At 66.3% G+C, this 57,026-nt stretch carries 46 protein-coding genes and 1 tRNA gene (1 of these 47 running past the window's edge); 23 read left to right on the top strand and 24 right to left on the bottom strand.

The window, feature by feature from the left end; all coding sequences use genetic code 11:
* Window positions 1-233, top strand: partial view of a WD40 repeat domain-containing protein gene (locus ACQR1E_RS26235; RefSeq protein WP_315716535.1) — the 3' end only. Its footprint begins 787 nt before the window's first position; the window shows 233 of its 1,020 coding nt (coding positions 788-1,020); its start codon lies beyond the left edge, outside the window; it ends in the stop codon at window positions 231-233.
* Window positions 234-316: 83 nt separating this feature from the next.
* Window positions 317-637: a hypothetical protein gene (locus tag ACQR1E_RS26230; RefSeq protein ID WP_315716536.1), complete on the top strand. Its 321-nt coding sequence runs from the start codon at window positions 317-319 to the stop codon at window positions 635-637.
* Window positions 638-795: 158 nt separating this feature from the next.
* Here ACQR1E_RS26230 and ACQR1E_RS26225 read toward each other — a convergent pair whose 3' ends face one another.
* The 6 genes from ACQR1E_RS26225 to ACQR1E_RS26200 all read right to left on the bottom strand — a co-directional run bounded on the left by ACQR1E_RS26225 (window position 796) and on the right by ACQR1E_RS26200 (window position 5,780).
* On the bottom strand, window positions 796-2,220 hold the full coding sequence (locus tag ACQR1E_RS26225) for a homospermidine synthase (RefSeq protein WP_315716537.1): 1,425 nt from the start codon (window positions 2,218-2,220) through the stop codon (window positions 796-798).
* 73 nt (window positions 2,221-2,293) lie between these two features.
* Window positions 2,294-2,683, bottom strand: a complete 390-nt coding sequence (locus ACQR1E_RS26220) for a RidA family protein (RefSeq protein WP_434897754.1) — start codon at window positions 2,681-2,683, stop codon at window positions 2,294-2,296.
* 97 nt (window positions 2,684-2,780) lie between these two features.
* Window positions 2,781-2,933 (bottom strand): hypothetical protein, encoded by a 153-nt coding sequence (locus tag ACQR1E_RS26215; RefSeq protein ID WP_315716718.1) that lies wholly within the window; start codon window positions 2,931-2,933, stop codon window positions 2,781-2,783.
* Entirely contained in the window at window positions 2,930-3,523 is a 594-nt protein-coding gene (locus ACQR1E_RS26210) for a GNAT family N-acetyltransferase (protein ID WP_316202670.1), read from the bottom strand. The genes ACQR1E_RS26215 and ACQR1E_RS26210 overlap by 4 nt, the downstream gene beginning before the upstream one ends.
* Before the next feature lie 179 nt (window positions 3,524-3,702).
* Entirely contained in the window at window positions 3,703-4,845 is a 1,143-nt protein-coding gene (locus tag ACQR1E_RS26205; RefSeq protein WP_315716540.1) for a type III PLP-dependent enzyme, read from the bottom strand.
* 674 nt (window positions 4,846-5,519) lie between these two features.
* A complete protein-coding gene (locus ACQR1E_RS26200; RefSeq protein ID WP_315716541.1) occupies window positions 5,520-5,780 on the bottom strand; it encodes a hypothetical protein in 261 nt (86 codons plus the stop codon).
* A gap of 132 nt (window positions 5,781-5,912) precedes the next feature.
* Here ACQR1E_RS26200 and ACQR1E_RS26195 point away from each other — a divergent pair, with 132 nt between their 5' ends.
* The 3 genes from ACQR1E_RS26195 to ACQR1E_RS26185 are packed head-to-tail and all read left to right on the top strand — an operon-like array spanning window position 5,913 to window position 9,847.
* Complete coding sequence (locus ACQR1E_RS26195) at window positions 5,913-7,994, top strand: M3 family metallopeptidase (RefSeq protein ID WP_316171307.1); 2,082 nt, start codon at window positions 5,913-5,915, stop codon at window positions 7,992-7,994.
* A 21-nt stretch (window positions 7,995-8,015) separates the two neighbouring features.
* Complete coding sequence (locus tag ACQR1E_RS26190; protein ID WP_410051235.1) at window positions 8,016-8,645, top strand: DUF1007 family protein; 630 nt, start codon at window positions 8,016-8,018, stop codon at window positions 8,643-8,645.
* On the top strand, window positions 8,642-9,847 hold the full coding sequence (locus tag ACQR1E_RS26185) for a nickel/cobalt transporter (protein ID WP_434897753.1): 1,206 nt from the start codon (window positions 8,642-8,644) through the stop codon (window positions 9,845-9,847). Before ACQR1E_RS26190 ends, ACQR1E_RS26185 begins: the two co-directional genes overlap by 4 nt.
* 140 nt (window positions 9,848-9,987) lie before the next feature.
* Here ACQR1E_RS26185 and shc read toward each other — a convergent pair whose 3' ends face one another.
* Complete coding sequence (gene shc, locus ACQR1E_RS26180; RefSeq protein ID WP_434897752.1) at window positions 9,988-12,039, bottom strand: squalene--hopene cyclase; 2,052 nt, start codon at window positions 12,037-12,039, stop codon at window positions 9,988-9,990.
* A 214-nt stretch (window positions 12,040-12,253) separates the two neighbouring features.
* Window positions 12,254-12,661, bottom strand: a complete 408-nt coding sequence (locus ACQR1E_RS26175) for an MAPEG family protein (RefSeq protein WP_315716545.1) — start codon at window positions 12,659-12,661, stop codon at window positions 12,254-12,256.
* Between the two features lie 95 nt (window positions 12,662-12,756).
* Here ACQR1E_RS26175 and hemH point away from each other — a divergent pair, with 95 nt between their 5' ends.
* The 3 genes from hemH (at window position 12,757) to ACQR1E_RS26160 (ending at window position 15,481) form a co-directional block, all read left to right on the top strand.
* The gene (gene hemH, locus ACQR1E_RS26170) at window positions 12,757-13,809 is read left to right on the top strand and encodes a ferrochelatase (protein WP_434897751.1); all 1,053 of its coding nucleotides are present in this window, start codon (window positions 12,757-12,759) and stop codon (window positions 13,807-13,809) included.
* A gap of 203 nt (window positions 13,810-14,012) precedes the next feature.
* Complete coding sequence (locus ACQR1E_RS26165) at window positions 14,013-15,017, top strand: SPFH domain-containing protein (protein ID WP_316226921.1); 1,005 nt, start codon at window positions 14,013-14,015, stop codon at window positions 15,015-15,017.
* A 17-nt stretch (window positions 15,018-15,034) separates the two neighbouring features.
* Window positions 15,035-15,481: an NfeD family protein gene (locus ACQR1E_RS26160; protein WP_434897750.1), complete on the top strand. Its 447-nt coding sequence runs from the start codon at window positions 15,035-15,037 to the stop codon at window positions 15,479-15,481.
* 139 nt (window positions 15,482-15,620) lie between these two features.
* Here the strand turns inward: ACQR1E_RS26160 and ACQR1E_RS26155 are convergent, their stop codons facing one another.
* A complete protein-coding gene (locus ACQR1E_RS26155; RefSeq protein ID WP_434897749.1) occupies window positions 15,621-17,339 on the bottom strand; it encodes an outer membrane beta-barrel protein in 1,719 nt (572 codons plus the stop codon).
* Window positions 17,340-17,509: 170 nt separating this feature from the next.
* On the opposite strand from ACQR1E_RS26155, the gene ACQR1E_RS26150 reads away from it, so the two are divergent.
* Window positions 17,510-18,511, top strand: a complete 1,002-nt coding sequence (locus tag ACQR1E_RS26150) for a KpsF/GutQ family sugar-phosphate isomerase (RefSeq protein ID WP_316174985.1) — start codon at window positions 17,510-17,512, stop codon at window positions 18,509-18,511.
* 51 nt (window positions 18,512-18,562) lie between these two features.
* Here the strand turns inward: ACQR1E_RS26150 and ACQR1E_RS26145 are convergent, their stop codons facing one another.
* Window positions 18,563-19,105 (bottom strand): carboxymuconolactone decarboxylase family protein, encoded by a 543-nt coding sequence (locus ACQR1E_RS26145; RefSeq protein ID WP_316186088.1) that lies wholly within the window; start codon window positions 19,103-19,105, stop codon window positions 18,563-18,565.
* A gap of 142 nt (window positions 19,106-19,247) precedes the next feature.
* Here ACQR1E_RS26145 and ACQR1E_RS26140 point away from each other — a divergent pair, with 142 nt between their 5' ends.
* The 3 genes from ACQR1E_RS26140 to ACQR1E_RS26130 all read left to right on the top strand — a co-directional run bounded on the left by ACQR1E_RS26140 (window position 19,248) and on the right by ACQR1E_RS26130 (window position 21,251).
* Complete coding sequence (locus ACQR1E_RS26140) at window positions 19,248-19,517, top strand: winged helix-turn-helix transcriptional regulator (RefSeq protein ID WP_315716709.1); 270 nt, start codon at window positions 19,248-19,250, stop codon at window positions 19,515-19,517.
* A gap of 87 nt (window positions 19,518-19,604) precedes the next feature.
* The gene (locus ACQR1E_RS26135; protein ID WP_434897748.1) at window positions 19,605-20,420 is read left to right on the top strand and encodes an arylamine N-acetyltransferase family protein; all 816 of its coding nucleotides are present in this window, start codon (window positions 19,605-19,607) and stop codon (window positions 20,418-20,420) included.
* 15 nt (window positions 20,421-20,435) lie between these two features.
* Entirely contained in the window at window positions 20,436-21,251 is an 816-nt protein-coding gene (locus ACQR1E_RS26130) for an arylamine N-acetyltransferase family protein (protein ID WP_434897747.1), read from the top strand.
* 557 nt (window positions 21,252-21,808) lie between these two features.
* On the opposite strand, the gene ACQR1E_RS26125 is transcribed toward ACQR1E_RS26130, so the two are convergent.
* A complete protein-coding gene (locus tag ACQR1E_RS26125) occupies window positions 21,809-23,257 on the bottom strand; it encodes a glutamate synthase subunit beta (protein ID WP_434897746.1) in 1,449 nt (482 codons plus the stop codon).
* A 275-nt stretch (window positions 23,258-23,532) separates the two neighbouring features.
* Window positions 23,533-28,269 carry a glutamate synthase large subunit gene (gltB, locus tag ACQR1E_RS26120; RefSeq protein ID WP_315716555.1) on the bottom strand — a complete coding sequence of 1,579 codons (4,737 nt, stop codon included), beginning with the start codon at window positions 28,267-28,269 and terminating at the stop codon, window positions 23,533-23,535.
* A 549-nt stretch (window positions 28,270-28,818) separates the two neighbouring features.
* On the opposite strand from gltB, the gene ACQR1E_RS26115 reads away from it, so the two are divergent.
* The gene (locus ACQR1E_RS26115; RefSeq protein ID WP_434897745.1) at window positions 28,819-29,787 is read left to right on the top strand and encodes a hypothetical protein; all 969 of its coding nucleotides are present in this window, start codon (window positions 28,819-28,821) and stop codon (window positions 29,785-29,787) included.
* 186 nt (window positions 29,788-29,973) lie between these two features.
* On the opposite strand, the gene ACQR1E_RS26110 is transcribed toward ACQR1E_RS26115, so the two are convergent.
* Complete coding sequence (locus ACQR1E_RS26110; RefSeq protein WP_434863426.1) at window positions 29,974-30,738, bottom strand: alpha/beta fold hydrolase; 765 nt, start codon at window positions 30,736-30,738, stop codon at window positions 29,974-29,976.
* A gap of 161 nt (window positions 30,739-30,899) precedes the next feature.
* A complete protein-coding gene (locus tag ACQR1E_RS26105) occupies window positions 30,900-31,379 on the bottom strand; it encodes an Hsp20 family protein (protein ID WP_434863427.1) in 480 nt (159 codons plus the stop codon).
* A 193-nt stretch (window positions 31,380-31,572) separates the two neighbouring features.
* On the opposite strand from ACQR1E_RS26105, the gene ACQR1E_RS26100 reads away from it, so the two are divergent.
* Window positions 31,573-32,520: an alpha/beta hydrolase gene (locus tag ACQR1E_RS26100; RefSeq protein WP_315769296.1), complete on the top strand. Its 948-nt coding sequence runs from the start codon at window positions 31,573-31,575 to the stop codon at window positions 32,518-32,520.
* 78 nt (window positions 32,521-32,598) lie between these two features.
* Window positions 32,599-33,447, top strand: a complete 849-nt coding sequence (locus ACQR1E_RS26095; protein WP_434863428.1) for a tetratricopeptide repeat protein — start codon at window positions 32,599-32,601, stop codon at window positions 33,445-33,447.
* Here the strand turns inward: ACQR1E_RS26095 and ACQR1E_RS26090 are convergent.
* From ACQR1E_RS26090 to ACQR1E_RS26080, 3 genes are all read right to left on the bottom strand, one after another.
* Window positions 33,437-34,147 (bottom strand): hypothetical protein, encoded by a 711-nt coding sequence (locus tag ACQR1E_RS26090; protein WP_434863429.1) that lies wholly within the window; start codon window positions 34,145-34,147, stop codon window positions 33,437-33,439. The two genes, ACQR1E_RS26095 and ACQR1E_RS26090, sit on opposite strands and share 11 nt — an antisense overlap.
* A gap of 88 nt (window positions 34,148-34,235) precedes the next feature.
* Window positions 34,236-35,798 (bottom strand): TadE/TadG family type IV pilus assembly protein, encoded by a 1,563-nt coding sequence (locus tag ACQR1E_RS26085; RefSeq protein WP_316174975.1) that lies wholly within the window; start codon window positions 35,796-35,798, stop codon window positions 34,236-34,238.
* A gap of 367 nt (window positions 35,799-36,165) precedes the next feature.
* Window positions 36,166-37,368: an ABC transporter substrate-binding protein gene (locus ACQR1E_RS26080; protein ID WP_434897744.1), complete on the bottom strand. Its 1,203-nt coding sequence runs from the start codon at window positions 37,366-37,368 to the stop codon at window positions 36,166-36,168.
* 150 nt (window positions 37,369-37,518) lie between these two features.
* On the opposite strand from ACQR1E_RS26080, the gene ACQR1E_RS26075 reads away from it, so the two are divergent.
* Both ACQR1E_RS26075 and ACQR1E_RS26070 read left to right on the top strand, forming a co-directional pair.
* Window positions 37,519-38,193 (top strand): GntR family transcriptional regulator, encoded by a 675-nt coding sequence (locus tag ACQR1E_RS26075; protein WP_315769302.1) that lies wholly within the window; start codon window positions 37,519-37,521, stop codon window positions 38,191-38,193.
* 471 nt (window positions 38,194-38,664) lie between these two features.
* Complete coding sequence (locus ACQR1E_RS26070; RefSeq protein WP_315716719.1) at window positions 38,665-38,811, top strand: hypothetical protein; 147 nt, start codon at window positions 38,665-38,667, stop codon at window positions 38,809-38,811.
* A 129-nt stretch (window positions 38,812-38,940) separates the two neighbouring features.
* Here the strand turns inward: ACQR1E_RS26070 and ACQR1E_RS26065 are convergent, their stop codons facing one another.
* A complete protein-coding gene (locus ACQR1E_RS26065) occupies window positions 38,941-39,840 on the bottom strand; it encodes a LysR family transcriptional regulator (protein WP_316167855.1) in 900 nt (299 codons plus the stop codon).
* A 116-nt stretch (window positions 39,841-39,956) separates the two neighbouring features.
* Here ACQR1E_RS26065 and ACQR1E_RS26060 point away from each other — a divergent pair, with 116 nt between their 5' ends.
* Together ACQR1E_RS26060 and ACQR1E_RS26055 are read left to right on the top strand one after the other, a co-directional pair.
* A complete protein-coding gene (locus ACQR1E_RS26060) occupies window positions 39,957-41,546 on the top strand; it encodes an NADH-quinone oxidoreductase subunit L (RefSeq protein ID WP_315825437.1) in 1,590 nt (529 codons plus the stop codon).
* 13 nt (window positions 41,547-41,559) lie between these two features.
* Window positions 41,560-44,085, top strand: a complete 2,526-nt coding sequence (locus tag ACQR1E_RS26055; RefSeq protein WP_434863431.1) for a YbcC family protein — start codon at window positions 41,560-41,562, stop codon at window positions 44,083-44,085.
* Window positions 44,086-44,132: 47 nt separating this feature from the next.
* Here ACQR1E_RS26055 and ACQR1E_RS26050 read toward each other — a convergent pair whose 3' ends face one another.
* From ACQR1E_RS26050 to ACQR1E_RS26040, 3 genes are all read right to left on the bottom strand, one after another.
* Window positions 44,133-46,937 (bottom strand): di-heme-cytochrome C peroxidase, encoded by a 2,805-nt coding sequence (locus tag ACQR1E_RS26050; protein WP_434897743.1) that lies wholly within the window; start codon window positions 46,935-46,937, stop codon window positions 44,133-44,135.
* A gap of 174 nt (window positions 46,938-47,111) precedes the next feature.
* A complete protein-coding gene (locus ACQR1E_RS26045; protein ID WP_434897742.1) occupies window positions 47,112-48,905 on the bottom strand; it encodes an adenylate/guanylate cyclase domain-containing protein in 1,794 nt (597 codons plus the stop codon).
* A 114-nt stretch (window positions 48,906-49,019) separates the two neighbouring features.
* A complete protein-coding gene (locus ACQR1E_RS26040; RefSeq protein WP_315716570.1) occupies window positions 49,020-50,765 on the bottom strand; it encodes an adenylate/guanylate cyclase domain-containing protein in 1,746 nt (581 codons plus the stop codon).
* Window positions 50,766-50,936: 171 nt separating this feature from the next.
* Here ACQR1E_RS26040 and ACQR1E_RS26035 point away from each other — a divergent pair, with 171 nt between their 5' ends.
* Entirely contained in the window at window positions 50,937-51,578 is a 642-nt protein-coding gene (locus ACQR1E_RS26035) for a LysE family translocator (protein ID WP_316167848.1), read from the top strand.
* 1 nt (window position 51,579) lies between these two features.
* Here the strand turns inward: ACQR1E_RS26035 and ACQR1E_RS26030 are convergent, their stop codons facing one another.
* Window positions 51,580-52,332 carry a sulfite exporter TauE/SafE family protein gene (locus tag ACQR1E_RS26030; protein ID WP_315825434.1) on the bottom strand — a complete coding sequence of 251 codons (753 nt, stop codon included), beginning with the start codon at window positions 52,330-52,332 and terminating at the stop codon, window positions 51,580-51,582.
* Window positions 52,333-52,417: 85 nt separating this feature from the next.
* Between ACQR1E_RS26030 and ACQR1E_RS26025 the strand changes: the two genes are divergently transcribed.
* Window positions 52,418-53,308 carry a LysR substrate-binding domain-containing protein gene (locus ACQR1E_RS26025; RefSeq protein WP_315825477.1) on the top strand — a complete coding sequence of 297 codons (891 nt, stop codon included), beginning with the start codon at window positions 52,418-52,420 and terminating at the stop codon, window positions 53,306-53,308.
* Window positions 53,309-53,378: 70 nt separating this feature from the next.
* Here the strand turns inward: ACQR1E_RS26025 and hisN are convergent, their stop codons facing one another.
* Window positions 53,379-54,164, bottom strand: a complete 786-nt coding sequence (gene hisN, locus ACQR1E_RS26020; RefSeq protein WP_315716573.1) for a histidinol-phosphatase — start codon at window positions 54,162-54,164, stop codon at window positions 53,379-53,381.
* A gap of 482 nt (window positions 54,165-54,646) precedes the next feature.
* Window positions 54,647-55,531 (bottom strand): N-formylglutamate amidohydrolase, encoded by an 885-nt coding sequence (locus ACQR1E_RS26015; protein WP_315716574.1) that lies wholly within the window; start codon window positions 55,529-55,531, stop codon window positions 54,647-54,649.
* A gap of 344 nt (window positions 55,532-55,875) precedes the next feature.
* Here ACQR1E_RS26015 and cpdR point away from each other — a divergent pair, with 344 nt between their 5' ends.
* The gene (cpdR, locus tag ACQR1E_RS26010) at window positions 55,876-56,235 is read left to right on the top strand and encodes a cell cycle two-component system response regulator CpdR (RefSeq protein ID WP_006610087.1); all 360 of its coding nucleotides are present in this window, start codon (window positions 55,876-55,878) and stop codon (window positions 56,233-56,235) included.
* 117 nt (window positions 56,236-56,352) lie between these two features.
* Window positions 56,353-56,427: transfer RNA gene (locus ACQR1E_RS26005), tRNA-Val, on the top strand.
* The last annotated feature ends 599 nt before the right edge of the window (window positions 56,428-57,026 follow it).

Below are 57,026 nucleotides of genomic sequence, written 5' to 3'. Positions count from 1 at the left end.
TGCTGGCGCCGATGAAGGCCAAGGTCACCGCGGTCGCCTGCCATCCCAAGCAGGACATCCTGGCCTGCGGCTACGAGGACGGCACCGTGCTGATGGTGCGGATGCAGGACGGCGCCGAGATCCTGGTGCGGCGGAACGAGACGCCGCCGATCGTGGCGCTGGGCTGGAATGCCGCGGGAACGTGGCTCGCTTTCTCCGATGAAAGCGGCGAGGCCGGGCTGCTGCGGCTCTGATGAGGCACTGGGGCGCAGACCCCGATGGAACCTCGCAGGCGCGTGACCGTTGTTCCGCACACATAGGATGCGGATGATAAGCCATGGCCTCGATCAACAGCAAACAGACGTTGCGCCGGGACATGCTGCTGGCGGCGGGCCTGTTCGTCCTTGGCGTGCTCGTGGCCGTGGTCTCGCTGACCGAGATCAAGGCCAATCACCTCGACCAGGTTGCGCAGGCGACGCCCTCGGCCTCGCCTGAACCGTCAGCGACCCCGGCCGAGTCCAAGCCCGGCGGCACGCGCCCGACGACGCCGGCGCCAGAGCCCGCGCGCCCTGACGTGGAAGCTCAAAAGGAAGGCGCCAAGCCGGCGCTGCCGCCGGCCCCGGCCGAGAAGATCGCGCCGACGATGGAGCGGAAGTAGCTCGCTGTAGCAACGGCAGAGCGCGAGAGAGTTCGCGTGCTGCTTCCACGTCGTCATGCCCGGGCTTGTCCCGGGCATCCACGTCGTTCAACTGCGCGGCTTCGTGGATGGCCGGGTCAAGCCCGGCCATGACTGAGGAGCGAGTGCGGCCCAGCCAGTCATCGCACCAGGATGTTGCGGAACTGCCACGGATCGGACGTGTCGATATCCTCCGGGAAAAGCCCCGGGCGGTCGTTCAGCGGGGTCCAATCCGTGTAATAGCCCTTCACCGGGCCGAGATAGGGCGACTGGATCTCGAGGCAGCGGCGGAAGTCCATCTCGTCGGCCTCGACGATGCCGGCGGTCGGGTTTTCCAGCGCCCACACCATGCCGGCGAGCACGGCGGATGACACCTGCATGCCGGTCGCGTTCTGGTACGGCGCGATGCGGCGGGTCTCCTCGATCGAGAGCTGCGAGCCGTACCAATAGGCGTTCTTGCCGTGGCCGTAGAGCAGCACGCCGAGTTCGTCGATGCCGTCGACGATCTCGTTCTCGTCGAGGATGTGCCACTTCCCCTGCATCTTGCCGGTGGCGCCGAAGATCTCGTGCAGCGACAGCACCGCGTCATTGGCCGGGTGATAGGCGTAGTGGCAGGTCGGGCGGTACACCACCTTGTCGCCGTCGCGCACGGTGTAGTAGTCGGCGATCGAGATCGACTCGTTGTGGGTCACCAGGAAGCCGTATTGCGCGCCCGGCGTCGGACACCACGAGCGCACGCGGGTGTTGGCGCCCGGCTGCAGCAGATAGATCGCGGCGCCGCAGCCCTCGCTGTGGCGGCGGCCGTTCTCCGGCATCCATGTCTCGTGCGTGCCCCAGCCGAGCTCGGCCGGCTGCATGCCCTCCGAGACGAAGCCCTCGACCGACCAGGTGTTGACGAACACGTCCATCGGCTTCGGATTCCTGGAGCGCTGCGTGTCACGCTCCGCGATGTGGACGCCCTTGACGCCGAGTTTCTGCATCAGCTGCGCCCAGCCCTCGCGGCTCTTCGGCTCGACGATCTCGGTCTTGGTGTCCTTGGCGATGTCGAGCAGCGCCTGCTTGACGAACCAGGACACCATGCCGGGATTGGCGCCGCAGGTCGAAACGGCGGTGGTGCCGCCCGGGCTCTTGCGGCGGGCGGCGAGCAGCGTCTCGCGCAGCGCGTAGTTCGAGCGCTGCTCGACGCCCATCTGCTTGTCGAAATAGAAGCCGGCCCACGGCTCGACGACGGTGTCGATGTAGAGCGCGCCGATCTCGCGGCACATGGTCATGAGGTCGACCGAGGAGGTGTCGACCGACAGGTTCACGCAGAAGCCCTGGCCGCCGCCTGCGGTGAGCAGCGGCACCAGCAGCTCGCGGTAATTGTCGCGGGTCACGCCCTGCTGGATGAAGCGGACGCCATGCTTCTTCGCCAGCGCGCCGTCGTCATGCGGATCGATGATGACGAAGCGGCTCTTGTCGTAGTCGAAATGACGTTCGATCAGGGGCAGGGTGCCCTTGCCGATCGAGCCGAAGCCGATCATCACGATGGGGCCGGTGATCTTCGCGTGGATCTGCGAGCTCATGAATGGTTCTCCGCGAAAGGTGCGTGGGATGGATGGATTCAGGCGGCGCGCCGCCCTCGGATGCCGCGCCGCGTTAGCGGCTGCGGCGCTTGGCGGTGACTTCGATTTCCACCTTCATCTCCGGCTTGAGCAGCGCCGCGACGACCAGCAGCGTTGCGGCGGGGCGGATGTCGCCGAGGACTTCGCCGCAGACCGCAAAATGGGCATCGGCGTCGTTGACGTCGGTGAGGTAGTAGGTCGCGCGGACGATATCGGCCATCTCGAAGCCGCCCTCCTGCAGGGCAGCGGCGATGGTCTTGAAGCAGTTGCGTGACTGGCTCGTGACATCGGCCGGCATCGTCATGGTGGTGTAGTCATAGCCGGTGGTGCCGGCGACGAAGGCGAAGTCGCCATCGATGACGGCGCGGCTGTAGCCGGCGGTCTTCTCGAACGGTGATCCGGTAGAGATCTGGCGGCGGGACATGGCGGACCTCGTGGGGGGATTTTTCGGGGGTTAAAGAGCTTTTGCTGCACCTGCGCAACCCCTGGCGGGGCGGGCAGGACGCGGCCTGCCGGCATGCCTAACGCGGGCGGGTGACGTCAGGTCCGGCGGGCGGCGTGCTGGACCAGCGCCTGACCACGATGTCGCGGACGATCATGATCCCGAGCAGGATCAGCACGAGCGTCGGCAGCAGTGTCCGCCGCTGCGGCGCTGTCGCCGCCCTGGTCTTCACGCTGCGCATCGCAGCGGCCGCTCGCGACGCGAGCGGCGGGCCTTGCGTTCGGCAGCGCCGGTCGCGACGATCATGCCCGACGCGCCGTCCAGCGCGCCTTCGACCAGCTCGAGCCCGAGCAGGCGCTCGCGCGCGAACGCGCCGGGCAGCTCCAGCGCGGCGGTCTGCGCGACCGAGAAGCCGAAGCGGGCGTAATAGGGCGCATCGCCGAGCAGGATCACGGCGCCATGGCCGCGCGACGCCGCGATCATCAGCGCGGCATTCATCAGCGCAGCGCCAACGCCGAGGCTGCGCGCCTCGGCCGCGACCGCCAGCGGCCCCAGCATCAGCGCGTCGCGTCCGCCGGCGCTGACGTGCCACAACCGCAGCGTTCCCACCAGCGCGCCGCCGCGCACCGCCGACAAAGCGAGGCCCGCGGCGGGCGCGCGTCCGTCGCGCAGGCGCTGGCAGGTGCGCTCATGGCGATTCTCGCCAAAGCACAGGTCGAGCAGCGTCTCGCGCGCTGCGACGTCGGAGGCCCGTTCGCTGCGGATCACGAACGGAGCGGCAGTCCGAGAGGGCGCAGTTGAAGGGATGCGAAAAGCGGTCATGGCACGTCAGTCCCCGGCCTGCGCGGCAAGCCTTCGCCCGCGCGCAAACACGTGATGTCAGGTTGAAGGTGACGGTCTATCGCTCCCTCCCCCGCTTGCGGGGGAGGGTTGGGGTGGGGAAAGCCCCACCCGAGGCTCTTGCCCGTCTCACCCGCGCTCGGGTGGCGAGGGCAGCCAGGTCAGATGTGATAGGTCTTCAGCGGGGGGATGCCGTTGAAGGCCACCGACGCATAGGTCGACGTATAGGCCCCGGTCCCCTCGATCAGCACCTTGTCGCCGATCGAGAGCGTCACCGGCAGCGGATACGGCAGCTTCTCGTACATCACGTCGGCCGAATCGCAGGTCGGGCCGGCGAGCACGCACGGGGTCATCTCCGCGCCCTCATGCGGGGTGCGGATCGCGTAGCGGATCGACTCGTCCATCGTCTCGGCGAGGCCGCCGAACTTGCCGATGTCGAGATAGACCCAGCGCAGCTCGTCCTCGTCGCTCTTCTTCGAGATCAGCACCACTTCCGACTCTATGATCCCCGCGTTGCCAACCATGCCACGGCCCGGCTCGATGATCGTCTCCGGGATCTGGTTGCCGAAATGCTTGCGCAGCGCGCGGAAGATCGAGCGGCCGTACTGCACGACCGGCGGCACGTCCTTCAGGTACTTGGTCGGGAAGCCCCCGCCCATGTTGACCATGGTCAGGTTGATGCCGCGCTCGGCGCAGTCGCGGAACACCGTCGAGGCCATCGCCAGCGCGCGGTCCCACGCCTTCACCTTGCGCTGCTGCGAGCCGACATGGAACGAGATGCCGCACGGCTCCAGGCCCAGCCGCTTGGCCAGGTCCAGCACCTCGACCGCCATCTCCGGATCGCAGCCGAACTTGCGCGACAGCGGCCATTCGGCGCCGGCGCAATCGTACAGGATGCGGCAGAACACCTTGGCGCCGGGCGCTGCGCGCGCGATCTTCTCGACCTCGGCGGCGCAGTCGACCGCGAACAGGCGGATGCCGAGCGCATAGGCGCGCGCGATGTCCCGCTCCTTCTTGATGGTGTTGCCATAGGAGATGCGGTCCGGCGTCGCGCCGGCGGCCAGCGCCATCTCGATCTCGGCGACCGTCGCCGTGTCGAAGGACGAGCCGAGCGAGGCGAGCAGCGACAGCACTTCCGGCGCCGGGTTGGCCTTGACCGCGTAGAACACGCGGCTGTCCGGCAGCGCGCGAGCGAAGCTCATGTAGTTGTCGCGCACGATCTCGAGGTCGACGACGAGACAGGGCTCGTGGTCCAGACCTTCCTCGCGTCGGTTGCGCAGGAATTCCCGGATACGTTCGGTCATAGCACCCTCCAAACGGCCCCAGCGACGGAGACCCGTTCAAAATGATCCCGACACGGGTGCCTTGGCGTTGCCGCCCGATGGAAAGGCGACAAAACCTCGAACCCGTAGCCGAATTGTGCTGCCGTGGATTGGTTGGGAATTTCCCGCCCGCACACCTGGCAATGAAGGACAAGCCTTTTCAGTAGCCCGCGCCGGCTTTGGACTGCCGGTAGAGACCAAAAAAGCCCGATCCGTCGTTGCTTTAAGTCGCGTCCCCCGTTGAGAGCGGGGTGCGCCGGTTCGCCTCCGGCTGCCAGTCACGGTTGCAAAAGATGGGGTGACCTTCAGCGGCATCTCTTGAGAGAGATGCTGGGCTCTGGAGCATGACGATCTCGATCATGGTGATCTTGATCGCAACGATCCGAGGGCCCCTCGGTTCCTCATCCCTTGGCGGCTGTCCGGCCTCTTGTCCGGATACCTACCGACTGACACACGACCACAGGCACGTGCGAAATTGGGCAGAAGCGGAAATAAGCGTTTTGAATTTCGTTCGCAAGGAATTTTTGGGCGCCGGGAAAGATTTCCCTAATCTGTGCTTACGCGACACACATGCCGCGCTGATGTCTGAACGAACGTTAAGCGAGCTTAAACTTTCGTAACGCGCTCACGCTTGCAGGACAGTGTTTTTACGCTGTTCACGCGCGCCTGGTGAACGGCTCGATGCGCTGCGCGCCGCGGATGAAGCCGATCATCACGAACACGCCGATCGCGAACAGCACGGCCTGAACGATGTGCGCGCCGCCATCGCCGAGCCCGAACAGAATCGCGAGCGCCCAGCCGCCGGCGAAGGCCGCACCGAACACTTCGGCACCGATCAGGATCGCCGCCGAGATGACGGTGATCACGGTCGGCCAGGCGATCTGGCGGCCGGCTTTGGAGGTGGTCTCTGCGTTCATGGTCCAGGGTCCTGTTGCGGGCCGCAATCTCTCCGAAAAGGCCCGGCCCTTCAAGGGGAAATGACCCAAAAAGAGCCAGCTCCATGATATGAGGGGCGCATCGAACTTCCGGGAGAGGACGGACCCCAGCCGATGTCAGACACCACCGCTGTGATCGACGCCCAGACCAATCCGCTGCTCGTGGCCTGGGAGACCCCGCACCAGACACCGCCCTTCGACGCGATCAAACCCGAGCACTTCCTGCCGGCCTTCGAGCGCGCCTTCGCCGACCACGCCGCCGAAATCACCGCGATTACCCATGATCCGGCCGAGCCGGACTTTGCCAACACCATCACGGCGCTGGAGCGCTCGGGCAAGCTGCTGTCGAAGGTCGCGGCTGTCTTCTACGATCTGGTGTCGGCGCATTCCAACCCGGCGATTCTGGAGATCGACAAGGACGTGTCGCTGCGGATGGCGCGGCACTGGAACCCGATCATGATGAATGCCGTGCTGTTTGGCCGCATCGCGCTGCTCTACGACAATCGCAAGGATCTCAAGCTCACCGGTGAGGAGCAGCGGCTGCTGGAGCGCACCTACACCCGCTTCCGCCGTGCCGGCGCCGGCCTCTCGGACGACGACAAGGTGCGGATGGCCGAGATCAACGAGAAGCTCGCCCAGCTCGGCACCACCTTCAGCCACCACGTGCTCGGCGACGAGCAGGACTGGTACCTCGAGCTCGGCGAGGACGACCGCGCCGGACTGTCCGAGAGCTTCGTGGCTGCCGCCAAGGCTGCGGCGGATGAGCGCGGCATGCCCGGCAAGGCGATCGTGACCCTGTCGCGCTCGTCGGTCGAGCCGTTCCTGCAGAGCTCAGGCAGGCGCGACCTGCGCGAGAAGGTGTTCAAGGCCTTCACCGCGCGGGGCGACAATGGCAATTCCAACGACAACAACGCCGTCATCGGCGAGATCCTGTCCCTGCGCGAGCAGGCCGCCAGGATCATGGGCTTTCCCAACTTCGCCGCCTATCGCCTCGAGGATTCCATGGCGAAGACGCCGGAGGCCGTGCGCGGGCTGCTGGAGCGCGTCTGGAAGCCGGCGCGCGCCAAGGCGCTGGCCGACCGCGATCAACTGCAGGAGATGATCACGGCGGAGGGCGGCAACTTCAAGCTCGAGGCCTGGGACTGGCGCTATTACGCCGAGAAGCTGCGCCAGGCGAAGGCCAACTTCGACGACGCCGCGATCAAGCCGTATCTCTCGCTCGACAACATGATCGCGGCCGCCTTCGATTGCGCCACCCGGCTGTTCGGCATCACCTTCGCCGAGCGCAAGGACATCCCGGTCTGGCATCCGGACGTCCGGGTCTGGGAGATCAAGGACGCGGGAGGCCGCCACAAGGCGCTGTTCTATGGCGACTACTTTGCCCGCTCGTCGAAGCGCTCCGGCGCCTGGATGACCTCGCTGCGCGACCAGCAGAAGCTCGACGGCGACACCGCGCCCTTGATCATCAACGTCTGCAACTTCGCCAAGGGGGCCGACGGACAGCCGTCGCTGCTGTCGCCGGACGATGCCCGCACGCTGTTCCACGAGTTCGGCCACGGCCTGCACGGCATCCTGTCCAACGTGACCTATCCGTCGCTGTCGGGCACTGCGGTGTTCACCGACTTCGTCGAGCTGCCGTCGCAGCTCTACGAGCACTGGCAGGAGCGTCCCGAGGTGCTGCAAACCTTCGCGCGCCACTACCAGACGGGCGAGCCGCTGCCGCAGGACCTGCTCGACCGCTTCCTGGCCGCGCGCCGCTTCAACCAGGGCTTTGCCACCGTCGAGTTCGTCTCCTCGGCGCTGATCGACCTCGAGTTCCACACCCAGCCGGCGGCGGCCTCCAAGGATGTCCGCGCTTTCGAAAAGGCCGAGATGGAGAAGATCGGCATGCCCCCGGAGATCGCGCTGCGCCACCGGCCGACCCAATTCGGCCACATCTTCTCGGGAGACCATTATGCGGCGGGCTATTACAGCTACATGTGGTCGGAGGTGATGGATGCGGATGCCTTCGGTGCCTTCGAGGAAGCCGGCAACATCTTCGATCCGGCGGTCGCCAAGCGGCTCCACGACAATGTCTACGCCTCCGGCGGCTCGCTCGATCCGGAAGCGGCCTACATCGCCTTCCGCGGCCGCGAGCCCGAGCCCGACGCGCTGCTGCGCCGGCGCGGCCTGCTCGACGTTGCCAAGGCGGCTTGAGACGGGCCTGAGGTGATGACGATGCTGCGCACTCTTTTCGCCGCGCTGGCGCTCGTGCTTGGCGCGAGCGCGGCCCACGCCCATCCGCATGTCTGGGTCACCGCGACCAGCCAGCTGCTCTATGCGGCCGATGGCTCGGTGACCGGCGTGCGGCACGCCTGGACCTTCGACGACATGTTCGCGACCTATGCGCTGCAGGGCCTCGAGACCAAGCAGAAGGGCGTCTACACCCGCGAGGAGCTGGCGCCGTTGGCGCAGACCAACGCCGAGTCGCTGAAGGAATATGCCTACTTCACCTTCCTCAAGGCCGACGGGCGCAAGCAGAAGCTCGAGGACCCGGTCGACTATTACCTCGAATACAAGGACACCAAGCTGACCCTGCACTTCACCCTGCCGCTGAAGGCGCCGGTGAAGACGAAGCAGCTCCAAGTCGAGGTCTACGATCCCAGCTATTTCATCGATTTCCAGATGGCGGAGAAGGATCCCGTCACGCTGGTCAGCGCTCCCTCGGGCTGCAAGTTCGGCCTGGTGAGACCGAGCGACGGCGGCTCCGTCGCGCAGACCATGAACGAACAGACATTCCTGAGCGGCGGGGCGAACGCCAATTTCGGAATGAATTTCGCCAACAAGATCTCAGTGGAATGTCCATGACGCCTCGCCCCAGCTCTGCCCGACCGCTCCTTACCTGCGCCGCGATCGTCGCCGCGCTCGTTTCCGCGCTCTTGGCCGCCGACGTCGCCTCGCATGTGCTGCTCGCCAAATCGCCGTTCGGCGCGCCGGCCGAGCCGCAGGTCGGCGGCATCGTCGGCTGGCTGCTCGCCAAGCAGTCGGAGTTCTACCGGCAGATGTCGGGGGCGATCCGCTCGGCCAAGCAAGATGGCTCGGCGGTGTGGTGGCTGCTGGCGATCTCGTTCGCCTACGGCATCTTTCATGCTGCGGGCCCCGGCCACGGCAAGGCGGTGATCGCGTCCTATCTCGTCGCCAACCAGGAGACGGCGAAGCGCGGCATCGTGCTGTCGTTCGCCTCGGGCCTGATGCAGGCGCTGGTCGCGGTCGTCATCGTCGGCATCGGCGCCGTGGTGCTCAATGCCACCGCGGCCACGATGTGCAGCGCCGAGAAGGTGGTGGAGATCGCGAGCTACGGGCTGATCGCGCTGCTCGGCGCGCGCCTGGTCTGGGTCAAGGGCGCGGCGTTCCTGCGCACCTGGCAGCCGGCGGCGCCGGCATTGGCGCTGGCCGGTGCGCCCGCGGCCGCGGTGGCGCCGTCGACCCATGATCATAGCCATGCGCATGATCACCAGCATCGCGTGCCTCATCATGATCATCACGGTCATGACCATCATGGTCACGACCACCACGGCCACGATCATCATCACCACGATCATGCGCACGCCCATGCTGCGGCGGCGCATGGTTCCGCCGCTCACGATCACGTCCACCACGATCACGTTCACGGCGATGACTGCGGTTGCGGCCATTCCCACGGGCCCGCGCCGAGCGAGCTCGCCGGTCCCGGCGGCTGGCAGCGCGGCTTTCAGGCGATCTTCGCCGCCGGCATCCGCCCGTGCTCGGGCGCAATCCTCGTGCTGGTGTTCGCCTTGGCCCAGGGCATGTTCTGGGCCGGCGTCGCCGCGACCTTCGTGATGGGCATGGGCACGGCGGTGACCGTCGCGACCATCGCGGTGCTCGCCGTCGCCGCCAAGGACGTCGCCCGCCGGCTCAGCGCCGGCCGCGAGGGCGGCGGTGCCCTGATCATGCGCGGCCTCGAATTCGGCGCCGCCGGTCTGGTGCTGCTGTTCGGCGCGGGCTTGTTGCTGGGCTACATCGCGGCGGAACGCACGACCTGCTTCTGAGCGGGCGCGGCTGAGCTGTTCGCTTCCGTCCCCTGTGTTTACCCTATGCCGCGGCCAGTCCCTGCAGCGCGCTGTCCTACATGCCCTCTCCCACAAGGGGGGAGGGCGCATTCACGGGCACGCGCGGAGGCGATGAGTTGTTAGTGCCCCTGCGGCCGCAGCGCGCGGCCCAAGGCCATCAGCGGGAAGTAGTGGCGGTACATGCCGTAGCGGAGCATGAAGGCGCGGGACAGCTCCGGGCCCTGCATCAGCCGCTCCTGCAAAGAGGGATCGGTCAGCTTGATGGTCTGGCCGACGCCGTAGCCGGGGAAGCCGGTGCCGGTGAATTCCGGCTCGTCCCAGGTGCCGGCCGACTGGCGCTCGACCAGCCACATGCAGCCGCGCTCGATCGCCTCCTTGTCCTGCGGACGGTTGGCGGCGAGCAGGGCCATCAGCGCCCACGCCGTCTGTGACGCCGTGGTGGTGCCGCGGCCGACCGCGCTGACATCCATGTAGGAGGCGCAGCTCTCGCCCCAGCCGCCGTCCGGCTGCTGATGCGCGACGAGCCAGTCGCAGGCGCGGCCGATATAGGGTTGCGTCATGTCCTCGCCGATCGCGGCCAGCGCCGGCAGCACCGCGCCGGTGCCGTAGACGTAGTTGACGCCCCAGCGGCCGAACCACGGGCCGCGCGGCTCCTGCTCCCGTCGGATGTAGTCGAGCGCGCGCACCATGGCGGGATGATTGCGCGAGATGCCGAGCTTGCCGAACGCCTCGACGATGTGGGCGGTGACGTCGACCGACGGCGGATCGAGCGCCTCGCCGTAGTCGCAGAACGGGATCCTGGTCAGGATCTTCTGGTTGTTGTCCTTGTCGAACGCGCCCCAGCCGCCGCCCTCGCTCTGCATGCCGATCAGCCAGTCGACGCCGAGCTGAATCGCCTCGTCGATGCCCTTGGCCTGCCACTTCGGATCACGGCGCAGCGGCGCCAGCGCGATCAGCGCCACGGCGGTGTCGTCCGTGTCGGGATAATAGTTGTTGGCGTATTCGAATGCCCAGCCGCCCGGCTTGACGTGCGGCAGCTTCATCGACCAGTCGCCGGGCACGCGCACCTGGCGGTCGAGCACCCAATTGACCGCCTTGTCGACGGCTTCGGGATAATCGCCGAGCACGCCGGCATCGTCGAAGGCGAGCAGGGTCAGGATCGTGTCCCACACCGGGCTGTTGGTCGCCTGGATGTAGGTGGCATCGCCGACATCGACTCGCCAGCCGGGATCGTTCAGGGCATCGAGGCCCTTGGCGAGAACGGGATGATTGAGCGGATAGCCCTCGGCGTAGAGCGCCATCAGGCCGTAGATCCAGGGCGGCTGGATGCCGCCCCAGGCGCCGTCGAAATCCTGGTGGCGGATCATCCATTCCAGCACGCGGCTGGTCGCCGCCGGGCGGAACAGGCCGAGATTGAGCTTGTTGCCGAGGTTCTGCAGGGCGTGCAGCATCTTGTCGGCGCCGCGGAAGAACTTGTCCCAGCCGCCGGCATTGGCCTTGACCGGCAGCTCGTAGTCGAACGCGTTGCGCCCATGCGGAAACAACGCGTCCAGCCGGTTCTCGAGCGGCAGCGGCCGGCTCGGCCGCCGCGCCGACAGCACCGCGATCGGCATCAGGGTTGCGCGTGCCCATTGCGCGAAATTGTAGATCGAGAACGGAAACCAGAGCGGAAACCAGATCACCTCGGGCGGGATGTTGGGGGTCTTCTCCCACGGCCATTCGCCGATCAGCGCCAGCCAATAGCGCGTGAACACGCGAATGTTGCGCAGGCCCCCCTTGGCTTCGATCCATTCGCGGGCGCGGCGCACCGGCGGCTCGTCGTCGCGGAAGCCGAGCGAGCGCAGCGCGGCATAGGCCTCGACGGTCGCGTTGATGTCGCCATTGGGGGCGCCGAAATAGACCTGCCAGGCGCCGTCCGGGCGCTGGCTGTCGAGCAGCGACTGGCCCAGGCGCTTGCGCAGCGGGTGGTCCTCGAGCCCCATGAACCACAGCGCCAGGCACCATTGCGCCTCCATGCAGGCGTTGGATTCGGCGCGGCCGACCCAATGACCGTCGGGCTTCTGGTTGGCGATCAGCCAGTCCGCGGCCGCCCGCACCGTCGATTGCAGGGCGGTCTGGTAATTTCCCGGGTCGCGCGGCGCGCGCGCGGGGGCCGAGCTGGTCAAAGTCATCACGATCCCTCTGGCGGCCTCACAGCGCCGCTGCGGCAGTCGAATTCACTCCGCCCTATAGGGAATTTCGCCGTCAAATCCAATCAACTGGCCGCAGCAGACCGGATCAAAGGAGAAACAAAAAGCGTACAGACGGACGCCGCATGGCCGTTTTGGTTAGCATCCGGATGGGCATGGAGATGTGACGCTTCTCACGCCCGGAAACTGGGCCCGCTCAAACCGGCAGGTATTGGCGCAGCAGGGGCAGGAAGAAGATCGCGACGGTGATCAGAAACCCGATCGCCCACAGGATCGAGCGCAGCGACGGCCGGTTGCCGACGTAGGTCAGCACATAGGCGGTGCGCACGATCACGAACAGCACCGACAGCTCGTTGATCAGGTTCTGCGGCGCGCCGCGGAACTCGGCCAGCAGCACCGCCGCGGCAAAGAACGGGAACGCCTCGATGCCGTTCTGATGGGCGCCCAGCGCCCGCTCGCGGATGCCGCCGGCGTAGAAGGCGGGATCTCGCGGCCGGGCGTTGTCATAGCGCCCGCCACCGTCGACGCTGATCCATTTCGCCGGCACGATCGTTAAGAGATAGAGCATTACGCTGGCGAAAATGCACAATTCGGCAATCGTCATGGCTCCTCCAGCCCGATGACATCAGTGAAATGGCCCTTATCTTGACAATGTCGAAACAAGCCGCCAAGCCACGCCCTTCAGCAGTCACGGGCATCATGACCGCCGCCATCTCTCTGGACAATGCCAGGCCTGTCGACGTCAGGCCGTTGCCGGCCGCGAGCACGTCCCGCGTCGGCGTGCTGCTGGTCAATCTCGGGACGCCGGATACGGCCGACGCCGCCGGCGTGCGGGTGTATCTGAAGGAGTTCCTGTCCGACCGCCGCGTCATCGAGGACCAGGGCCTGTTGTGGAAGATCATCCTCAACGGCATCATCCTCAATGTCCGGCCGCGCAAGAAGGCGAAAGACTACCAGTCGATCTGGAACACCGAGAGGAACGAATCGCCGCTGAAGACGATCACCCGCGCGCAGAGCGAGAAGCTGGCCGCGAGCCTGGCCGACCGCAGCCACGTCATCGTCGACTGGGCGATGCGCTACGGCAATCCGTCGATCAAGGCTGGCGTCGATGGTCTCATGGCCCAGGGCTGCGACCGCATCCTGGTGGTGCCGCTCTATCCGCAATATTCAGCCGCGACCTCGGCGACCGTGTGCGACGAGGCGTTCCGCGTGCTGACCGAGCTGCGCGCGCAGCCGACGCTGCGGGTGACGCCGCCTTATTACAACGACGACTTCTACATCGAGGCGCTGGCCGTCTCGATCGAGGATCATCTGAAGACGCTGGCGTACAAGCCCGAGCTGATCGTGGCCTCGTTCCACGGCATGCCCAAGGAATATGTCGACAAGGGCGATCCCTATCGCGAGCAGTGCATCGCCACCACCGAGCTGCTGCGCAAGCGGCTCGGCATGGACGACACCAAGCTGCTGCTGACCTTCCAGTCGCGCTTCGGCTTCTCGGAGTGGCTGCAGCCCTATACCGACAAGACCATCGAGAAGCTCGCCAAGGACGGCGTCAAGCGGATCGCCGTGGTGATGCCGGGCTTTGCCGCCGACTGCCTGGAGACGCTGGAGGAGATCTCCGGCGAGAATTGCGAGATCTTCAAGCACAATGGCGGCGAGGAATTCTCCGCCGTGCCGTGCCTGAACGACAGCGCTCCCGGCATGGAGGTGCTGCGGCAGCTCGTGCTGCGCGAGCTGCAGGGCTGGTTGTAAAAGGCTGGCTCTGAGCCGCCGGCGGTATTGCCGGCCCGCTAGGTGAGCCGCCCGCCGGCGCAAGGCGGACGACCGTCCGCCCGTCGAAAATACTTTCCTGAACCGCGCCTAGCGGACCCCCGACCAAATCATGCAGTAATCCCTAGATTGTGATGGCTGCAGAGGCTGGTGAGGGGACGATCGTCTCCTCCCTTGGAGGATCCATGAGCGGTTTCGACATTTTCGCCATAGCGCTGGTGCTGCTGGTCATCTTCACGCTGTATTCCGGCGTGAAGACCGTGCCACAGGGGTTCGACTGGACCGTCGAACGGTTCGGCAAATACACCCGCACCTTGTCGCCGGGCCTCAACATCATCGTGCCCTTCTTCGATCGCATCGGGCGCAAGATCAACATGATGGAGCAGGTGATCGACATCCCCGAGCAGGAGGTCATCACCAAGGACAACGCCACCGTGACGGTCGACGGCGTCGCCTTCTACCAGGTATTCGACGCCGCCAAGGCGAGCTACGAGGTGTCGAACCTCAACCAGGCGATCGTCACGCTGACCATGACCAACATCCGCTCGGTGATGGGCGCGATGGATCTCGACCAGGTGCTGTCGCATCGCGACGAGATCAACGAGCGGCTGCTGCGCGTCGTCGACGCCGCGGTGTCGCCATGGGGCCTCAAGGTCAACCGCATCGAGATCAAGGACATCGTGCCGCCGGCCGATCTGGTCGAGGCGATGGGCCGGCAGATGAAGGCCGAGCGCGTCAAGCGCGCCGACATCCTGCAGGCCGAGGGCCAGCGGCAGTCGGAGATCCTGCGCGCGGAAGGCGCCAAGCAGAGCCAGATCCTGCAGGCCGAGGGCCGCCGCGAATCGGCCTTTCTCGATGCCCAGGCGCGCGAGCGCGCCGCGGAGGCCGAGGCCAAGGCGACGCAGATGGTGTCGGACGCGATCTCCAAGGGCGACGTCGCCGCGCTCAACTACTTCATCGCCGACAAGTACATCAAGGCGTTCGGTCAGCTCGCCGACTCGCCGAACCAGAAGGTGATCATGCTGCCGCTGGAGGCGACGGGCATGCTGGCCTCGCTCGCCGGCATCGGTGAGATCGCCAAGGCGACGTTCGGCGAGAGCGCGGCTTCGGCCGTGGCGGCCGCGCGCCGCGGCGGTTCGGTGCCGTCAGCGGGGACGCCGCCGAAGCCGCCGACGTCGCCGCAGGCTTGACGCAGGGGAGGATACTCATGAGCGACATGTTCGTGACGCTCGGCACCTGGAACTGGCTGATCTTCGGCATCATCCTGATGGCGCTGGAGCTGCTCGCGCCTGGCATCTTCCTGTTCTGGCTCGGCCTCGCGGCGCTGCTGGTCGGGCTGCTGTCGTTTGCGTTTGCGCCGGGATGGCAACTGCAGATCCTGCTGTTCGCGCTGTTCGCGCTCGCCGCCGTGCCGCTGTGGCGGCGCCTCGCGCGGGCGAGCGCGGCGCCGTCGCAGGACAATCCGTTCCTGAACCGCCGCTCGGCGGCCCTGGTCGGTCGCGAGTTCACCCTGGAGAAGCCGATCGTCGGTGGTAACGGCACCGTACGTATCGACGACACGGTGTGGCGCGTGGCGGGCCCGGACGCGCCGGCCGGCAGCCGCGTCCGCATCGTGCAGGCGGACGGCGCGCAGCTCACTGTAGCCGTGGCGTAGTGCTGCGGATGATGCCCTTAGTATGATCCGACGGCCTCACCGCGTCATTGCGAGCGAAGCGAAGCAATCCAGAGTCGCGCGCGGCGCCCTGGATTGCTTCGTCGCTGCGCTGCTCGCAATGACCGGGAAAGAGCGGGACTTAATTCTGCAGTCGCACACCCAGCATCACCACCGTGCCCGATGAGCCGGCGCCGGTGATGTTCGAATCCAGTTTGTCGTAGCGCAGCGTGCCCTTGACCCAGACGTTGCGCGACATCTTGTAGACGAGGTTGCCTTCGGCCGAATAGGTGCGGTCGCTGCGGCCGTAGCCCTGATAGTCGAGCGTGCCGAAGCTGAACTTGCCGATACCGGTCAGCCAGCGGCGGAAATCGTGGTCGACCTGCACCGTGTAGGTGCGCACCAGCACGCCGGAGGCGCCGGCCACCGTCGTTTCTGCGAGCTGCGTGTCGGAGAGAAACCGCGCGGTGGTCAGCGGCGTCGCCGACCACACCAGCGAGGCCGTGGTGAGGAAGCCCTGCAGCCGGTTGAGCCGCGGGTCGACATAGCTGCGCGTGGCATAGCCCATCGAGACCTCGCCGGTCAGGAGCCGGGTGAACTCGAACGAGGTGCCGGCCTTGGCATAGCCGCCCGAGGAGTCGCGCTGATAGCCCGAACGATCGACCCGCTGGTCGTGCACGCGGCTGTCGCCCTGCACCTCCGCGAACGGCTTCAGGCCGGGCATGACCTCGTAGGACACCCGGCCGATGCCGCCGAACTGGTTGTAGTTGCGGTCGTCGTTCGACGTCATCGTGCCGTCGGTCAGCTTGCTCTGCTGATAGCTGGTGCGATCGGCGGTGGCGCCCGCCGAAATCTGCAGCCGGTTGAAGCGCTGGTCGATGCCGACGGTGGTGCCGAGCGTGGTGTAGACCGGATAGCGCGCCAATCCAGCTTGCACGCTGGGACTGCCGGGATTGTCGGTCGCGGCACGCAGCCGGAGCTGGGCGCCGACCGACGTGTCGCGGCTGACGTCGAGGCGGCCGTCGACATGGCCGGTGAAGTCGGGGCGGTCGAGCGTGGTCGGCGCCGAATTGATGCCGCCATCCATGATAGCCGGCAGGGTGCTGCCATAGCCGGTGAAGGAGCCCCGCAGGTCGGCGACGAGGGCGTGACGCTCCCAGTTCGACACCGCCAGGAATTCCGGCGCGATCACCCAGGCCGGCATGCCGCGCGGCTTGGCGAGGCGGGCCGGGTTGCTGTCATAGCCGGCCGAGAGCTCCACCGCGCCCTTGATCAGGAACGGCCCGGCGTAGTCGCCGACCGCGCCGAACGGGTCGTCGTCGATTCTGAGGCGCTTGCGCGGCGGCTGGCCGGGCACGGTGCCGGCCATGGCAGGCGGGAGCGGCTGCCGGTTGGCGGAGGCCGAGGGCGGCAGGGTCGGGCGCAACTGGCCGGTGAGCTCGCCGGACGGCCGCGTGCCGGGACCCGGCGCCGGCTTGGGCCGCGCCTGGGCGGGATAGTATCTCGGCTTCTTGCGGGTGCGATTCAGCGAATCATAGCCGACATCGGATGCGCCGCTGGCCGCGGGTACACCGGGCAGGGGGACCAGATTTCGTCGTGCGGCCGAGCTGGTCGGCGCAGGCGTCGCGGGCAGCCCTGGCGTCGGGACGGCATCGGTCAGGCCGCTGACCACGGTCCGCCGCAACGGGGAGTCCTGCGGAGCCAGGAAGCCGTCGCGCACCGGCCGGAACACGTCGATGGTCTGCGAGTGCGCCGCATCGGGGCCGAGCGCGCCGAGCAGCAGGCATGCGGCGGAGGCGCCGCGCCACACCGCGCGCCTTCGCGCGCGCCTCGCGCGGCCGCTGTCAGGCCTCCACCCCACGATGAAAATACTCCAACAAAATCAATTGCGTCGTCGGGACACCCGCGCCGCCCGGCAAACCGCGTCGTTAAGGGAGTAAAAACAAATATGGTTAATGGGCTGTTGATGGCGCCTTGCTGCCTTACCCATGCTAAAGAGCGGCGCCTGACTGTTCAGCCTTGGAAGTCCGCATGCCGAGATCGAAGCCGTTGCCCGACACCGCTCCCGCCAACGCAGATATCCAGTCGGCACTGCGCACGCTCGATGCCGGCAGCAACGGCATTGCCGCGATCTCCGCGGCGCTGTCGGGACCTCTGGGAGCGGCCTTCGCGGCCGCCGTCGAACTGATCCGCCAGGCGAAGGGCCGGGCGATCCTCACCGGTCTCGGCAAGTCCGGCCACGTCGCCCGCAAGATGGCCGCCACGCTCGCCTCGACCGGCACGCCCGCGTTCTTCGTGCATTCCGCCGAGGCCGGCCATGGCGATCTCGGCATGATCACCTCGGACGACGTCGTCATCGCGCTGTCGTGGTCCGGCGAGCAGCCGGAGATGAAGACGCTGGTCAACTATACCAAGCGCTTCGCCATCCCGCTGATCGCGGTCACCTCCAATGCGCAATCGTCGCTGGGGCAGGCGGCGCGCATCGTGCTGGAGCTGCCGAAGGCGCGCGAGGCCTGCCCGCACAATCTGGCGCCGACCACCTCGACCCTGATGCAGGCCGCGATCGGCGATGCGCTCGCGATCGCGCTGCTCGAAGGCCGCGGCTTCACCGCGCTGGAATTCGCCAATTTCCATCCGGGCGGCAAGCTCGGCGCCATGCTCAAGCACATCTCGGACCTGATGCGCTCGGGCGACGCGGTGCCGCTGAAGCCGCTCGGCACCGGCATGCCGGATGCGCTGGCCGAGATGTCGGCCAAGGGGCTCGGCTGCGTGGTCATCGTCGATGCTCGTGGTCACGTCGCCGGCATCATCACCGACGGCGACCTCCGCCGGAAGATGCGCGCCGATCTGTTGTCCGCATCGGTCGAGGAGATCATGACGGCGAACCCGCGCACCGTGCGCCGCGAGGCGCTGGCCTCCGAGGCGCTGGAGATCCTGAACTCCGCCAAGATCACCACGCTGATCGTCACCGACGGCGCCAGGCCGGTCGGCATCCTGCACATGCACGATCTGTTGCGGGCCGGGGTGGCCTAGCTCGAAGCGTCGTTTGCGGGCGCCCGGCTGCCGCGCGCTTGGGAAGACCGGTCAGCCTGCGTTGAATCGTGCCGCATCGGCCTCCAGCGGCAGCTGCAGTGCGTTCGCGACATACGACACGGTGCGATAGAAGCCGCACAGCAGGATGATTTCCAGCACCTGATCCTCATCATGATGCAGGCGGAGGCGGGCGAATTCGTCGTCGCTCAAGGTCGACCGTTGGTGCAAGGCATCGACCGCAGCGATCAGGGCCCGTTCGGGGGCCGACCAGCACGCCGCGTCGGCCGGTGCATTCACGGTGGCGTCGATCTGCTGCGCCGTCAGGCCGGCGTCTGAGCCGAAGATGCGGACGTGCACGCCCCATTCGTACTCGCACGCATTCAGCGCGCAGGTCCGATCGATGACGATCTCGCGCTGACGCAGGGACAGCGGGCCGCGGTCGAGCAGGCTGCCGCCGCGAAATTTGGTCCAGGCGCGCGCATGGCCGGCCATCACCCGGAACAGCATCAAGGGCGGCGCCCCGCGCATGATCTGGTCGAATTGCGCCTGGATGTCGGCCGGGTAGGGCGGCTGCAGCGGGGCGATCCGGGGCATGGCGGTTCCTCCTGTGCGGTGCTACATTTACTGTAGCAGTATGCTACGCTTTCCGTAGCGCTTGGCAAGCTGTTGGAGAGTTTTCGTGCCGAAAGACGTTCAACCGCGCCGGGTGCGCGGCTCGCGCTCGGGCCGGCCGGTCATGGCGCTGCTCGATCTGTTGGGCCGGCGCTGGTGCCTGCGCATCGTCTGGGAGCTGCGCGACGACGCCCTGACCTCCCGGGCGCTGCGCGCGGCCTGCGACGAGGCCTCGCCGACCGTGTTGCAGGCGCGGCTGGACGAGCTGCGCGAGGCGGGCTTCATCGTGCTGGGCGACAGCGGCTACGAGCTGACGCCATTGGGGCGCGAGCTGTTGGAGACCTTCCTGCCGCTGCATCGCTTTGCCGAGCGCTGGAGCCGGCAGACGGGATGAGCCGAGCTTGGGCACGTGCGCGGTCCCGTTCTGGCCGGGCACGGCGGCGTCGTGCTATGGGCTCGTCCGAGACAGGGAGCAGAGCCGATGCCGGGCGCATTCGATCTGGATAAATATCTTGTGCGCATCGGCTATCGCGGGCCGCTGGCGCCGACGCTCGACACGCTGGCCGGATTGCAGGCCGCCCATGTCGATGCGATCGCCTTCGAAGGCATCGATCCGCTGCTCGGCCGGCCCGTGAACATCGATCTCGCCTCGGTCCAGGCCAAGATCGTCGACGGCCGCCGCGGCGGCTATTGCTTCGAGCAGAATGCGCTGCTGAAAGCGGCGCTGGAGGCGATCGGCTTTGCGGTGACGCCGCTCTCGGCGCGGGTGCGCTGGCGGCTCGATGCCGATGCGCCGCTGACGCCGCGCACGCACATGATGCTGAAGGTGGACCTGCCGGAGGGGCCTCATCTCGCCGATGTCGGTTTCGGCTCCTGCCTGCTCGATACGCCGCTGCAGATGGTTGCCGACATCGAGCAGCCGACCGCGATGGGTACGTTCCGTCTGACGCTGTCTGATGGGCTGTATTGGCTCGCGGCGAAGCAGCCGGCCGGCTGGCGCACGATGTATGTGTTTGATCTGGTGCCGCAGATTCATGCCGACTATGTGCTCGGCAACTGGTTCACCTCGACCAGCCCGTTGACGCCGTTCACCTCGATGCTGATCCTGGAGCGGTTGACGCGTGAGGCGCGCTACAAGCTGGTCAATCGCCGCCTGGTCATCGAAGCGCGCGATGGCGAGGTGAGGAGCGAACAGATCATCGAAACGCCCGAGACGCTGCGCAGCGTCATCGAGGAGGTGTTCGGGCTCACGCTGCCGGTGCCCGTCGCTGTGATCTGGAAGCGCATCGAGAGCTGACGGGAAAGCGTTGCGATGGCCGGTGAGCTTCAGCTGGATTCCTATCTCGCCCGCATCGACTATCGCGGGCCGCTCGCGTCCGACCTGTCGACGCTCGCAGCGCTGCAGGCCGCGCATGTCGACGCGCTGCCGTTCGAGGCGCTCGATCCGCTGATGGGCCGTCCCGTCCATGTCGACCTGCGGTCCGTGCAACAGAAGCTCGTGCTCGGCCGCCGCGGCGGCTACTGCTTCGAGCAGAACGTGCTGTTCCAGGCGGTGCTTGAGGCGATCGGATTCAAGACCACCGGCCTGGCCGGCCGGGTGCGCTGGCGCTCGGCGCCGACCGATCCGCTCGGGCCGCGCCAGCACATGATGCTGCTGGTCGAGGTCGATGGCCGCCCGTATCTCGTCGATGTCGGCTTCGGCATCTGCATGATGGATGCGCCCATTCGTCTCGAGCTCGGACCCGAGCAGCAGACGCCGATGGGAACGTTCCGCGTCGGCACGTGGGACGGGCTCTATACGGTCAGCGCGAAGCAGCCGACGGGCTGGCGCATGATGTATGCGTTCGACCTCGCGCCGCAGATCCATGCCGATTATGTGCTCGGCAGCTGGTACACCTCGACCAGCCCGAACGTGCCGGCCACGCATACGCTGATGATGGAGCGTGTCGAGCCCGGCATACGTCACAAGCTGGTCACCCGCCGCTATCAGCGGCAGGCGCGCGATGGCGAAGTCGTCGAGGAGCGTTTGATCGAGAGCGCTGCCGAACTCGGCCGCGTCATCGACGAGATATTCCGGGTGACGCCGCCGGTGCCGGTCGAAGACATCTGGGCAAGGACCAAGGCCTGATCACTCTCCGATGACGCGAGTCAAAACGCGTATTCGCGTGATCAGCGCGGACATGATCACGCGCGGACTGCATTTGAATGGAATGCCGGCGCGGCCATTGTGCTTATCTTAAGAGTCGCAGCTTTAGGTTGCGGGAACCAAGGGGGCTCGCGGCGTCCTGCCGTCGAACAGTGGGGACCGTCCACATGGCTGACATCGTGATGCTCGCGGTGCGCGCAATCCTCGAAGGCACGCCTGCTGCCGAGCCGGGCCGCTGTCGCTGCACGCGGCCTCATCCCGCCTGACACCGGAGCCGCGCGAGGCGCGGCTCATCCGAGCTGGCCCGATGGCCAGGACGGGTGGGGGCTTCACGGTGACACGTCGACCCTGACGCTTCGACGCTCATCCGATCGATGATGGACCGTCGACCTGACCTGCCACTTCAGGCCGTGCGGAGATTCCTGTCGAGGAAGCCCCCACCCCTTTTTTGTTTCACGTTCTGCTGACTGGACGCGATCTTGACCCAACAGTCGGTGCAAGCCCGTCCAGTTAGCGAAACAGGGTGTTCACGCCACGGCTCAGCGCGGCAGCTCGGTCTTGCCCATCAGGAACTTATCGACGGCCCGAGCGCACAGGCGGCCCTCGCGGATCGCCCAAACCACCAGGGACTGGCCGCGGCGCATGTCGCCGGCGGAGAAGACCTTCGGCAGCGAGGTCTGGTAGTCCGTCAGGTTGGCCTTGACGTTGCCGCGCGGGTCGAGATCGACGCCGAGGCTCTTGAGCAGGCCCTCATGCACCGGATGGACGAAGCCCATCGCCAGCAGCACCAGATCGGCCGCGAGCACGAACTCGGTGCCGGGAATCGGCTTGAACTGCGCGTCGACGCGGACGCAATGCAGCTTCTTGACCGCGCCGTTCTCGCCTTCGAACTTCTGGGTCAGCACCGCGAACTCGCGCGCCGCGCCTTCGGCCTGGCTCGACGACGTCCGCATCTTCAGCGGCCAGTTCGGCCAGGTCAGCGCCTTGTTCTCACGCTCCGGCGGCGCCGGCATGATCTCGAGCTGGGTCACCGACAGCGCGCCCTGGCGCAGCGAGGTGCCGATGCAGTCGCTGCCGGTGTCGCCGCCGCCGATCACGACGACATGCTTGCCGCCGGCCAGGATGTCGGTCGCGTTCACGGGCTCGTTGCCGACTCGGCGGTTCTGCTGCGGCAGGAAGTCCATCGCGTAATGGATACCGGTGAGATCGCGGCCGGGAATCGGCAGGTCGCGCGGGGCTTCCGCGCCGCCGGTCAGCGCCACCGCGTCGTAATCCTTCAGCAGCGACGTCGCATCGAGGCCGTCCTTGCCGCCGACATTGACGCCATAGTGGAAGGTAACGCCTTCGCCTTCCATCTGGGTGATGCGGCGGTCGATGATGCCCTTCTCCATCTTGAAGTCGGGAATGCCATAGCGCAGCAGGCCGCCGGCCTTGGCGTGCTTCTCAAAGACATGGACGTCGTGACCGGCGCGCGCCAGTTGCTGGGCGCAGGCCATGCCCGCGGGGCCGGCGCCGACGACCGCAATCTTCTTGCCGGTTTTCACAGCGGCGGGCTCCGGCTTCAGCCAGCCGTTCTCCCAGGCCTTGTCGACGATGGCGCATTCGATCGTCTTGATGGTCACCGGATTGTCGTCGATGTTCAGCGTGCACGACGCCTCGCACGGGGCCGGGCAGATGCGGCCCGTGAACTCGGGGAAGTTGTTGGTCGAGTGCAGATTTCGCGACGCCTCTTCCCAATTGCCGTTGTAGACGAGGTCGTTCCAGTCCGGGATCTGGTTGTTGACTGGACAGCCGGTGGTGCCCGGTGCGGCCGAGCCGGTGCCGTGGCAATAGGGAATGCCGCAATTCATGCAGCGCGCCGCCTGGTCGCGCAGCTCCTTCTCGGAGAGCGGTACCACGAACTCGTTGAAGTTCTTCAGACGCTCGGCAACCGGCGCGTACTTGCGATCGTGCCGCTCGATTTCGAGAAAACCTGTGACCTTGCCCATGACCTACGACGTCCCTTGTCATCGTTTCCGTCATTCCGGGACGGCGCGTTAGCGCCGGACCCGGAATCTCGAAGTTGTGGGGCGAGATTCCGGGTTCGCGCTTCGCGCGCCCCGGAATGACGCCGTCTCTCATTCGCTCCGTCATTGCGAGGAGTGTCAGCGACGAAGCAATCCAGACTTTCTCCTGGGCCCTGGATTGCTTCCGCCTACGCCCCAAGGGGCTTCGGCGGACAAGTCGCTGCGCTCGCAATGACGCCTTGGTTGTGGCCTGCGCCTCAGGCCCCGATCGCGATCTTGGGCTCGGCGTCGGCGTTGGCGGCGAGCTCCTTCAGGGCACGGCGGTATTCGACCGGCATCACCTTGCGGAACTTCGGCGCATAGTCCTTCCAGTTCGCCAGGATGTCGGCGGCGCGCTTGGAGCCGGTCGCCTTGGCGTGGCGCGAGATCAGCACGTGCAGCCGCTCGACGTCGGACGCCAGCAGGTTCTTGAACACGTCGACCCGGCCATGCGCCTCGAGGTCGCCCATCTGGTGATAGGTGTCCTCTGCGATCATCTCCTCGGACAGCACCGGTTCGAGCTCGACCATCGCCATGTTGCAGTGCTTGTCGAAGTCGCCGGCCTCGTCGAGTACATAGGCGACGCCGCCCGACATGCCGGCCGCGAAGTTGCGCCCGGTCTTGCCGAGCACGACGACGATGCCGCCGGTCATGTATTCGCAGCAATGATCTCCCGCGCCCTCGACCACGGCGACCGCGCCCGAGTTACGCACCGCGAAGCGCTCGCCGGCGATGCCGCGGAAGAAGCACTCGCCGGAGATCGCGCCGTACATCACGGTGTTGCCGACGATGATCGATTCCTCGGGCACGATGCCGGAGTTGCGCGGCGGCTTGACGATGATGCGGCCGCCCGACAGGCCCTTGCCGACGTAGTCGTTGCCTTCGCCTTCGAGCTCGAAGGTGACGCCGTTGGCGAGCCAGGCACCGAAGGCCTGACCGGCGGTGCCCTTCAGGCTGACATGGATGGTGTCCTGCGGCAGGCCGGCATGGCCGTAGATCTTGGCCACCGCGCCCGAGAGCATCGCGCCCGCCGAACGGTCGGTGTTGTTGATCTCGGCCTCGATCTTGACCGGCGCGCCACGGTCGAGCGCGGGCTTGGCCTGCTCGATCAGCTTGCGGTCGAGCACGGCCTCGAGGTGATGGTCCTGCGCCTCGGCGTGATGGATCTTCTGGCCCGGCGCCTCCTTCTGCTTGACGAACAGCTTGGAGAAGTCGAGGCCCTTGGCTTTCCAATGCGCCACCAGGCGGGACTGGTCGAGCATCTGGGTCTGGCCGACCATCTCGTTGAACGAGCGGTAGCCGAGGCTCGCCATGATCTCGCGGACTTCCTCGGCGACGAAGAAGAAGAAGTTGATCACGTGCTCGGGCTGGCCGGTGAAGCGCTTGCGCAGCACCGGGTCCTGGGTGGCGACGCCGACCGGGCAGGTGTTGAGATGGCACTTGCGCATCATGATGCAGCCGGCGGCGATCAAGGGGGCGGTGGCGAAGCCGAATTCGTCGGCGCCGAGCAGGGCGCCGATGACGACGTCACGACCGGTGCGGAAGCCGCCGTCGACCTGGACCACGATGCGGCTGCGCAGCCGCTCGCGCACCAGCGTCTGGTGCGTTTCGGCAAGGCCGATCTCCCACGGCGAGCCCGCATGCTTGATCGAGGTGAGGGGAGAGGCACCGGTGCCGCCCTCGAAGCCCGCGATCGTGACATGGTCGGCGCGCGCCTTGGCAACGCCGGCGGCAACCGTGCCGACGCCGACTTCGGAGACGAGCTTGACCGAGACCTGGCCGTCGGGATTGACGTTCTTCAGGTCGTAGATCAGCTGCGCGAGATCCTCGATCGAGTAGATGTCGTGATGTGGCGGCGGCGAGATCAGGCCGACACCCGGCGTCGAGTGACGCACCTTGGCGATGGTGGCGTCGACCTTGTGGCCGGGCAGCTGGCCGCCTTCGCCGGGCTTCGCACCCTGCGCCATCTTGATCTGCATCATGTCGGAGTTGACGAGATACTCCGTCGTCACGCCGAACCGGCCCGAGGCGACCTGCTTGATCGCCGAGCGCATGGAATCGCCGTTCGGCATCGGCTTGAAACGGTCGGCTTCCTCGCCGCCCTCGCCGGTGTTCGACTTGCCGCCGATCCGGTTCATGGCGATCGCGAGCGTGGTGTGCGCCTCGCGCGAGATCGAGCCGAAGCTCATCGCGCCGGTGGCGAAGCGCTTGACGATCTCCTTGGCCGGCTCGACCTCGTCGAGCGGGACCGGCTTGCGCTTGTCGTCCTCGGCCGACTTGATCCGGAACAGACCGCGCAGGGTCAGAAGCCGCTCGGACTGCTCGTTGAGCAGCCTCGCGAACGCCTGGTAGCGCTCCCTGGAATTGCCGCGCACGGCGTGCTGCAGCGTCGCGACCGACTCCGCGGTCCACGCATGGTCCTCGCCGCGGGTGCGGAAGGCATATTCGCCGCCGACATCGAGCGCGGTCTTGTAGACCAGCGCGTCGCCGAACGCGTCGCGGTGGCGGCGCGTGGTCTCCTCGGCGATCTCGGCCAGACCGACGCCTTCGATGCGGGTGTGGGTGCCGTAGAAGAACTTCTGCACGAACTCGGCCTTCAGGCCGACCGCGTCGAAGATCTGCGCGCCGCAATAGGACTGGTAGGTCGAGATGCCCATCTTCGACATGACCTTGAGCAGGCCCTTGCCGATCGACTTGATGTAGCGCTTGACGACCTCGTAGTCGCTCAGCGCGCCCGGCAGCTTGTCCTTGAGCGCGATGATGGTCTCGAAGGCGAGATAAGGATTGATCGCCTCTGCGCCGTAGCCGGCCAGACAGGCGAAGTGATGCACCTCGCGCGGCTCGCCCGACTCCACCACGAGACCCACCGACGTGCGCAGGCCGGTGCGGATCAGGTGATGATGCACGGCGGCGCAGGCGAGCAGCGACGGGATCGGAATCCGGTCGGCCGAGACCATGCGGTCGGACAGGATGATGATGTTGACGCCCTCGCGCACCGCGGCTTCGGCGCGGCCGCAGAGATCGTCGAGCACCTGCTCGAAGCCGGCCGCGCCCAGGCTCGCATCGAAGGTGGTGTCGAGCGTGCGCGAGACGAAGTGGCTGTCGGACACTTGCGAGATCGAGCGGATCTTCTCGAGGTCCGCATCGGTCAGGATCGGCTGATGCACCTCGAGCCGCTTGGTCGAAGCGACGCCTTCGAGGTCGAACAGGTTCGGCCGCGGACCGATGATCGAGACCAGGCTCATCACCAGCTCCTCGCGGATCGGGTCGATCGGCGGGTTGGTGACCTGGGCGAAGTTCTGCTTGAAGTAGGTGAAGAGCAGCTTCGGCTTGTCCGACAGCGCCGAGATCGGCGTGTCGTTGCCCATCGAGCCCGTGGCCTCCTCGCCGGTCGCCGCCATCGGCGTCATCAGGATCGCGATGTCTTCCTGGCTGTAGCCGAACGCCTGCTGCCGGTCCAACAGCGGCAGGTTGGTGCGCGCGCCAGTGGTCGGCGCGTCCGGCAGCTTCTCGACCTGGATCTGTGTGCGCGCGAGCCACTCGGTGTAGGGATGGCTGGCGGCGAGCTGCGCCTTGATCTCGTCGTCCGGGATCAGGCGACCCTCCTCGAGATCGACGAGCAGCATCTTGCCCGGCTGCAGCCGCCATTTGGTGACGATCTGCTCCTCCGGAATCTTCAAGACGCCCATTTCGGACGCCATCACGATGCGGTCGTCCTTGGTGACGAGGTAGCGCGCCGGCCGCAGGCCGTTGCGGTCGAGCGTGGCGCCGATCTGGCGGCCGTCGGTAAAGGCGATCGCGGCCGGGCCGTCCCACGGCTCCATCAGCGCGGCGTGATATTCGTAGAACGAGCGGCGCTCCTCGCTCATCAGCGGATTGCCGGCCCAGGCTTCCGGGATCATCATCATGACCGCGTGCGGCAGCGAGTAGCCGCCCTGCACCAGGAATTCGAGCGCGTTGTCGAAGCAGGCAGTGTCGGACTGGCCTTCATAGGAGATCGGCCAGAGCCGGCTGATGTCCTTGCCGAACAGCTCCGACGACACCGACGCCTGCCGCGCCGCCATCCAGTTGACGTTGCCGCGCAGCGTGTTGATCTCGCCGTTGTGCGCGATCATCCGGTAGGGATGCGCCAGCGACCAGGTCGGGAAGGTGTTGGTCGAGAAGCGCTGATGCACCAGCGCCAGCGCGCTCTCGAAGTCCGGCTCGTGCAGGTCGGCGTAGTACTTGCCGAGCTGGTCGGCCAGGAACATGCCCTTGTAGATCACGGTCCGGCACGACATCGAGCACGGATAATAGCCCGACATGCCGCGGTCGCGACGCTGATAGATCGCCTGCGAGATCGACTTGCGGAGGATGTAGAGCTTGCGCTCGAACTCGTCCTCGGTCTTGGCGGCGCCGTTGCGGCCGATGAACACCTGCATGCTGCGCGGCTCGGTCGGCTTGACGGTCACCCCCAGCGAGGAGTTGTCGGTCGGCACGTCGCGCCAGCCGAGCAGCACCAGGCCTTCGTCCTCGATCTGGTCGGCGATGATGCTCTTGATGACGTTCCGCCACGCTTCGTCGCGCGGCATGAACAGCGCGCCGATGGCGTATTCGCCCGGAGCCGGCAGCGTGAAGCCGAGCTCCTTCGCCTTGCGCGAGAAGAAGGCGTGCGGGATCTGCACCAGGATGCCGGCGCCGTCGCCGAAGCGCGGGTCGGCGCCGACGGCGCCGCGGTGCTCCAGATTGCAGAGGATGCTGAGCGCGTCCGCAACGATCTGATGCGACTTCTGGCCCTTGATGTTGGCGATGAAGCCGACGCCGCAGGAATCCTTCTCCTGGCTCGGGTCGTACAGACCTTCGGCTTCAGGGCGCCACGTATGCAGCTCGCGGGTGATCTCGGCCGGTTTCTCATGCGAATCCACAGCCAGCACCGCGCCGCCCAAAATTCCGTGCTCGACCTTCGATCCGCTCATATCCGTCCCCATAAATTATTGGTCAGGGCCTTCACCACAGTCCGGTACAGTCCGTCCGGCGCACCCCGGGCGCTGCGCGGGCCCCTCTCCGGAGCCAACGCTCGTCCTTCTCAGCGAGCCGCATTTGCAGAATTCAGGCCAGTGTCCGGGGGACCATGTCCCCGCTGGACGACCGCGGCCTGTTCATGTCGCAGCGCCCTCAGGCGCCGTAACATCATTGCAAAGTCTCGGTCACCTTTGCAACGAAATTTTAGACAGCATTTCTGTCCTAAACCGCAAGATGCCAAACTTTAACCTATCACACAAGCACTGCGGAGTCCTGAGGTCCGGGCGCCGCACACGCTCATTCCCCGGCAAATCTTCCGCTTCTGCCACTGACCGATCGATCCGGCCGGGCCGGCAATCACGCGCCGCGCTCGATTTTGAAACCTAACGCCCCGATCCCGCCCTCTCGCCGACCCAGGACCGCCGGAATCACGGCAGAACTTCCGCAGCACTTGAGAAGAAGCGAACAGCTTCACGTGCGGGGGCATGCAGGAGCTTTGAGCCATGAAGTTGCTAGTTGGAGTCGTCTCCGCCGCGTTGATCGCGCCGTTTGCCGCGCAGGCCGAGCCGTTGCCGCCACAGGGCGTCCGTGCGCCCTACACGGTGGTCTCCGATTTCGATACGCCTTATTCGGACCTGCCGCCGCCGGCCGTCGTGCCCGCACCGCCGCCGCGTTACGGCTATCGGCCGGGCCCTGACTACGGCTACCGCGACGAGCGCTATGTGCCGCCGGCGCCGGTCTACCGTCAGGACGGTTACCAGCAGGAGTATGGCTATGCACCGGCGTTCCTGCCGGTGCATGAGGTCTATGCGATTCTGCGCGACAACGGTTTCTCGCCGCTCGGCGCACCGCGCCAGCGCGGCAATGTCTGGGTCGTGGCGGTGCTCGATCGCCAGGGCGAGGACGGCAAGCTCGTGGTCGATGCGCGCTCCGGCCGCATCCTCCGCTTCGTGCCGGCGTTCCAATGGGGCGAGGAGTACGAGCGGATGCGCTATGAGCCGAGCCCGCGCGGCGGCCTCGACCGCCTGCCGCCGCCGAGCGTGATCCGGGCCGATCCGCGCCTGGTGCCGCCGATGCCGGCTGCGCCGCGCGTTGCCACCGCGGTGCCGGTCCAGCCGAAGGTGCCGACGCCTGCCGCACGGCCGAGTGCTCCGGCACCGCAGACCGCCGCGCTCAATCCGAAGCCGGCCGAGGCGGTCAAGCCGGTCGCGCCCAGCCCCGCGGACATCAAGCCGGCCGAGGCCAAGCCTTCAGAGGCCAAGCCTTCAGAAGCCAAGGCTTCAGAAGCCAAGGCTTCAGAAGCTAAGGCTTCAGAAGCTAAGGCTTCAGACGCAAAACCCTCTGAGCCGAAGCCGGTGCAATCGGCCGCGGCCGCGCCGCAGACGACCGGCTCCGTCGCAGCGCCCACGGCGAAGCCGGTGCCCCAGATCCTGCCGACGGCAAAGATGCCGGCTGTACAGGGTTTGGAATAGAGGCAGTCTGACGGTCTGCCCGGCCGCTTGCCACCACCAAAGCTGTCATCGCCCGGCTCGACCGGGCGATAACGTAACCCCGGCATCTCGGTCAGTCACGACTGCCACGGCGACCTGGATGCCCGCTTTCGCGGGCATGACAGGTCGTTTGGAGCAGCCGATGAGATCCCAGCGCGATCGGTCGCACTACTCGTGCTGACCGGCGGCCTTCAGGATCAGATCAGCGATCTCCTTCGGATGCGACACCAGCGACAGGTGCCCGGCGTCCAGCTCGATCGTGGTCGCCTTCATGCGGTGGGCCAGGAAGCGCTCGAAATCCGGATCGATCGTCTTGTCCTGCTGCGACACCGCATAGAATGACGGCTTGTCGTGCCACGCCGCCTGGGTGGTGCGGTTGCCGAAGATCGTCGCCGCGGTCGGCCATTGCACCGCATAGAGCTCCTTCGCCGTCGTCGCATCGACACCATTGGCGAAGTCCTTCAGGAAGGCGTCCTCGTTGAGCTTGGTCTCGCCGTCGTGGTCGACGATGCCGGCGCGTGCCGGCGGTGTCGGATATTGCCCGGCGAGCTTGACGAAATCCTCGCCCGCATCGGGGGCCCGGGCCGCGACATAGACCAGCGCGCTGACCTTTGGATCGGTGCCGACCTCGCTCACGACCGTGCCACCCCAGGAATGGCCGACCAGCACGGCCGGCCCATCCTGCTCGGCCAGGGCGCGGCGGGTGGCGGCCGCAGAATCCGCCAGCGAGGTCAGCGGATTCTGCACGGCCGTGACCTTGAGGCCGGCCGCCTGCAGATAGGGGATGACCTTGGCCCAGCTCGAGCCATCGGCCCAGGCGCCGTGCACCAGCACGACGTTGTGGACCTTGGGCGGAAGCGCGGGCTCGGCGAGGGCGGGGCCTGCGGAGATCAGCAGCGCGGCGGCGCAGGTAAGGGTGCGAAGAAGGTCCATGTCACGGCTCCAAGCCCGGTTGACGAGGCGATCATTGGCGTCTTCGCGAGCTGAGAGCAGGCCGTTACCAGTGGTCACGATCGTTTGACTGCACTGCAGCGAGACATGAAAAAACGCCCCGGTTGCCCGGGGCGCTCCTATTCCAGAATGAGGATGTGCTGTTAGGCGGCGGCCTTCTCGGCCGAGCCTTCGATCACCGGCTGCTCGGCGGCCTGCGCGCCGGTCGAGATCGGAATCGAGCGGGGCTTCTTCGCTTCCGGAATCTCGCGTACGAGGTCGACGTGGAGCAGGCCGTTTTCGAGGCTGGCGTTCTTCACCACCACGTGGTCGGCGAGCTGGAACGAGCGCTCGAAGGCCCGGGCGGCGATGCCGCGGTACAGCACCTCGCTCTTCTTGCCGTTCTCGTTGGCGGCCTTCTCGCCCTTGATCGTCAGCGTGTTTTCCTTCGCGACGAGGGAGAGCTCATCCTTGCCAAAGCCGGAGACGGCGACGGTGATGCGGTAAGCGTTCTCACCGGTGCGCTCGATGTTGTAGGGCGGATAGCCGGGGGTGGGCTCGGCGGTGGCCTGGTCGAGCAGCGAGAACAGACGGTCGAAACCGACGGTGGAACGATAGAAGGGGGTGAGGTCGTAGGTACGCATGGTCAAAGTCCTCCATTGAGCGACTGTTGGCTAACCCGCCCGCCATCGGGCCGGGCTGTCGTGCAGCCTGACGCGGCCTGCACGATCTCGATATGGGCCGGACGTTTCGACCTTCAAGGGCGCCCAAGACCTGCTCTTTTTGCCGTTCCACCCCTTGATTCCCGCTGCCTTTCACCTATTCGATGGGCGCCTCATGACGCTCGTCTCGATTCCCGCCAATCCCGTTCCCGAAAACGTCACTGCCGGCACCATCAAGACCCCTGATGGCGCCGAGCTGCGCTTTGCGCGCTGGGCGCCGCCGGCCGGGCGCAAGGGCACGGTGTGCGTGTTCACCGGCCGCAGCGAGATGATCGAGAAGTATTTCGAGACGGTGCGCGATCTGCGCGATCGCGGCTTTGCGGTCGCCATCATCGACTGGCGCGGCCAGGGCCATTCATCGCGGCGCCTGCGCGATTCCCGCAAGGGCTATGTGCGCTCGTTCTCCGACTACGAGACCGACGTGGAGACCTTCGTCACGCAAGTCGTGCTGCCGGATTGTCCGCCGCCTTATTTCGCGCTGGCGCATTCGATGGGCGGCACGGTGCTGCTGCGGCTCGCGCATGCCGGCAAGCGCTGGTTCGATCGCGTCGTGCTGTCGGCGCCGATGATCGACCTTCCGGACAGCCGCACCGCGCTGCCGGCGCGGCTGTTGCTGCGGGCGATGCGCATCGCCGGACAGGGCGGCCGCTACGTGCCGGGCGGCAACGACGAGATCAGCGGGCTGGCGCCGTTCGTCAACAATCCTCTGACCTCCGATCCGGTCCGCTATGCCCGCAACGCCGCGATCCTCGAAGAAGATCCGACGCTCGGCATCGCCTCGCCCACGGTCGCCTGGGCCGACGCGGCGTTCTCGGCGATGATGACCTTCCGCGGCATGACCTATCCCTCCCAGATCCGCCAGCCGATCCTGATGCTGGCGGCGTCCAGCGACACCGTGGTGTCGACGGCTGCGATCGAGGAGTTCGCCTATCATCTGCGCGCCGGCTCGCATCTCGTCATCGCCGGTGCCAAGCACGAGATCCTGCAGGAGCAGGACCGCTACCGCTCGCAGTTCTGGGCCGCGTTCGACGCCTTCGTGCCGGGCACGCCGCTGTTCGGGTGAGCGTGCTGCCGTCCGCTGGACACCCCTGGGTCCTGCGGGCTAGAGCTACCGGCCCCCCTCGCGTTGTGACGGCTGGTCGTGAGCAAGGCGCAGAACAGATTGCAGGCGCAGGCGCTGCAGGAGGCGATCCACGCGCTGCGCGCGCGGCAGTTCGCGCGCGCCGAGCAGATCGCCGCCTCGATTCTGCGCACGGCCAGGACCGACCGCGCCGCGCTGCTCGTCCAGGCCCATGCGCTGCTCGGCCAACAGCGCGCGAGCGAAGCGATCGCGCCGCTCGAGAAGGCGGCGCTCCGCGGCAGCGATCCGGAACTCGAGACACTGCTCGGCGCTGCCTTGTGCGAATCCAGACGCGCCGCCGACGGCATCGCGCAGTTGCGCAAGACCGCGGCGCGGCGGCCGGCTTTTCTGCCGGCGTTCCAGGAGCTGGCGGGGCGGCTTGCCAAGTCGGGACAGCTTGGTGAAGCCATCGCCGTGATCGAGGAGGCGCTGACGCTGTCACCCGACAGCGTCGACCTCCAGCTCGATCTCGGACGCCTCTCTCTTCAGGCCAATGACCGCGTTCGGGCCCGCAACCACCTGTTGGCGGCGCGCGAGGCCGCCCCGGGACGGCCCGACATCCTGATCGAGCTCGCCTGGGTGCAGTTCCTCGACGGCGACTATGCCGAGGCCGCCGGCACCTACCGCCATGCGCTCGGCCTGCGGCCTGAGGACACGCAGACCCGCGCCAACCTCGCTATGTGCCTGATGGAGATGGGCGACCGCGCCGGGGCCGAGGCGGCGCTGCGCACGGTGGTGCGCGGCCGGCCGCATCTGTTGAGCCGCGCGGCCTATACGATGGTCGTTAGCTCGCATGGCCGCTTCTTTTTCCGGCCGAGCGATGCGGCGAAGTTCCTTCAGGTCGACGGCGCGGCCGCCCTCAAGCCCTGAACCGCTTGCGATAGACGCCGGTCTCGCGCTTCAGCGCCTCGCGCACCTCGTGGATCTCTGCGATTTCCTCTTCGGTGAAGGCCGAGGTCTGCATCGTCCACGCCTGCCGCTTCACCGGAATGCATTGCGCGACCGGCGTTCCTCTCGGGATCACGCCGCGAAACGCCGTGTCGTGCCAATGCGCCGGAAAATGCACGAACGAGTCGTGAAAGCGGTCGCTGTCGACCAGTCCGGTCACGGTGGTGAAGGGCAGGTCGAAGCGGTTGACGGGATGCGTGAACAGCAATGCCCAGCCCTCCGGCGCCTCGATCGTCCAGAGATTGTGAAACTTGAGCAGGAAGCGGTCGGCCTCGAACAGCGGCGAGCCCGTGACCTGCGCGGCGTCGTGGAAGCTGATCGGCGAGCGCGGAAAATCGATCGCGCCGCCCGGCGGCAGCTCGTTGTCCCAGCTGATCCCGCCATCCTCGACCGTGAGATCGCAGATCAGCGGAATGAGGAAGCCCGTCGTCATCGCGTCGATGAAGGGCGCGCAGCGCTTGACGGTCTGCTCCTCGGCCTGGTTGAGCGCGCTGAACGCGGTGGCCGGCATCGTCTTGACCCAGTCGGGAACGCCCATCGGCGCCGGCACCGGCTGCGGAATGAGGCCTTCCAGCTCCTTCGGACAGCGAAATTTCAGCGTGAGCGGATCAGTCTCGGACATGGGCGCCGCGGCTCTTTCGTGGTCGACGGTAGAGGTCTACGCCTTCGGCGCCGAAAGTCCAACGGCCGAGCCTGGGCTTGTCTCTGCTCTATCTCGTCAGATGCGCCTCGGACACCGCATGATTGAACATCGCGTTCAGCGCCGACGTGATGTCGGCGGGCGTGTTCGCCGTATAGAAGAATCCCGGCGAGGCGCAGGCCTTCAGGCTCGGCGGAATCGAAGGAATGTTGCTGTTGGCATAGTCGTCTTCGTCACCGGCGAAGGATGCGTTCACCGGATTGATCACCTGATAGGGAATGTAGAGAACTGAGATGATGATGCCGCGGTTCTTCAGCGGTGTGCAGGAGGTGTTCGGATCGATCACGGTGGCATGATTGCTGCCGGACCATGAGCCATTGGGCACGCCCTTCACTTGCGGGTCTTGCGCGCCGTCGGTGACCAGGAACACGTAGGGCAGGGTATTGGTCGAGGCGCTGCCGTTCCCGACATTGACGATCAGGTTGTTGACGCTGGACAGGGCCGTGTCGATATGCGTTCCGCCCGAGCCGAGAGATGCGTTGGTGTTGGTGTCGAGCAGCGTCGCAAGGTTGGCCGCCGCATAGTTGATGGTGGTCGAATCCGTCGTCGAGCCGTTGATGCTGCTGGTGAGCGGAAAGTAGGAATAGAGATATCGGATGAAGGGGTAGAGGCCGATCCGGAACTGGTTGTTGACCTTCTTGGTGTTGTTCGCCGTGACAAACAGCTGGTTCACGGCATAGCCCACGGCATCCAGCCGCAGCTGGATGCACGCATCCGTCCCATCGGTCGGGCAGTTCGCAACGGTCGCCAGGTTCTTGTACAGTGAGTTCGGCAGGCCGGACACGATCGACGACGGCAGTTGAACGCCCATGGGGTAGTTCTTGTTGGTGGTCAGCAGGTTCTTGTAACCGCTCTGGCTGACGCGCGAGATCGCATAGCCCAGGCAATAGTTGTTTGTGGGATATCCCTGGGTCCCTGAATCGGTGCAAGCGCTATTCTGCGGCGAAAAATGGCACGCCAGCGTGCATCCCGTGGGGTATTGCCTGTAGTTGTCCGGGCTGATGGCCTGCATGCGCTGTGCTTCGGACGACGTCGACGGGAGGCCCATCGAGCCCGAGACGTCCAGCGTCAAATAGAAGTCGAGATAGAGTGGCAACGTGACGGAGGAGGACGATTGGCCGCTGACCGTCAGATTCTGATAGCCGATCACCGTCAGGAACGTGGCCGGCACGTTGGCGGTGAATTGCACCTGCGACGTCAGTGTGGACCCGCTCTTGGTGACGGTGCTGGTCTCGGACGTCAATGTGTAGCCTTGAAAGGTAGAGGCGTTGCCCTTGAAGATGTTGTCCGCCTCCGCGACTCCGGCGGTAACGGTTCCGTCCGACGTCATCGCCATCGCCGCTGTATAGCCTGCCGAGTTGACCGAGATCGAGGCGATGCTCGCGGCATCCGCCGCAGACTGGAGCCTGATCTTCATGCGCATGGCCATGGAGTAGTCGGTCGCGCATCCGATCGCCGTGAGAATCGGCAACAGCGCCAGCGCGAATGTGACCGCGATATTGGCCTTGCTGTCGCGGGAGAAGCGCGCGATGGCGGCGCTCGCCCGGCTCGCTGGTCGGCTGATATCCGTCATGCTCTTCCTCAAAAGATCCCGTTGGGGCGGTGAGGACCTGTATTCTTTTCCTTGTTGGCGGTTCCCCCGCGGCGATCATCTCCGCGACTGCTTCAAGGAGACCTGCGGTGAGAACCGGGCAGGAGCCCGCCTCCGCCCGCTCCCCCGGCCGTGAGCAGAGGGTCACGCCGTCGCGCGCGGGACCACATGTGGATGTATGCGGACGCCGATTGCGACTTCGGTTGACCTGCGACGAAACATCGCAGGCGACTGTTGCGATTTTGTTTACGTGGCGAGAGAGAGGCGCCGTCCTCCAATACCGTGCCAGCCCATGCGTGCGCCTGTCGTCAGCGCGGAGCCGCGCCGACGATCCACGGAGCAGCCGCCGCTACTTGGTCGACAGCACCTCGCCGAACCGCTCCCACTGCTTGCCGGTGAAACGCATGAACTGCACCTGCTCGACCGGGAGGTGGTCGGTCTCTGACGTGTTGACCTTGATGCCCGGCAGCAGCATCGGCAGTTCGAGATCCTTGATCGACAGCGCCTGCCGCAAAATGTTCTCGCGCGACAGATCGTTGCCGGCCGCCTTCAGCACTTGCTCCAGTACCATGCCGTTGTTGTAGCCGTTGACGTAGTTGGAATCGCGGATGTCGCCGTCGGGCACGTATTTCGCCATATAGTCGCGCCAGCCCTTGACGCCGGCATCGTTGGCCCAGGCGGGATCCAACGGATCCTTGACGTAGGCTGTCGAGATGATGCCGGTGCCGGCCTCCAGTCCCGCCGGCTCCATGACCGATGACATCCACACCGAGACGTTGGTCAGGAACGTCAGCGGCCGCCAGTTGATCTCGAAGGTCTTGCGGATCGCCTGCGCGGCGAATTTCGGCGTCGCGGCGATGATCAGCGCATCGGCGCCGGTCGATTTCAGCTTCACGATCTGCGAGTCGATGGTCGGCTCGGTCGACTCGTAGCTTGCGACGGTCACCGTGCTGTCGAAGCGCTCGCCGAGCACGTCCTTCAGCCCGGCGAGATAGTCGCGGCCGAAATCGTCGTTCTGCGCGAGAATGGCAAAGGTCGAATCCGGCTTCTTCTGCAGCGCGTAGCGCGCATACATCCGCGCTTCGTTGCGGAACGGCGCCATCACGCCCATCAAGGCCAGCGGAAATTGCGCAGGGTCGCCGAACTTCGAGGCGCCCGAGGCCACGAACAGCTGCGGCACCTTCTTGCCCTGGAGATACTTGGCGATCGCGGTGTTGTGCGCGGTGCCCATGGTCGAGAAGATGAACGACACCTCGTCGCTCTCGACCAGCCGTCGCGTCTGCTCCACGGTCTTGGGCGGCACGTAGCTGTCGTCCAGCGAGATCAGGTTGACCTTGCGGCCGTTGATGCCGCCGCGGTCGTTGACCATCTTGAAATAGGCCACCTCGCCCTTGCCGAGGATGCCGAAGGCGGACACTGGCCCGCTATAGGGCATGGTCTGTCCAATGCGGATCTCGCTGGCGGTGACGCCCGGCTGATCCTCCGCCCGAGCGGGTACGGCGAGGACGGACGCGCCGACCAACAATCCTGCCGCTGCGATGGCGCTTCGCATGGATACCTCCCTGATGGCCGCGCTGCCGGCGGCGTTTTGGCGCTGAGCATAGGGGCATGGCGGAGGCCGTGCAATTAAAATATATTTTTTGATGAAAATATACTTTTAGGCTTTGCTAGTGTGAATCGATTGTCCCGCGAGAGTGAGTCGATGTCCGGCAGCGCCACCCAGACCGTCTACGAGCAGTTGCGTGCCAGCCTGCTCGCCGGCCTCTATCGTCCGGAGGAGAAGCTGAAGATCAGCGAGCTCGGATCAGCCTTCTCCGTCAGCACCGGGGCGATCCGCGAGGCGCTGGCGCGGCTCACGGCGGAAGGGCTGGTGACGGCGACGCCGCAGCGCGGCTTCCGCGTGGCGCCGGTCTCGGTGGCCGATCTGCGCGATCTGACCGACATGCGCGTCGAGATCGAGACCAAGTGCCTGCGCCGCGCCATCGCCAACGGTGATCTCGCCTGGGAGACCACGGTCGTTGCCGCGCATCACCGTCTGGCCGCGACGCCGATCGCGGCCCATGACGGCAGCTTCTCGCCGGCCTGGATGCTGGCGCATGCCGATTTCCATGCCGCGTTGGCCCAGGCCTGTGGCAGCGCCTGGATGATGCGGGTGCGCGATCTCCTGTTTGCGCACAACGAGCGTTATCTCGATCTCGCCCGCAAGACCGATCGCGGCAACCGCGATGCCGCGCGTGAGCATCGCGAACTGATGGAGGCGGCGCTGGCGCGCGACACCGAGCGCGCGGTGACGCTCATGATGGCGCATCTCGACAAGACCCGGGACACGATCGAGGCGGCGCTGCTCGCAGCGACGGCGATGAATGAGGCGAAGTAGGATCATATCAGGACGCAGACCGCGAACGTCTTCGCGATCCGTTCCGAGCCGGATGTCGCCAGCCGAATGACCGAGGGTCGCCTGACGGCTGTGGCCACTTCATTCGGGGTGACGATGTACTTCCGCTGGGAAACGGGAAGCGTCGAATTGCTCACGCCGCGTATAGATGCGATCGCTCAGCGCGACGCGAACCACCGCGCCTCGCGTGCGGCCGTCGTCCATCCTTGTCGTCGACATCGTGCTCCGTTCAGGGCGAGCTAATACGAAGATTCAACTTCTTCGAGCGTCGGCGCTTCCCCCGTCTCGATGCAACTGCAAATCCGCCGTCATTGTTAAGCGGCCTTCATGCCGGGCATGCTGTGCATTCAAGGATGCATTCACCACGCGCCGATCTCTCCAAATTTGGAAACGCCCCGGTAACGCACCGTCCCTCTAGTTAAGTCCACTAACGACATTCAGGAGGAGACATTGATGATGATGATTGTGCGGAAGCTGGTTGGTCCCCATGCGCTCAATTCCGGATTTGGTCTGGTGACCATGTTCTCATTGACGGGCGTGGTCGCTTCTCTCGTGCTGGTCCAGCACGGGGTGAATGTCAGTCCGCCCGCGATGTTCTGATCGGACGGCTCACGACTGCTGACCTTGCCCCAGTTCGGAACGAACTGGGAGTTGGTCCGCAAGACCGGTCCGTCCCGATGTCTTGCGGGCTGCCTGCAACCTATTTCAAGACGAAGTGCCACGGACAGGTCATTCAGGCCGTGAACCGCTCTTCCTGTCGCGTGATCCGATCAGCTCGGCGACGAGCGGATTGGGATAGCGGCGCTGCTGGCTTACGGCGAAGAACTGCTCCTTCAGCGCGCTCAGGCGGGCGCGTTCAACCAGCACGCCGGTACGCAGCTCGTCGATCACGACGATCGACGGCACCAACGTGACGGTGCCGCTCTCGCGGGCCATCAGGCGCAGCATCGCCATGTCGTCGACCTCGGCGGCGATGACCGGACGGATCCCGCTGGATCCGACCAGCGCATCGAAAGCCGAGCGCAGCGCGCTGCCTCGGCCGGGCAGGATCACCGGCGTCGTTGCCAGGTCCTGCGGGAATCGGAATCGCGCGGGCTTGGCCGGCTTGCGGCTAACGAGGCTGACGCGCTGCTCATCGATCAGCGTGTTGTCGAAATTGCTGCGCATGTCTGGCGCCGCCGGATGGTTGGCGAGCACGAGATCGAGCTTGTGGGCGTCGAGCTGCTCCAACAGGTCGCTGAACTGACCGGTGTGGATGATCAGCTCGACGTCGCCGCGCCCGATCAAGGGCTTCAGGAACGCGATCTGGAAGTTGCGCGACAGGTTCGCCGCGGCGCCGACCCGCAGCAGCTGCCGTCCCGGCCGCAGGCCCGACAAGGTCTCGATCAGCTCATGGCCGGACTTGAACACGCTGCCGGCATAGTCGAGCGCGATGCGCCCGGCCTCGGTGAGCTGCAGGGTGCGTCCAATGCGCTCGAACAGCTTCTGCCCGAGCTGCTCCTCCAGCGCCTTCACCTGCACCGACAGCGAGGAGGGCGAGACGTTGAGGCGCTGCGCGGCGCGGCTCATGCTGCCTTCGCCGGCGATGATCCAGAAGTAGCGTAGGTGGTGGTAATTCAGATGCGGCACACAATCATTCTATATTTTATAACGATCAGGTTCAATGATTGAAATTTTAGGAATGAACTGCAGCCCGTAAAGCAAGAGGGAGAGATCGTCCCCTGTGATCAAACGACCGGGCCGCCATGAACCAGCTCCTTCCCTGTCTTGCGGCGCTTGCGCCGCTCACGCTCGCGGTCGTCGCACTCGCCGGCACCGGCGGCAGCGCCAGAACCGTCGCACGTAACGCGATCGCGACCGCCGCGCTCGCATTCGCCCTTGCCACTCTCGCGAGCCTCGGCGCAGCGGTCATGGGGGCAGGGCGGACGCCACTGCTCGGCGGCTACGGCCTAGGGCTGTCGCTGCAGCTCGATACGCTCGGCGCCATCCTCATCATGCTGGTCAGCTTCATCGGCTTCGTCGTCGTGCGCTACAGCCGCAACTATCTCGACGGCGATCCCGGCCAGGTCAGGTTCACGCGCTGGCTGCTGCTCACCCTGGCCGCGGTGCTGACCTTGCTGATCTCCGGAAACCTGGTGCTGCTGCTGGCGGCCTGGATCGGCACCAGCCTGGCGCTCGGCAAGCTGCTGCTGTTCTACGACACCCGTCCGGCCGCGGTCCGCGCCTCGCGCAAGAAGTTCGTGGCGAGCCGGCTCGGCGATGCCTTCCTCGCGGTCGCGGCGCTGCTTCTCTACCTCCGCTTCGGCACGCTGGAGCTCGCCAGCCTCGCTGCGCAGGCCCGCGGCGGAGAAGGGGCGGGATCGGCGATTGTCACGATCGCCGCGCTGCTGATCGTCGCGACCGCGATGCTGAAATCCGCGCAGCTGCCGCTGCATGGCTGGCTTATCGAGGTGATGGAGACGCCGACCCCGGTGTCGGCCCTGCTGCATGCCGGCATCATCAATGCCGGTGGCTTCCTGGTGCTCAGGCTCAGCGACGTGCTGCTGCTGGCCACGCCCGCGCTCGACGTCCTCGCGGTCGTCGGTGGCGCCACCGCGCTGTTCGGCTCGCTGGTGATGCTGACGCAGACCTCGGTCAAGGTTCAGCTCGCTTATTCGACGGTGGCGCAGATGGGCTTCATGCTGCTGCAATGCGGGCTCGGCGCCTTCTCCGCGGCGCTGCTGCACATCGTGGCGCATTCGCTCTACAAGGCGCACGCCTTCCTGTCGTCGGGCAGCATCATCGATCTCGCCCGCGCGTCATGGACGCCGAGCCCCGGCGGCCAGCCGCACGCGGCACGACTGATCCTGGCCTTGGTCGCGGTAATCGGCCTCGCGCTGCTCACGGGGCTCGCCTTCGGCATGACGCTCCGCAGCAACCCGGCGCAGATCGCGCTCGGCTCGGTGCTGCTGATGGGGCTGGTGCACCTGATGGCCAACGCGATCGACGAGCGGCCGAACGCCTTCGTCATCGCCCGCGCCGCGGTGACCGCAGCGGGCGTCGCGATCGTCTACTTCGCGCTGCAGGCCGGCACGGCCTGGCTGGTCGGCGGCAGCATTCCCGCATCGCGGCCGGTCGATGGTGTCGTGCCGATGCTGATCGCGGCGGCCGTGGTGGTCTCGTTCGCGGCGGTGACCGTGTTCCAGAACCAGATGATGCGCCGCGCCGACGCGCCGTTCTGGATCGCGGCCTACGTCCACCTGCGCAACGGCCTCTATCTCAACACGCTCGCCAACCGCCTCGTGCTGACGGTTTGGCCGCGAAGCGCGAGCTCGCACCTTCCGTCCAAGCCGTGAGCCGGAGATGAAGATGACCCAGGCTGCCCTTGCCATGTCCATGACCGACCCGATCGACACCACCGCCGATGCCGGGCTGATGGCCCGCATCGACAGCGCCTGCCAGCGGGTCGCGCCGTTGTGGCCGCTGAAGCACTTCGTCGCCGTCAATCCGTTCCTCGGCTTTACCTCGCAGAGCTTCGCCGCGACCGCCGCGACGTTCGAGCGCGTGGTGCGGACGCGGATGCTGATGCCGCGCGGCTACTACCGGCAGGCGCTCGACGACGGCCGGATCGACGATGAAGCGCTGGCGCAGGCGCTCGCGCTGCATCCCTCGACCGGGCTCGATGTCGACGCGCTCAAGCAGAAGGCGCGCGCCGAGGCCGGGCTGTCGTCGCCGCCCGCTGTCGTGGCGACGGTCGCCGAGGTGCTCGACCGGCTCGCCGAGGGCGATCGGTACGTCTCGCTGGTCGCCTTCATGATCGACGAGATCTCGGCGTTCTGCGCCACCTATTTCGACGAAGGCCAGGCGAGCTGGCCAAGCCCGGTGCGCAAGCTGAAGCCCTATGCCGCGTGGCGGACGATCGCGGCCTATGACCGCAATCCCGAGGTGATGGGGCTCCCCGGCTTCCGCAAGGCGATCGCGGAGCTGCCGGCCGATCCGGTGCAGGCGATCGGTCTGATCGTCGACCGGCTCGGCATCCCCGAGCGGGCAGTCGAGGACTATCTGGTGCGGGCGCTGTTCGATCTCGGCGGCTGGTCGGCCTATGCCCGCTACATCGGTTGGAACGCGCAGCTCGACGGTCGGCGCGACGAGACCCTGCTGGAGCTGCTGGCGATCCGGCTCGCCTGGGGCTACGCGCTCTATCAGGCGCGCACCGACGACGCCTTCAAGGCGGCCTGGGCGGAGGCCATGGCGGAAGCGGCGAAGCTGCCGGCCGATCAGCGGCTCGACGAGACGCCGGAGCTTGCGATCGATCTCGTGCTGCACGAGGCCTATGAGATCGCCTTCCGGGCGCGGCTGGTCGGGCAGCTTGCCGCGCATGGCGCAGAGGCGGCGATCCCGCGGCTGCCGGCGCGGCCGGCGTTGCAGGCCGCGTTCTGCATCGACGTGCGCTCGGAGATCTTCCGGCGCGCGCTGGAGACCGCTTATCCGGAAGCCGAGACGATCGGCTTCGCCGGATTCTTCGGCTTCCCGATCGAATACGTCCCGATCGGCCATACCAGGGGCGGCGCGCAATGCCCGGTGCTGCTCAAGCCCGCCTTTGTCGTTTGCGAGGCCGTCAAGCATGCCGATGACGTCGAGGCGGCCGAGGTGCTGGGTCTGCGGCTGCTGCGGCGGCGGGCGGCCAAGGCCTGGAAGTCGTTCAAGGTCTCGGCCGTCTCGTCGTTCTCCTTCGTCGAGACCGCCGGCCTCGGCTTCGCCGCCAAGATCGCAACCGACAGCGCAGGTGTCACGCGTCCCGTGCCGTCACCCGTCGTTGATGGTCTCGATCCCGAGATCGCGGCCCGCGTCCAGCCGCGGCTGACACCGGGCGAGCTCGGCGGGCGGGCCACCGGCTTCACCGATCCGCAGCGCGTCGCGATGGCCGAGGCGGTGCTCAAGGCGATGTCGCTGACCGGGCCGTTCGCGCGGCTCGTGCTGCTGGCCGGTCACGGCAGCACCACCGTCAACAATCCGCACGCGTCGGGGTTGGATTGCGGCGCCTGCGGGGGCCATACCGGCGAGGCCAATGCGCGGGTCGCCGCAGCCGTTCTCAACGACTGGCGTGTGCGAGAAGGTCTGCGCGCCAAGGGCATCGACATCCCCGCCGATTGCTGGTTCATCGGAGCGCTGCACGACACCACGACCGATGCCGTGACCTTGTTCGACGAGGACGACGTTCCGGCCGTGCTCGCGCCGGATCTGTCCCGGCTGAAGGCACGGCTCGCGGACGCTGCACGGCTGGCGCGGCAGGAGCGCAGCGCGCTGCTCGGCATCAAGGACGTATCCGACATCGATGACGCGGTGATCGCCCGGAGCCGCGACTGGTCGCAGGTGCGGCCCGAATGGGGGCTCGCCGGCAACGCCGCCTTCATCGCCGCGCCGCGCGCCTTCACCCGCGGCCTCGACCTCGGCGGCCGCGCCTTCCTGCACTCCTACGAGGCCGCCCGTGACGACGGCTATCGCACCCTCGAGCTGATCATGACGGCGCCGATGGTGGTCGCGAGCTGGATCAACCTGCAATATTACGGCTCGACCGTGAACAACGCTGCCTTCGGCAGCGGCAACAAGGTGTTGCACAACATCGTCGGCCAGCTCGGCGTGCTCGAGGGCAACGCCGGCGACTTGCGTGTCGGGCTGCCCTGGCAGTCGGTGCATGACGGCACGCGCTTCATCCACGAACCCATCAGGCTCAACGTCTTCATCGCCGCGCCGGAGAGCGCCATGGACGAGGTCCTGCAGCGTCACCAGGGCGTGCGCGATCTCGTCGTCAACGGCTGGGTGATCCTGCACTCCCTCGGAGAGCAGGGAGCGATCCGGCGTTGCGTGCGTCCGGGCGGCTGGACCGCGGCGTGAAGCCTGCGGTGCGCCCCATGATCAGCAGGCCGCACCGTCGCGTGACCTCACAGCGTCTTCAGGTACTCGATCAGGTCCCAGCGCTCGTCCTCCGAGAAGGCACCGCCGATGATGCCGTTCGGATAATCCTTGTTGGGCTTCGTCGGCCCTTCGAAGGAATGGCCGAGCGTGCTGTTGCCCTTGATCGGCTTGCCGCTGGAATCGCTGGTCACGAACAGCGTCTGTCCGACCTTGCACGTGCTCTCGCCGCCCTTCGGCACTGCGAAGCCGACCGACTTCGGGTCATAGTCGCGCGCGCCCTGGCAGAACGACGTCGGCCGCTCGGCAGCCGGCGTCAGCAGCCAGTACAGCGACGGCACCGAGCCGTTGTGCAGATAGGGTGCGGTCGCCCACACGCCGTTGAGCGGGCGGGCGCGATAGCTCTTGCCGGCCGGGTTGGGACAGTTTCTGCGATCGCCCCACAATGCGGCCCGCTCCGCCTCGGAGATCTTGCGGTCCTCCATCCATTTGTCGCTGGCCTTCTGCACGACGGCCATCAGCGCCAGCGCATAGGGCATCTCCGTGGTCGAGCCCTGCGGCAGGTTGCAGCCCTTCAGGTCCTTGGCCGGATCGACCTCGAGGAAGCCTGCCACGTTGACCTTGCGGTTGGCGAGAATGCTCGCCTGTCCGGGGTCGGTCTGCATCGCCTCGACGGGCTTCTGCACGAGGTCGAGGATCGGGCCCTTGGCGTTCCAGCCCTTGCTCTCCCAGTCATCGGCCGGCTTGATCTTCCAGAAGCTCTTGTCCGGATAGGTCTTGTCGAACACGGTGTCGGCGACCGGGCCGAGATGGCACTCGACACAGACAGCGGCATAGAGCTTACGGCCGCGTTCGACGCGGACCGGATCGATCTTCCAGGCGTCGTCGCCGGCGAACAGCTTCTCCGGCCATTTCGGCGAGGTCAGCCCGCCGAACGCGGGCGTCGTGGTCGCGAACGGATCGGGACCGCGCAGCATGTTCTCGATGTAGAGCAGGTTATCGATCGCCATCGACGAGCGCCACAGTCTGTCGCTCGCGGTCTTCGGCGAGAAGTTGATCTGTGCGGAGACGCCGAGCGCCTCGCCGGCATTGCGGATCAGGGGCTGCGCGATCGATCCGTCATATTGCGCCCAGGAGAACCACGGCACGGTCCAGATCGGCGGATAGGACACCGGCGCGTCGATGGCCTCCTGGTTGTCGAGCATGTTGGGCAGACCGCTCGAGGCCATGTCGAGGTAGAATACCTGGTTGCCGATGCGGTTCAGCGCGTCGAGCCGGCCGAAGCCTTCCTCCGTCTCGGTCTGGCCCTTGGCTTCGATCGTGGTCTTGTAGTTGTTGGCCTGCATGTTGAGCGCGAAATCGATCGCGGCCTTCAGGCCCTTCTTCAGGCTCGCGCGATCGGCGTCGGACGCATTCGGTCCGAGCACGCGATCGGCAAAGCGCGTGAAGCGGCCGGGCACGTATTGCGTGAAGATCATCGCAAAGCCCATGGCCTCTTCAAGCTTGCGCAGGTCGACCATGCCGGGGCCGCCGTCGAAGCGTACGCTGACGCCCTTGTAGTGGATGCTGCCGGAGTGGCAGGCCGCGCAGGTCAGGCCGATCTTGTCGGACTGCGCGGCGCCGGTGGCGGGATCGGTCGCGCCGGTGAGCCGGGCAAAGCCGACCGGCAGGCCGCCTTCGTTGCCGGCCGGGGTCGGCTTGAGGCCGGCGGGCAGCGGCGCTGCGGGCTCGGTCTTGGCAGCCGTCGCGGCGTAGCCGAACGGCCGGAGGACGCTTGGGTCGCCGTCGACGCTCTTCGGGCTCGGGATGAAGCCGAAACGTTCGAGATAGGCGCTGTCGGAGATCAGGCCGGGCGTGCCGAACGGCGCCAGATAAGGCTGCTCCATCGCCATGAACCAGGCGTAGGGAATCGGGAAGGTCGCGGTGCCCTGCGTCACGTGGTGAAACCAGTGCCGGTCCTGCGTGGTCCAGCCCTGATCGAGCCAATAGGCCGCCCTGGTCGGCTCGGTCTCGGGCAAAGCGGGCGGGATCAACGCCGCGACCTTCTTCGGCAGAACCTTGCCGAGCTTGTCGCTGACGGCGTCGGGCGCGGCCACCCAGGCGAGCAACACGGCGGCGCCGGCCAGCACTGCCGTGCCCACGAGCGCCTTGCCGATACGCCAGACGATGTTCGCGGGCTTGGGCTTGGCCATCAGCCGCGCGGCGATACGCTGCGGCAGGCGGCGGTCGACGAACAGCGTGCGGACCTCGGCAACGGAGAGATAGCGGCCGTCGCCCTCGCCCTTGCCGAGGATGTTGAGCAGCACCGGCCATTCGCCCTGCATCAGAATGGGGAAGTACCAGCGCGCTCGGTCGCCGTCGCGCGTCAGATTGGCCTTCATGAAAGTCTGGATCTGCGCCTCGTTGAGGCCGCGCTCGGTGCCCCCGTTGGGATCGGGATAGTCGCTGCCGAAGCTCGCGAACCGGTCGATCTCCTCGGGATGAACCTTGGCCTCGGCGTCGAGAATGCGCGATCCGCCGCCATGTTTGTCGAGCGGGCCGTTGCGCAACTGGTCGAGATCGGCGCCGGACCACAGGCTCTTCAGCAGCCGCAGCGGCGACAGGCCGTTCGCGATCAGCGCAACGCCAAAGGTCTCGATGCCGACGAGCCGCTTCTTGAAGCCGGTCTCGCCGCTCGCCGCCTCGACCCGGTCGCCGATGGTCTTCAAGGGGACGCTGTGGCCGTCGACGAAGCCGCCGGCGACGAGTGCGCGCAGGAAGGGACACGGGTTGTCGGACGAGACCGGAAGCTGTCCGGGCAGGGCGTCACGGGCGCGGGCGCTGTCTTCTTGCATCGAAGAACATCCTTGGAAAGCACCTGAGTGATGAAAACGAAATCACGCAAACAAACGAGGACGACGCCGAATTGCGCCGAGGAACGGGCGGATCGGCCGCCGTCTGAACGCTACAATGCAATCGTGAATGATTGGCGCAACCCGCCCAAGTGTCAACCTCAAGTCGCGATCGCGCTATTCGCCCGCGAACTTGGCCTTGGTGTCCACCAGGGTGAGCTTGGTCAACGGGATGCCGGCCTTGGTGAGGCCGTCGCGATAATGCGCGATGTCGGCGGGATTGCGCCAGCGGATGTTGCTCAGGAGGCGCTCGATCGTCATCCACGGATGCTGGCTCAAAAGTGCCGCGACGGCCTCGCCCGCTTCGACCGAGCGTCCGAGCTGCGCCAGCGCGGCGGCGCGGATGGCGAGGCACTGCAGATGGTTCGGGTTCTGATAGTACGACTCTCGCGCCCAGGACAGCGAGGCGTCGTACTGGCCGAGCATGTAATGGCTGAACGCGCTCAGCACCGACCATTGATAGCGCGGATCGCTGTTGCCGCGCTGGGCCGCCACCGAGAACAGCTCGATCGCCTGGCGGTGCTCGCCGGCGACGAGATGGCAGACGCCGAGCACGCCGCGCGCGCCCATGTCATAGGGATTGAGCTGCAGCGACTTGCGCGCCGCCTCCATCCCGGCCTCGACCCGGCCCTGCATGGCATGGACATAGGCCAGCAGCGAATAGGAGAAGGACGAGCGGGAATCGAGTCGGACGCCGGCCTCGGCCAGCGCCATTGCCTCGTCCCACAGCTCCCGTGAGTTCCTGATCCAGCCGAAATGGATGCCCTGCAGCAGGATGGTGCCGAGATAGGTGTGGGCGATCGCAAGACCTGGGTCGATCCTGATCGCCTCGCGGAACAGCGCGATCGAGCTCTCGTAGTCGGCCTTGGTCGGCTGGTAGTAGTGCGACAGCCCGCGCAGGAAGCGATCCCACGCCGTGAGGTCCGTGGTCTTGGACCGCACCGGCACCGCCGCCTCCGCGCGATAGATCTCGGGGATCAGCGCGGTGCAGAGGTTGGCGGTGATGTCATCCTGCACTGCAAACAGGTCGCCGATGTCGCGGTCGTAGCGGCCGGCCCAGAGCTGCTCGCCGTTCTCCGGCGCGACCAGCTCGGCGGTAACCCTGATCTTGTCGCCGGAGCGCCGCACCGAGCCCTGGATGAGATAGGTCGCATCGATCTCGCGCGCGATCAGGCGGGCACTCATGCCGGCATGCTTGAAGGCGAAGGTGGAGTTGCGGCTGAGCACCCGGAAGAACGACTGCAGCGACAGCGCATGGATGAGGTCTTCGGCCAGGCCGTCCGAGAAGTATTCGTCGGTCTCGCCGCTGAGATTGGCGAATGGCAGCACGCCGACGATGGCGGTGCGGTATTGCGCCGGCAGGGTCGTGGCGGACCGCTGCTCGCGGCTCTTCTCCGGCGAGGACGGATCCCAGGTCCAGACGTTGATGGTGTCTTCGATGTTCTTGAAGCGGAACGGCCCGCGGTCGACGAAGGTGACCGTGAGGTGCTTGCTGGCTTCCTGGTAGGCCTTGTGGGAGACGGCAATTCCGCCGGGCGGTGCTGCGGCTTCAAGCCGCACCGCGGTGTTGACGCCGTCGCCGAACACCTCGTCCTCATCGAAGATGACGTCGCCCATGTTGAGGCCGAGGCGAAACTGCATCACCCGGTCGGCCGGCAAATGAGCATTGCGCTCGGCCATCAGCTTCTGCACCTCGACGGAGGCCGCGATGGCGCCGACGACGCTCGGAAATTCCAGGAGAAACCCGTCCCCTGTGTATTTCACGATGCGGCCGCCGTGATTGAGGATGATCGGGTGGATGGCGCCGCGATGGGCCTTGAACGCGGCATGGGTTCCCGCCTCGTCGGCGCCCATCATCCGCGAGTAACCGACCACATCGGCACAGACAATCGCGGCCAGCCGTCTCTCCATTCCGTCTTTGCTCCTACTCAGGGCGATACCACGGCAACAGCGGTCGAATCCAATCAATTTGCGGAAGCAATGTGTAGGCCATGTGGCGGGCCGGCGACATTGGACCCGATTGGCTCAGGTCAGCCCGGCCTTGATCAGTCCGTCGCGGTAGTGGTCGATGTCGTCCCGGCGTTTCCATCGGATGTTCTTGATGTGGCGGTCGAGCGTGAGCCAGGGGTATTGCGCGTGCAGCACGTCGACGGCGTCGCCCGCCTGGTCGGTCGCACCAAGCTGCGCCAGGGTCGCCGCGCGGATCGTCAGCGCCTGCAGATGGTTCGGGTAGAGAAACAGCTCCTCGCGGGCCCAGGACAACGCCGCCTCATAGCGGCCGAGCAGGTAGTGGCTGTAGGCATTCAGCGCCGGCCATTGGTAGCGCGGATCGCTGTTGCCGCGCTGGGCCGCGATCGAGAACAGATCGATCGCCTGCTGGTGCTCGCCGTTGACCATATGGCAGAGCCCGAGCACGCCGCGTGCGCCCATGTCGTAGGCATTGAGCTCGGTCGCCTTGCGCGCCGCCTTCATGCCGTCGTCATGGTCGCCCTGCATGGCCTGCACGAAGGCCAGGATCGCATAGGCGAACGAGGAGCGCCCGTCGAGCCGCACGCTGTCCAAGGCCAGATTCTTCGCCTCCTGCCAGAGCTCGCGCGAGCCCTTGATCCAGCCGAAATTGATGCCCTGCATCAGAATGGTCGCGAGATAAGCGTGCGCGAGGCCGAGCGTGGGATCGAGCGCAATGGCTTGCCGAAACAGCGAGATGGAGATCTCGTAGTCGGCCTTGGTCGGTCGGTAGTAGTGCGACAGACCGCGCAGGAAGCGGTCCCATCCGGTCGGGTCGGTCGCCGGCGCACGGACCGGAATCGAGGCTTCGACACGATAGATCTCCGGCATCAGCGCCGCGCATAGGCTGGTGGTGATCTCGTCCTGCATCGCGAAGAGATCACCGACATCGCCGTCATAGCGACCGGTCCACAATTGAGCGCCGGTCTCGGGCGCGATCAGCTCCGCCGTCACGCGGAGCTTGTGACGAGAGCGCCGCACCGTTCCCTGAATCAGGTAGGTCGCATCGATCTCGCGTGCGACCAGGCGGGGATTGAGGCCGCGGTCCCTGAAGCGAAACGTCGAGGTGCGGCTCAGGACACGAAAGAACGATTGCAGCGACAGCGCATGGATCAGGTCGTCCGCGAGCCCGTCGGCGAGATAGGCGTCGGCGTCGTCGGAGAGGTTGACGAATGGCAGCACGCCGACGATCGCGGTGCGATATTGCGGCGGCAGGCCGGTGACGCTCGTCCCGGCCCGGATCGCCGCCTCGCTACCCGGCTCCCATGTCCACGCCTGCACCGGCTCCCGCAGGTTCTTGAACTGAAAGCTTCCGGCGCTGGTCAGCTTGACGGGGAGTTGCAGGCCGGCCTCCTCATAAGCCTTGGCCGAGACGGCAACACCGCCCGGGACGGCGATCGATTCCAGATTGACGGCGACATTGATGCCGTCGCCGAAGGCCTCGCCGTCATCGACCGTAAACTCACCCTGATGGATTCCCAGCCGGAAGCGCATGTTGCGGTCGGACGGCAGATCGGCGTTGCGCTCCGCCATCAGGGACTGCATCTCGATCCCGAACTGGATGGCGCTGGCGGCGTTGGCGAATTCCAGCAGAAAGCCGTCGCCGGTGTGTTTGACGATGCGGCCGGCGTGGTTGAGGATGATCGGATGGATGGCGCCGCGATGAGCCTTGAAGGCGGCGTGCGTGCCGTCCTCGTCAATCCCCATCATGCGTGAATAGCCGGCGACGTCGGCGCAAAGGATGGCAGCGAGGCGTCTTTCCATCACATCGTGCTCCCGCCTCGCGCATACCACGGCCGAGGCGGCCAAATCCAACGCTTTTCCAGAACCCATCGCGGCACCTCGCCATGCGGCCCCGCGCCGGCCTCTGCGGCGCGAGACGGCAATGCCGAGGCCAGGTATGGTTAGACCGTTATTGTTAGGAAATGTTCAATCATGCTCGGCATTCACGATCTGCCTTTGTTTCTCGTCTCCGGGCTGCTGCTCAACATCACGCCGGGTCCCGACACCGCCTACATCGTTGGCCGCAGCGCGCAGATGGGCTGGCGCGGCGGGGCCGCTGCCGCCTTCGGCATCAGCACGGGCTGCCTGGTTCACGTGTTCGGAAGTGCGATCGGGCTGTCGGCGCTGCTCACGGCCTCCGCGACGGCCTTCGCGACGGTGAAATGGGCCGGTGCGGCCTATCTGGTCTATCTCGGCATCACGCAGCTTCTGGCGCGGCGGCCGGACGCCGCCAGGGCGAGTGATGCGACGTCGATGCCGGTGGTGACGCTGCGCCAAGCGTTCTGGCAGGGCGCGCTCACCAACATCCTCAATCCGAAGGTCGCGATGTTCTTCCTCGCCTTCCTGCCGCAATTCGTCGCAGCCGAGGCGCCGCACAAGGCGATCGCCTTCCTGCTGCTCGGCACGATCTTCATCGTCAACAGCACGATCTGGTGTCTCGGCGTCGCCGTCGTCGCGGCCCGTGCAGCGCGCCGCGTGCGCGACTCGTCCGCCGCGCTGCTCTGGCTCAACCGCACGATCGGCGGGCTGCTGATCTATCTCGGCGTCCGGATCGCGATGCTCGAGGCGCGCTGACTTACCGGAGCAGCTCGACGACCGCCGTGCCGGCGAGATACAGGCCGAGCAGGATCATGGCGATCAGGAACACACGGCGGAACGCCTCGGCCGGCAGTCGGGATCGCGCCGCTTGGCCCGCGAACATGCCGACAAAGGCGCAGGCCATCGCGACCGCGCCGGGCAGGGCGGTGGCCGTGCTGAGCAGGCCGGAGCTCGTCAAGTTGAAGGCCAGCGTGACCGTGGCGACCGTGAAGAACACGCCGAGGGCCTGGACCAGCTCGTCCTTCTCGAGCCCGATCGCCTGCATGTACGGTACCGAGGGCACGACCTGCACGCCGGTGGCGGCCGAGATCAGCCCGGTGACGAGGCCGACGATGCCGCCGACCCATTTCTCGTGCGGCGGCGCGACCTTGAAGGCGAGCTTGGTGAGACCGAGCAGGGCATAGAGCATCAGCAAGACGCCGAGCGCGACGTTGCCCCAGCGGGTCGAGGCATGGCTGAGCGCGCCGGCGTTGAGGCAGATGCCGATCGCGGTCCCCAGCATCAGCGGCCACAGGCGCCTGGCGATATCACGCAGATAGGGGCCGGCGAAAGTCTGCCAGATGTTGGTGATCACGGCCGGTACGATGACGATGGCGAGCGCCCGGCCCGGCGGCATGGCGACCGCGAGCAGTCCGACCGAGATGGTCGGCAGGCCGAGGCCGAGCGCGCCCTTGACGAAGCCGGCCAAAGTGAGCGCGAAGGCGATGAAGATGAGGATGGGGTCGATCATGGTCGGCACATTGACCAGACTGCGCCGACGACACAATGTGGAGGTTACGGAGCAAGCCTTCGTCCAAGGCTGAGGCAGGATGACCATGCGTTTCGATCTGGTCGATCTCAGGCTGTTCATTGCCGTGGCCGAGGCCCGCAGCATCACCGGCGGCGCCGACCGGGCGCATCTGGCGCTGGCCTCGGCGAGCGCGCGGATCAAGGGTCTGGAGGACGCGTTTGGCGTCGAGCTGTTCAAGCGCGGCCGGCGCGGCGTGGAGCTGACCGCGGCGGGCGAGAGCCTGCTCGATCACGCCCGCATCATCATGGCCAATGTCGAGGCCATGCAGGGCGAGCTCTCGGGCTTCGCATCCGGCCGTCGCGCCAACGTGCAGCTGCTCGCCAACACGGTCGGCCTCGCCGAGCATCTGCCGAAGGCGCTGGCGGCCTTCCTGCGCGAGCATCCCGACATCAACGTCGATGTCGAGGAGCGCGAGAGCACCGAGATCGCCGAGGCGATCGTGTCCGGCAGAGCGGATCTCGGCTTTGCGGCGGAGCACGCGCTGCCCGAGACGATCGAGCGCTTCGCCTTCGGCGAGGACCGGCTGATCCTGGTGGCCGGACGGCGCAGCCCGCTCGCAGCGCGCCGACAGATCGACTTCAGCGAGACCGCGGGGGCGGATTTCATCGGCCTCACGCAGGGGACGGCGCTCAACGTCCATATCGGCCGGCACGCCGCGCGGCTCGGCATCCGCCAGCACGTGCGGGCCAGGCTGCGCGATTTCGACGCGATCTGCCAGATGGTGGCGGCCGGGATCGGCATTGCCGTGGTGCCGGAAGCGGCGGCGCGGCGTTGCGCGCGGTCGATGCCGATCAGCCTCGTCGCGCTGCGCGACGCCTGGGCCGATCGGCGGCTCGTGATCTGCGCCCGCAGCTTCAAGGCGCTGCCGCGTCCGGCGAAACTGCTCGTCGAGCATTTGCGCCGGGCCGCCGCGTGAGGCGCCCGACGACCGGCCGGATGTCTCCGTTCCGCGCGAGAGGCGGGGAGCCAGGCCAGTGGAGGCGGGCTCAGCCCGCAGCCAGCCGCTTCAGCGCCGCTTCGTGGACGCGCTTGTCGCCGGCGGCGACGATCCGGCCGCCGTTCTGCGCCGGGCCGCCTTCCCAGTCGGTGACGATGCCGCCGGCGCCGTTGATGATCGGGATCAGCGCCGCGATGTCGTAGGGCTTGAGCTCGGTCTCGATGACGAGATCGAGATGGCCGGCGGCCAGCATGCAATAGGAGTAGCAGTCACCGCCATAGCGCGACAGCCGCGTCTCGGCCTCGACCCGGCCAAAGGTGGCGCGATCGGCCTCGTTCATCAGCAGCGGGCTCGTCGTATAGCACACCGCATCCCCGAGGCGCTCGCAGCGCCGGACCGAGAGCCGGCGCTCGCCGCCGCCGTTCTTGTAATTGGCGGAGCCGTTGTCGCCGGCGAAGCGCTCGCCAATGAAGGGCTGGTGCATCATGCCGAACACCGGCGTGCCCTTGTGCAGCAGCGCGATCAGCGTGCCCCAGGTCGGGAAACCGGCAATGAAGGACTTGGTGCCGTCGATCGGATCGAGCACCCAGACGTAGTCGGCGTCCTCGCGCTCATTGCCGAACTCCTCGCCGACGATGCCGTGCTGAGGAAAGTTCGCCTTGATCAGGCGGCGCATCACGGCCTCGGCGGCCCGGTCGGCCTCGGTCACCGGATCGAAATCGTGCCGGCTGCTCTTGTTGTCGACCAGCAGCGAGGTCCGGAAGAACGGCAGGATGGTTTCGCCCGACGCGGTCGCCAGACGACCGATGAAGGCGGAGAAATCAATGACCGTCACAACGCGTCCTTGGGTGAGGGAATCGGGTGGCAATAAGCCGGTTATGCCTAGCTCAAAGCGGTCGGGGGCGCATCCGGATATGGAACACCAGCGTGGCATCATGGATACCGTTTGGTGTCCGGCCGCGCTGGCCGGGCGCGGTTGAGCCGTCGTGGGCCCCTGATGTGAAAGTGAAAGCGAAACCGGCGTCCCTCTCCGATCGTTTGGATTCTCCAATCAAGCCATTGACTTCTATGATGAAAAGAAGGGCTGTTTCGCGCTGAACGCAACCCGGCCTATGTTTTTTTGCATGGAGAAAGGCGGAAAAACTCTTGCGCTTTGTGCAGCGCGATTGCATATTGTTGCGGTGCGGTAGCGCTTCGCGTTATCGCTGCCCTCCTTGGGCGTTTCCTCCCTAGACTTGGGCCGCTTGTCATTCAAGCGGCCCTTTTTTTTGCGCCGACGCCACCGGCCGAAATCGCTCGGACCGAACGCGCAGTCCTCTATTCCGCCGCCGCCTGGAACGGCCCGAGGTCGCCGAGCGGCACCGTCGCCAGCACCTCGGCGAGCACGGCGAGATCGGAGGCGACCTGGGCGAAGCGCGGTCCGCGCTCCCTGCGGCGCTCGTCCATGTAGATCGCGCGGTTGAGCTCGATCTGGATCGCATGCAAGCCCGTGGCCGGATTGCCGTAATGCTCGGTGATGAAGCCGCCGGCATAGGGCTTGTTGCGGCCGACCGAATAGCCGAGCCGGCCGAGCACGTCCTCGACCAGGTCCGGCAGCAGCGACGCGCAGCTCGTGCCGTAGCGGTCGCCGATCACCATGTCGGGCCGGCGCGGCTCGTCGCGCGAGACGCCGACCGACGGCATCGAATGGCAGTCGACCAGCACCACGGTGCCGAACTGCTGGTGCACGCGGTTGATCAGCCGGCGCAGCGCGCGGTGATACGGCTTGTACAGCGTCTCGATCCGGTGCAGCGCCTCGTCGACGCTCAGCCGGTCGCGATAGATCTCCTGGCCGTCGCCGACCACGCGCGGGATCGTGCCGAGGCCGCCGGCCACCCGCATCGAGCGGGTGTTGGCAAAGCTCGGCAGCCGCCCGGTGAACATCCGCGGATCGAGCTCATAGGGCTCGCGATTGACGTCGACATAGCAGCGCGGGAAATGCACGCGAACGACCGGAAAGCCGCGCAACAGGAGATCGGCGATCAATTCGTCCATGAACGAATCTTCGGAGCGCCGCAGCGCCGGCAGATCGATTCGCGACGCCCTTAGGAAATCGTCGGGGTAGGCCGATCCGGAGTGAGGGGAATTGAAGATGATGGGCGCGCGCCATTCGGTCGGCTCCATGATCTCGAACGGCGGCAATTCGCCATCAAAGTCCGTCATCTCTGGGCGCCGTCCCCTTGGTCACGTGCGTCGATGTCACGTCCGTTGATGCGCCGGTATCCTCCGGCCGATTCGTTCTGGACAACGCAGGCACTGCTCTTGCCAACGCGCATCTTCGATAATCCGAGCCGGTCTGCCAAGCGAAAAGCAATGAAAAAGTTCATCTCGCGTTTGGAACAACTCTGAGCTGGCGTGCTGCTTCGGTCGAAGACCGCACCTTCAGCCCTCAAAATGCCTTGCCGATGTCGGATCAAAAGGCGCAATCTTTCACCCGAAATTTACCGCCCGTCAGGCTTAGTGGCGGCAACGCTCCGCCTCTCACCCGGACCAGACAACCCCTCGCCATGCACAAAATCCTGCTCGCCGAAGACGACAACGACATGCGCCGCTTCCTGGTCAAGGCATTGGAAAATGCCGGGTTCCAGGTCTCGCCCCACGACAACGGCATGTCGGCTTACCAGCGGCTGCGCGAGGAGCCGTTCGAGATGCTCTTGACCGACATCGTGATGCCGGAGATGGACGGCATCGAGCTGGCGCGCCGCGCCTCCGAGCTCGACCCGGACATCAAGATCATGTTCATCACCGGCTTCGCCGCGGTCGCCTTGAACTCCGATTCGGAGGCGCCCAAGAATGCCAAGGTGCTGTCCAAGCCGGTGCACCTGCGCGAACTCGTCAGCGAGGTCAACAAGATGCTGGCGGCCTGAGCCGCCAGGGACACACCTCCGGAACTGGCGGATTATTCCCAATTTCGGCATTTTGCGTCCTTGCCTGCCTGCGTGGGAGCCGATATAGGGACGCCCACCCGAACGGATATTGGATTAGGGCACGTAGCTCAGCGGGAGAGCACTACCTTGACATGGTAGGGGTCACAGGTTCGATCCCTGTCGTGCCCACCATCGGCCGATCCGGCCGGTGACCCAGCCTCGTTCGATCCCACGATCATTGAAGATCCTCTCACGTCGAAGCCAAGGATCAGCCGTGGCTCGCGTCGCGGGTCCGCCAGCCCCAGGGCAGGGCGACCATAGTCGTGAATTCATGCGTCTGTCCTTCTGTCGCCGCGTCGTCCTGGCCGGGCTCGTCCCGCTTGCGCGGCCGCGGCCGCTTCGGCGCGGCAAAGGCCCGGCCATCCACATCGCGGGGCTTGCACAGACAAGGGTGGGATGCCCGGGCGCTTCGCGGTGCCGCTCTTGCGCTTCATCGGCGGCCTGCTGATCGTCGGACGGCTGTGTCGGTGGATGCTGCGGTCTGGATTTTCAGACATGGCTTCGCTGTCTCGCGGCGCGCTTTGCGTCCGAGCTGTTCTGATCGACCACCCTCTTCGTCGAAGAGGGCACGGGGAATGCCGGGCGCTGGCCGCACCCATGGCCCGCCTGCAGAAAAAAAGCAGGCGGCAGTCACCACAGGTTCAGCCGAGAACACCGGCGGGCTCAAGCGGTGGTCGCAACACCAAGTGTTTTCATTCGTGACAGCAGCTCGTCAAGCGCTTCTGCTGGAG

Origin of the sequence: Bradyrhizobium sp. HKCCYLRH1030 (assembly GCF_051168395.1) — a bacterium.
GTDB lineage: Bacteria > Pseudomonadota > Alphaproteobacteria > Rhizobiales > Xanthobacteraceae > Bradyrhizobium.
This window is presented reverse-complemented; position numbering and strand designations above follow the sequence as displayed.

What these genes read in the sequence shown, in the direction of transcription:
- ACQR1E_RS26230 (WP_315716536.1), top strand. Translation starts at nt 317, where the DNA reads ATGGCCTCGATCAACAGCAAACAGACGTTGCGCCGGGACATGCTGCTG.
- ACQR1E_RS26225 (WP_315716537.1), bottom strand. Translation starts at nt 2,220, where the DNA reads ATGAGCTCGCAGATCCACGCGAAGATCACCGGCCCCATCGTGATGATC.
- ACQR1E_RS26220 (WP_434897754.1), bottom strand. Translation starts at nt 2,683, where the DNA reads ATGTCCCGCCGCCAGATCTCTACCGGATCACCGTTCGAGAAGACCGCC.
- ACQR1E_RS26210 (WP_316202670.1), bottom strand. Translation starts at nt 3,523, where the DNA reads ATGACCGCTTTTCGCATCCCTTCAACTGCGCCCTCTCGGACTGCCGCT.
- ACQR1E_RS26205 (WP_315716540.1), bottom strand. Translation starts at nt 4,845, where the DNA reads ATGACCGAACGTATCCGGGAATTCCTGCGCAACCGACGCGAGGAAGGT.
- ACQR1E_RS26200 (WP_315716541.1), bottom strand. Translation starts at nt 5,780, where the DNA reads ATGAACGCAGAGACCACCTCCAAAGCCGGCCGCCAGATCGCCTGGCCG.
- ACQR1E_RS26195 (WP_316171307.1), top strand. Translation starts at nt 5,913, where the DNA reads ATGTCAGACACCACCGCTGTGATCGACGCCCAGACCAATCCGCTGCTC.
- ACQR1E_RS26190 (WP_410051235.1), top strand. Translation starts at nt 8,016, where the DNA reads ATGCTGCGCACTCTTTTCGCCGCGCTGGCGCTCGTGCTTGGCGCGAGC.
- ACQR1E_RS26185 (WP_434897753.1), top strand. Translation starts at nt 8,642, where the DNA reads ATGACGCCTCGCCCCAGCTCTGCCCGACCGCTCCTTACCTGCGCCGCG.
- shc (WP_434897752.1), bottom strand. Translation starts at nt 12,039, where the DNA reads ATGACTTTGACCAGCTCGGCCCCCGCGCGCGCGCCGCGCGACCCGGGA.
- ACQR1E_RS26175 (WP_315716545.1), bottom strand. Translation starts at nt 12,661, where the DNA reads ATGACGATTGCCGAATTGTGCATTTTCGCCAGCGTAATGCTCTATCTC.
- hemH (WP_434897751.1), top strand. Translation starts at nt 12,757, where the DNA reads ATGACCGCCGCCATCTCTCTGGACAATGCCAGGCCTGTCGACGTCAGG.
- ACQR1E_RS26165 (WP_316226921.1), top strand. Translation starts at nt 14,013, where the DNA reads ATGAGCGGTTTCGACATTTTCGCCATAGCGCTGGTGCTGCTGGTCATC.
- ACQR1E_RS26160 (WP_434897750.1), top strand. Translation starts at nt 15,035, where the DNA reads ATGAGCGACATGTTCGTGACGCTCGGCACCTGGAACTGGCTGATCTTC.
- ACQR1E_RS26150 (WP_316174985.1), top strand. Translation starts at nt 17,510, where the DNA reads ATGCCGAGATCGAAGCCGTTGCCCGACACCGCTCCCGCCAACGCAGAT.
- ACQR1E_RS26145 (WP_316186088.1), bottom strand. Translation starts at nt 19,105, where the DNA reads ATGCCCCGGATCGCCCCGCTGCAGCCGCCCTACCCGGCCGACATCCAG.
- ACQR1E_RS26140 (WP_315716709.1), top strand. Translation starts at nt 19,248, where the DNA reads ATGGCGCTGCTCGATCTGTTGGGCCGGCGCTGGTGCCTGCGCATCGTC.
- ACQR1E_RS26135 (WP_434897748.1), top strand. Translation starts at nt 19,605, where the DNA reads ATGCCGGGCGCATTCGATCTGGATAAATATCTTGTGCGCATCGGCTAT.
- ACQR1E_RS26130 (WP_434897747.1), top strand. Translation starts at nt 20,436, where the DNA reads ATGGCCGGTGAGCTTCAGCTGGATTCCTATCTCGCCCGCATCGACTAT.
- ACQR1E_RS26125 (WP_434897746.1), bottom strand. Translation starts at nt 23,257, where the DNA reads ATGGGCAAGGTCACAGGTTTTCTCGAAATCGAGCGGCACGATCGCAAG.
- gltB (WP_315716555.1), bottom strand. Translation starts at nt 28,269, where the DNA reads ATGAGCGGATCGAAGGTCGAGCACGGAATTTTGGGCGGCGCGGTGCTG.
- ACQR1E_RS26115 (WP_434897745.1), top strand. Translation starts at nt 28,819, where the DNA reads ATGAAGTTGCTAGTTGGAGTCGTCTCCGCCGCGTTGATCGCGCCGTTT.
- ACQR1E_RS26110 (WP_434863426.1), bottom strand. Translation starts at nt 30,738, where the DNA reads ATGGACCTTCTTCGCACCCTTACCTGCGCCGCCGCGCTGCTGATCTCC.
- ACQR1E_RS26105 (WP_434863427.1), bottom strand. Translation starts at nt 31,379, where the DNA reads ATGCGTACCTACGACCTCACCCCCTTCTATCGTTCCACCGTCGGTTTC.
- ACQR1E_RS26100 (WP_315769296.1), top strand. Translation starts at nt 31,573, where the DNA reads ATGACGCTCGTCTCGATTCCCGCCAATCCCGTTCCCGAAAACGTCACT.
- ACQR1E_RS26090 (WP_434863429.1), bottom strand. Translation starts at nt 34,147, where the DNA reads ATGTCCGAGACTGATCCGCTCACGCTGAAATTTCGCTGTCCGAAGGAG.
- ACQR1E_RS26085 (WP_316174975.1), bottom strand. Translation starts at nt 35,798, where the DNA reads ATGACGGATATCAGCCGACCAGCGAGCCGGGCGAGCGCCGCCATCGCG.
- ACQR1E_RS26080 (WP_434897744.1), bottom strand. Translation starts at nt 37,368, where the DNA reads ATGCGAAGCGCCATCGCAGCGGCAGGATTGTTGGTCGGCGCGTCCGTC.
- ACQR1E_RS26075 (WP_315769302.1), top strand. Translation starts at nt 37,519, where the DNA reads ATGTCCGGCAGCGCCACCCAGACCGTCTACGAGCAGTTGCGTGCCAGC.
- ACQR1E_RS26070 (WP_315716719.1), top strand. Translation starts at nt 38,665, where the DNA reads ATGATGATGATTGTGCGGAAGCTGGTTGGTCCCCATGCGCTCAATTCC.
- ACQR1E_RS26060 (WP_315825437.1), top strand. Translation starts at nt 39,957, where the DNA reads ATGAACCAGCTCCTTCCCTGTCTTGCGGCGCTTGCGCCGCTCACGCTC.
- ACQR1E_RS26055 (WP_434863431.1), top strand. Translation starts at nt 41,560, where the DNA reads ATGACCCAGGCTGCCCTTGCCATGTCCATGACCGACCCGATCGACACC.
- ACQR1E_RS26050 (WP_434897743.1), bottom strand. Translation starts at nt 46,937, where the DNA reads ATGCAAGAAGACAGCGCCCGCGCCCGTGACGCCCTGCCCGGACAGCTT.
- ACQR1E_RS26045 (WP_434897742.1), bottom strand. Translation starts at nt 48,905, where the DNA reads ATGGAGAGACGGCTGGCCGCGATTGTCTGTGCCGATGTGGTCGGTTAC.
- ACQR1E_RS26040 (WP_315716570.1), bottom strand. Translation starts at nt 50,765, where the DNA reads ATGGAAAGACGCCTCGCTGCCATCCTTTGCGCCGACGTCGCCGGCTAT.
- ACQR1E_RS26035 (WP_316167848.1), top strand. Translation starts at nt 50,937, where the DNA reads ATGCTCGGCATTCACGATCTGCCTTTGTTTCTCGTCTCCGGGCTGCTG.
- ACQR1E_RS26030 (WP_315825434.1), bottom strand. Translation starts at nt 52,332, where the DNA reads ATGATCGACCCCATCCTCATCTTCATCGCCTTCGCGCTCACTTTGGCC.
- ACQR1E_RS26025 (WP_315825477.1), top strand. Translation starts at nt 52,418, where the DNA reads ATGCGTTTCGATCTGGTCGATCTCAGGCTGTTCATTGCCGTGGCCGAG.
- ACQR1E_RS26015 (WP_315716574.1), bottom strand. Translation starts at nt 55,531, where the DNA reads ATGACGGACTTTGATGGCGAATTGCCGCCGTTCGAGATCATGGAGCCG.
- cpdR (WP_006610087.1), top strand. Translation starts at nt 55,876, where the DNA reads ATGCACAAAATCCTGCTCGCCGAAGACGACAACGACATGCGCCGCTTC.